Consider the following 48,501-nt stretch of genomic DNA (forward strand, 5'->3'; position numbering starts at 1 on the left):
AGGTCGTCGCCGTCGTTGCCCTCGAGGTAATCGTTGCCGGCCCCGCCCAGCAGGGTGTCGTTGTCCTCGTTGCCGTAGAGGCTGTCGTCGCCCTCGCCGCCCTCGATGCTGTCGGCGCCGAAGTTGCCGCCCAGCACGTCGTTGCCGAGCCCGCCGATCAGCGTGTCGTTGTCGTCGCCGGCAAAGATCGTGTCGGCGCCGGTGCCGCCGTCAAGGCTGTCCGCCCCGGTGTCGCCGGTGATGGAATCGTCGCCGTCGCCGCCCAGGACGGTGTCGGCATCGAGCCCGCCGTGCAGCACGTTGTTGCCCGCGCCGCCGATCAGCGTGTCGAAGCCCGCGCCGCCCTCGAGGCTGTCGTCGCCATCGCCGCCGTCGAGGTAGTCGTCGCCGTCATTGCCCTCGAGAAAGTCGTTGCCGCCCTCGCCGAAGAGGCTGTCGTCGCCCGCGCCGCCGCCAAGGCTGTCCTGGCCGTCGCCGCCGAAGAGCGTGTCGAACCCGTCGCCGCCGTCCAGCGTGTCGTTGCCGAGCCCGCCCGACATGTTGTCGCCCTGGCCGTTGCCCTCGATGTAATCGTCGCCGTCGCCGCCGTCGATCGTGTCGAAGCCGTCGTTGCCGTAGAGGCTGTCGTTGCCGGCATCGCCGAAGAGTCTGTCGTTGTCCTCGTTGCCGCCGATGTCGTCGTCGCCGTCGCCGCCGCGGATCGTGTCGGCGCCGAAGCCGCCGTAGAGGCTGTCGTTGCCGCCCAGCCCCTCGATGCTGTCGTCATCCTCCGCGCCGAGGATGCGGTCATGGGCAAAGGCGCCGTCGCCGCCGATCAGCGTGTCGAAGCCGGCCCCGCCCGAGATGAAGTTGCTGCCCGCGGTGCCAAGGATGGAATCGTTGCCGATGCCGCCCTCGAGGTTGTCGTCGCCCGCGCCGCCGATCAGCACGTCGTCGCCGTCATTGCCTTCGAGGCTGTCGTTGCCGTCGCCGCCCAGCAGCGTGTCGTTGGCCGCGCCGCCGTAGAGGCTGTCGTTGCCGCCCAGCCCCTCGAGGCTGTCGTCGCCGTCATTGCCCTCGATGAAATCGTTGTCGCCGCCGCCGGTGACCGTGTCGCTGCCGGCGCCACCGTACACGGCGTTCAGCCCGTTGCCGGCGTCGATCAGGTCGTTGCCGTCGCCGCCGAGAATGCTGTCGTTGCCCTCGCCGCCGGCGATCGTGTCGTCATCGTTCTGGCCGTCGATCGTGTCGTTGCCGTTGCCGCCATCGATCAGGTCGCCGCCGTCGCCGCCGTAGATCTGGTCGTTGCTGTCGCCGCCCAGCAGCGTGTCGATGCCGGCGCCGCCGCCCAGGAAATCGGCGCCCGCGCCGCCCACCAGGCTGTCGTCGTCGCCATGGCCTTCCAGCGTATCGTTCCCGGAGCCGCCCACGAGCGTGTCGAAGCCCGGGCCGCCCTCGAGGACGTCGTCGCCGCCATCGCCGTAGAGTTCGTCGTCATCGGCCGCCCCGACGAGCGTGTCGTTGCCGAGATCGCCGTGAATGGTGTCGTTCCCAGCGTAACCGCTGATGGAATCGTCGTCGACCGTCCCGGTGATGGGATCGGCCGCGGCTCCGCCGTCGATGATGTTAGGCATGCGCGTCCCCTGACTGGCCTGAAATGTCCTTGTTCCGGCGTCCCTTCCGGAAGAATTGTCACCCGGACGGTAACGATGCCTGGACTACAGGGCAATCGTTGCCAAATTGCGGCGCGACACGGACATTAAAGTGTGGAAACCGTGCAATACTATGACGCTTTTCGGAAAATCTGGTGATCCTGTGCGGCCCGGACGGATCATCACGGTTTCGTGATGCCGGCCGGGGCGGCAGGAAAACGGGCGCCGTCCCGCGCGGGCCGCGGGAATCGCGGCCCCGCTCTTGACCCCTCCTCCGCTTTCCCGCAACAGGGAGACGGAGCATCGATACCGCGGCCTTGCCGGACCTGGGGCCGCCGACTGACGGACAAGAATGAACAAAGAGCTCATCATCCACATCGGGCATTTCAAGACCGGCACCACCGCCCTGCAGGTCTTCATGGAAGAGAACCTGGCCTTTCTCGAGGCCAACGGCGTGGATTACGCCCCGGTCTGGCGCACCTATGCCAAGCATTCCGACTATGCCTTTTCCATCATGCGCGCGGCCGGCGTGCGCAAGCTGCTGCACGGCTATGCCAAGCCGATCACCCCGCGCACCATGTGGACGCAGCTTTACGAGCACGTCATGGAAAGCCGCTTCCAGACCACGCTGGTCAGCTCCGAGGAGATCATCCGCATCGGCCAGTTCCCCAAGGCGGTGGACATCCTGCGCGACTGTCTCGAGGCGCGCCCGGCCGGGCTGCGGGTGCGCGCCCTGGTCTACCTGCGCGAGCCGGGCAGCCAGGTGCTGAGCTGGTACAACCAGCTGGTCAAGATGAACTATTTCCCGATCGGCGACATCAACGCCGCCGCCACCGGCGAGATCGAGGAAATCCACTACGACTACCACCGCGCGCTGGCGCCCTGGGTCGAGATCCTCGGCCCCGAGAACGTGACCGTGCGGCCCTATGTGCGCGACCGGGCCGACCCGGCGGCGCTGCATCGCGACTTCCTGTCGGTGCTGGGCATCGAGATGCCGCCCGCGCTGGCCGAGCAGATGGACGACCCCAACCCGCGGTTCGACGACCGCGTGGTGGAACTGGTCCGCCTGATGCAGAACATGAAGTATCCGCATGGCACGATCGAGGCCCTGCGCACCCAGGCCGAAAGCTATCTCGAGGTGCAGGACGCCCTGCCCGGCGCCGGCGCCGTGGCGCTGGACGAGGTCCGGGCCGAGGCGCAGGCCGGGCTCGACTGGATCGCCGAGCTGCCCGACAGCGCCATCCCGGTCGAGCGCTTCGCCGCCCGCCTGCCCGAGCCGGCCCCGCCGCTGCAGATCGAACGCAACCTGGTGCTGGGCTTTGTCTTTTCCGAGCTGATCCAGCTGCGCCAGCGGGTCAATGCCGCCGACCTGCCGGGCATGGGCCGACGCCTCGCCACGCTCGACAGCCGGCTGAAGGCGCTCGAGACCGGCCGCGCCGCCCTGCCCGCCGCGGCCCCCGCGGCCCCCGCCGAGGATGCGGCCGAGGCCGCCGAGGGCAGCGCCCTGCCCCTCGACCCGGCCGAGCTGACCGCCAGGATCGCCGATCTCGAGGCGCGGCTGGCCGAGAAGGAGGCCGAGAGCCGCCGCCTGGCCGTCTTCTCGCGCCGGCTCAACCGCGTCGAGATGCAGCTGGGCAAGGCCGATCCGCGCCGCGGCCCGGCCCGGGACGACCCCGCCGCCCCCGAGGCGGAGGCCGCCGAGGCCAAGACCGCCGACACGGCGGCCGGGCGCTGGGTCCCGCCCGCAAAGCGTGCCAAGCAGCCGGTCAAGCGGCCCCCCGGCGGCAAGCCCGGTCCGCGCGCGGCGCGGCGCAAGACCCCCGACACCCCTTCCAGCACCTGACCAGGCCAGGCGACATTCATGAAAATCCTTTTCTACAACTGGGTCGATTACCTTGACGACGAGAAGCGCGGCGGCGGGGTCAGCGTCTACCAGCGCAACATCATCCAGGCGCTGGACAAGCAGCCCGGGGTGGACTGCACCTTCCTCAGCTCCGGCATCTCGTATGACCTTCTCGACAGCAAGCCGCGCTGGGACCGGATCAAGCACGGGCCGAACGAGAACCGGCAGAACCGCTACGAGATCGTCAACTCGGGCTGTCTCTCGCCCTCGCACCATTCCTTCGGCAGCGAAGGCCAGCTGGACGACCCGGCCACGGTCGAGGTCTTTCACCAGTTCATCGCCGAAAAGGGCCCCTTTGACGTCATCCACTTCAACAACCTCGAGGGCATCCCGGCCAAGGCGTTGAGGATCAAGGAAAAATGGCCCGATACGCGGGTCGTCTTCAGCTTGCACAACTACTACCCGATGTGCCCGCAGGTGAACCTGTGGTACCAGGAACGCGAGAACTGCACCGATTTCGACGACGGCCGGAAATGCGAACACTGCCTGCCGCACCAGCATGACACGCGCATCGTGCAGCTGGCCAACTCGGTCGCCTACAACCTGAAAAAGGTCGGCGTGCGCCCGGGCTCGCGGCTGTTCGACCGCGGCTTCGGCCCGGCGATGCGCGTCGCGGGCAAGACCGCGCGGGTCTACAACACCCGCATCCGCAAGGGCCGGCCGGCCAGCGCCACCTCGACCTCGACCACCGGCGCCTCGAAGCTGCTGAAGCGGGTCGAGGCCAGCAACCTCAAGTTCACCCGCCGCCGCCGCGAGATGGTGCAGCTGATCAACACCCATTGCGACCAGGTGCTCTGCGTCTCGGCCCGGGTCGGCCAGGTGGCCAAGCGCTACGGCATCGCGCCGGCGCTGATCAGGACCAGCTACATCGGCACCCGCCATGCCGAGAAATTCGCCCAGACCACGCCGGCGAAATCCATCGTCCGCCCCGACGGCACGGTGACCATCGCCTATCTGGGCTACATGCGCCGCGACAAGGGCTTCTTCTTCCTGCTCGACGCGCTCGAGGCGCTGCCGCAGGACATCGCGGCCCGCGTCAACGTGATGATCTGCTCGCGGCTCGTCGACCAGCACACGATGGACCGGATCACCAATCTCTCGACCCGCGTCGCCTCGATGCTCTTTGCCGATGGCTACAAGCACGACGAACTCGACGAGCTGCTCTCCGAGGTCGACCTGGGCGTCATTCCCGTCCTCTGGGAAGACAACCTGCCCCAGGTCGCCATCGAGATGCATGCCCGCCACATCCCGCTGCTGACCTCGGACCTGGGCGGCGCGCAGGAGCTGGGCAATTGCCGCGACCTGGTGTTCCGCGCCGGCGACGAAAAGGATTTCGCCGACCGGCTGAAGCTGGTGCTGGACGGCAAGATCTCGACGAAAAAGTACTGGGAGGGCGCGATGACGCCCTATTCCATGGAAGATCACATCGCCGAGCTGCTCGAGGTCTACAACGCCCCGGCCCGCGCGATCGAGACGCTCGAGGCGCCGGCGCCGGACAAGCGCGGCACGCCCGACCAGGTGACCCCGCTGCGCGACCGGGTCACCTCGCGCCGGGTCAAGGCCAAGACCGATGGCAAGAACCGCCCGGTCAAGCCCAGGCCCAAGCCCGCCGGCGGGCGCGGGCCGCGCAAGCCGGCCCCGCGCGCGCGCCGGGTCTAGGGCCGATGGGCGGCGCGCCGGCAGAGCCGCCCCGCGGCGCCCCCCCGGCGGCCCGGGCCCCGGCCGGCTCCGGTCCCGCCCCCATCTTTCACACCCCGGCCCCGCCCAGGGCCGCGCGGCGCGAGGCGGCGCAGGCCTTCTTCGCCGCCCATCGCGGCGGCTTTGCCACCCCCGCCCGGGCCCTGCAGTTCCTCGACTACGTGGTGACGCCGGTCAGCGGCGCCTGGGCCTTCCGGCCCAATGGCAAGACCGGCACCACCTCGACGCTGCATTTCCTGTTCCACCTGGAATTCGGCCTGCCGCTCAGGGCGCTGGTGCAGGATCTGGGCGGCATGAACACCGACAGCGCCGCCGCCCACCGGCTGGCCGAGGCGCGGGTGTTTTCCATGCTGGGCGCGCGCGGCGACGGGCGCGACCCGGCCGAGGTGCTGGCCGGCGCGCTGCGGCTGACGACCATACGCCACCCGCTGGACCGCGCGGTGTCGAGCTTTCTCTACCTCTGCCGCGCGCAGGAGCTGCAAAGCCCGCTTTTCGCCGACGACCGGCTGCGGATGGGCGCGACGACCGGCTTCGACTGGGGTGCGCATCCCTTTACCCTGACGGGGTTCGAGCGCTTTCTCGACTATGTCGCGGCCGAGCTGCCGCATCACGACGCGCGCCCGCTCGACAGCCATTTCCGGCCGCAGGTGCTGAACGTGCTGCCGCAGGTCCTGCGCCCCGACCTTCTGGGCCGCTGCGAGGACCTGCCCGCCTTTTTCCGGCAGATCGCGGCGCGGCTGGAGCGCCCGCTGCCGCCCGATATCGACCTGACCACGCCGCGCAACCGGCAGGACGTGCCGGGGCGCGACGCGCTGGAAACGCCCGCCACCCGCGCCCGGGTGGCCGCGGTCTATGCCGCCGATTTCGACGCCTTCGACTATACCCCCTGACATCCCGAGAGACGCGCCATGCCCCTGATCGAGCTGAACGGAAAACGCATCCTCTACATCCATGTCCCCAAGACCGGCGGCACCACGGTCGAGACCTGGCTGGAAAGCCTCGCCCCCCTGCGGTTCCGCACGGTCGGCGTGCCCTCCGCGCTGAACTGCACCGCCCAGCACCTGCGCTACGAGGATTTCGAGGAGCTCTTCGGCGAGGGCGCCTTTGACTATGCCTTCATGACCGTGCGCGACCCCTTCGCCCGGCTGGCCAGCGAATACCGCATGCAGATCGAGCTGGCGAAGGAACGCTTCTTTGGCGAGATGCAGAAGTTCACCCCCTGGCTGGCCCAGACCCTTGCCCGGTTCGAGCGGGACCCCTTCGTGCTCGACAACCACATCCGGCCGCAATGGGAATTCGGCGGCGACGACGTGGAGGTCTTCCGCCTCGAGGAGGGGCTCGAGACGATCCTCGCCCGGGTCGCCGGCAAGATCGGCGTGCCCGCGCCCGAAGGGATCGCCCATGCGCTGAAGACCGGCGGCACCGGCCCCAAGACCAAGGGCAAGTGGGCCCGCGCCCGGGATGCCAGGGCCGCGGCCGCGCGCCCGGCCCCCAGGCTGCGCTGGACAAAGGCCAACATCCGCCGGGTGCGCGAGTTCTACGCCGCCGATTTCGAGGAATTCGGCTACCCGGACACCGCCCCCGAGGCAGGCTGAGCCGCCGCGGCGCCGGGCGCCCTGCCCGCCCAGGCGCCCCCCGGCGCGCCCCTCGCCCGTGGCAAAGGCGCCCCGGCCGCGTCAGATCTGACGAATCTGCCCGCGAATTCCCCCCTGCGCAGCCCCGGGATTGCCCGCCCCCCTGCCCCGGTTTCGCCCCGGACATTAACCATCTAGAACCTTGTAATTATGTCGCTTTCGCCACTTTGGCGGGGGGTCTGGCAAGCATTGTGGCAGCCTCTCAGGACCCCGTCCGCGAATGGCCCGTTTCTTACCCCGGGCCCGCCCTCGTTTCGACGCGGGCCGCTGGCACCAATGTCTCACGGATCGCTGCCGACCGTGCCGTCACCGCTGCCAAACCTTAGGTGACCCCGGCCCCGGCGCTCCGATCAGAGATTGGGTCGGCAAGGGGTGAACGACCATGAGCGATGCTGCCAGCGTCACTGTATCCGCGTATCCGCTGCTGGGTGCGCTCGTGGGCACGGCCCGCGCATCGTCAACCATCAGCTATGCCTTTGCCAAGGCCGGCGAGACGGTCGACAAGAGCTCCTATACCGGCGGCTCGAGCCATACCTCGGCCTGGACCGCGGCCGAGCAGAACGATTTCCGCACCGCGATCGCCCGGATCATGGAGATCTGCAACGTCACCTTCGTCGAGGTCGGCCTGACCGCGCAATCGGATGTCGACCTGCAGATGGTCGACAGCGTGCCCGGCGGCTGGGCGGGCTATGCCGGCTGGGGCACCTTCGTGGTGGGCTCGTCCGGTGTCGGCCTGCTGACCCACGAGCTGGGCCATACGCTGGGCCTTGGCCATCCCTTCGACAGCTCGATGGGCTCGCGGACCCTGGGCGCGGACGACGACGATCATGACCACGCGATCGAAGGCACGCTCTTCGACAACAAGGTCTACACGCTCATGTCCTACAGCTACGGGGATTTCCTGGACCTGCCGGGCATCGATGCCGCCACGCCCGACCGCATGGGCGCGCTGGACATCGCCGCGCTGCAGGTCATGTACGGCGCCAACATGGAAACCCGCACCGGCGACGATCGCTACACCGCGCCGCAGAACGACGTGATCGCGATCTGGGATGCCGGCGGCACGGATGTGATCGACTTTTCCGCCATGGCAACCGACACGCAGATCGACCTGCGCGCCGCGACCCTGCACCAGGAGATCGGCGGCGGCGGCTTTGCCTCGGTTCTGGATACCTCCGGCGAGGGATGGCAGGTCGGCGGCTATACCATCGCCCATGGCGTCACCATCGAGAACGGCATCGCCGGGTCGGGCAAAGACCGGCTGATCGGCAACGACGCGGCCAACGTGCTCTCGGGCGGGATCGGCGACGACACCGCCATGGGCGGCGCGGGCGACGACGTGATCCACGGCCAGGCCGCAGGCGCGGCGATCCCCGCCCTGGTGCTGGTCGAGATGAACGATGCCGCCACCCGCTCCCGCGCGCTGGTGCAGGAGGATGCGTCCATCGCCTCGGGCTTCACCCTCGACATCGTGCTGCGCATCGACGCCGGCAACGAGGCGCTGAGCCAGCGCATCATGTCCTTCGACGCCGCCAGCGCCTCGGGCTATTCCTTCGACCTGCAGGTCTGGGACAAGTCGGTCCCCTATCTCTACCTGATCGAGACGACGGGCGCGGGCTACCGCACCATCTGGACCGGCATCGACCGGGACGAGATCGCCGATGGCCAGCTGCACCGGCTGACCCTGACCCGCGATGCCGCGAGTGGCGCCATGGTCTTCTACCTCGACGGGGCGCGGACCTATGGCACCACCTCCTCGGCCGGGGCGCAGGCCGGCACGGGCAGCCTGGTCTTCGGCCAGAGCCAGGGCGCCTGGTCCTCGGGCGCCTGGGATCAGACCGTCGCCCTGCAGGGGGATTTCGGCGATATCGCGCTTTACGACGGCGTGCTGAGCGCCGAGGAGATCGCCGCGCAGTCGATCACCGACCTCGCCGATACCGGCGATGCGCGCCTGGCCAGCTACTGGCAGCCCGCGGCGGAAGGCCAGGTGGCCGACACGCTGGGCGGCGATGCGCTGGACAGCCGCAACACGGGCCGCACCGAGGTCATCGCCAGCGCCTCGGACGACGACTGGCTCATGGGCAACAAGGGCGCCGACAGCCTTTACGGCGGCGACGGCGCCGACACGCTCGAGGGCGGCAAGGGCCACGACCGGCTGTTCGGCGGCGCGGGCGACGACCTGGTGATCGGCGGCAATGGCCGCGACCTGGCGTATCTCGGCGACGGCGACGACGTCTTCGTCGACAATTACCAGTCCGGGCCGGATGGCTATGACACGGTCTGGGCCGGGGCCGGCAACGACCGCATCGCCGGCCGCGTGGGCGCCGACGCATTCCACGGCGAGGGCGGCAACGACACAATCTTCGGCCGGCTGGGCTGGGACACGCTGGACGGCGGCGCGGGCGACGACCATCTCGATGCCGGCTACGGCGACGACCTTGTGATCGGCGGCGCGGGCAGCGACAAGGCCTGGATGGGCGCCGGCAACGACACCTGGCGCGACGACGGCCAGGCCTCGGGCCATGACCGCGTGACCGGGGGCAAGGGCAATGACCGGTTCGAGATGGGCGGCGGCAACGACACCGTCACCGGCAGCGGCGGCGCCGATACCTTCGTCTTTGCCGCGCGGGGCATCGGCCAGGACGTGATCACCGATTTCACCGCCGGGATCGACAGCCTGCAGATCGACACGGGCCTCTGGACCGGGTCGCTGACCCAGGCCCGGCTCGCGCAACTGAGCACCTTCGACGGCGGTGACCTGCTGCTCGATTTCGGCGGCGGCGACAGCCTGCGGCTCGAGGGCGTGACCACGACCGCCGGGCTTCTCGACGACATCACCCTGATCTGACCCGACGGCGGCGAAACTTGGCAGCTTCGCCCGAAACAGGGTCACATATCCCCGCAGACCGGCACCACCCACCCCCCGGTCTGCGGGGACCTGGCCGGCCTCGCCCTTCAGTCTCCGGGCGGGGCCGGTCCCGTTCCGGCGGCCTGCCGGTTCTTTACCTTTCCGGCGGCGCGGGGCAGGGTGACGGCATTCCCGCCATTGCCTTTTCGCCTGCCCCGGAGCGCCGCCATGCCCCTCACCAACACCGAGCAATACCTGGTCGAGCTGATCAACCGCGCGCGCCTCGATCCGCAGGCCGAGGCGACCCGGCTTGGCACCGCGCTCAACGCCGGTGTCGAGGGGCCGCCGCTGACCGGAGAGAGCCGCCAGGTGCTGTCCCCGAACGTCTTTCTCGATGCCGCGGCCGAGGCCCATGCCCAGTGGATGATCGACACCGATACCTTCAGCCATATCGGCGCCGGCGGCAGCACCCCGCCCGAGCGGATGGCCGAGGCAGGTTATCTCTTTACCGGCGCCTGGGCCTACGGCGAGAACATCGCCTACTGGGGCGGGCTGCCGCCGCTGGACCTGGAAGAGGCGGTGCTGGCGCATCACCGCGACCTCTGGGGCAGCGCCGATCACCGGGTGAACCTGCTGAACGGCGACTTCCGCGAGTTCGGCCTGGCCCAGGCGGTGGGGCTCTTTGCCATCGAGGGCACGACCTACACCATGTCCCTGCTGACCGAGGATTTCGCCGCCACCGGCACCGCCCATTACCTGACCGGCGTCGCCTATGACGACACCGACGGCGACGACTTCTATTCCCCCGGCGAAGGGATCGCGGGGGTGCAGGTCTCGGCGGATGGCGGGCGCTTCACCTCGGCGGCCGCCGGGGGCTACACGGTCGGGGTTAGTCCGGGGCAGGTGCAGGGGTCGCTGACGGCGCTTTCGGGCCTGTACAGAGACTATTCCGCCGATTTGAGACAAGGCAACGGCAAGCTCGACCTCAGCTGGTCCGAGGGCGCGCTGCGGCTCTTCTCCTCGGTCTCGCTGGCGCTTGGCGCCGGGGACCTCGGCGTCGGTGAACTGCGCGCGCTGGGGCTCGATGCCATCGACCTTGCGGGCGCCGAAGGGGCCGAGCGCCTGATCGGCAACGGCGCGGACAACCGGCTGACAGGCGGCGGCGGGCGCGACACGCTTCAGGGCGGCGACGGCGATGACGTGCTGGGCGGCGGGCGCTACGGCGACATGCTGCTGGGCGGGACGGGCGACGATACCGTGACCGGGGGGCTGGGCGCCGATGCCGCCTGGCTGGGGGCCGGGAACGACGTCTTCTTCGACGACACCCAGGGCGGCCCGCAAGGCAATGACAGCGTGACCGCGGGGGACGGGGACGACAGCGTCTATGGCGGCGCGGGCTGGGACTGGATCTCGGGCGGGCTGGGGCGCGACGTGATCTCGGGCGGCAAGGGAGGCGACGCGATCTACGGCGGCGACCAGGGCGACACGCTCTCGGGCCAGCTGGGCAACGACAGCGTGACCGGCGGCAAGGGCGCCGACCTGGTGTGGCTGGGCGAGGGCAATGACCTGTTCCTCGACACCGCGCAGGGCGGCCCCTACGGCGCCGACACGGTGACCGGCGGCGCGGGCGCCGACACCATCCAGAGCGCGGGCGGGGACGATGTGCTGACGGGCGGCAGCGGGGCGGACCGCTTCGTGCTGCTGCCCGGCGCCGGGGAGGTCCGCATCACCGATTACGAGACCGGCACCGACAGCCTCAAGATCGCCGCGCTGCACCTCGCCGGCGCCGCCTCCGAGGCGGACCTGCTGACCCGCAGCGCGGTGACGGATGCGGGCGTGGTGATCACCTTCGACGCGGGCGGATCGCTGACGCTGGAGGGGCTTGCCGGCACCGCCGGGCTCTGGGACGACCTCACGCTCTTCACGCCCTGACGCGCGTCACGTCCTGCCCCGGCATTTTCTTCTCACGCAGAAAATGCGGCCCCGCACGCGGCACGAAAAGCCTTCGTCGGAAGACTTTTCCGGGTCTGTTTCCTCTGGAACAGGGTCGATTGCGGCAGATGTTTCGCGCGCGAAACACCTCAGCTCCCGGGCGCGAAGCCTTCGCGGCCGACGCTGTCATAGGCCTCGAACCCGGCGCGTTTCGCGTCCTGCGCGGTGTAGATGTTGCGCAGGTCCGCCAGGCGCGGCACCGCCATCTTGCGCGCCAGGCGCTTCAGGTCCAGCGCGCGGAACTCGTTCCACTCGGTCAGGATCACCAGCAGGTCCGCGCCATGGGCCGCCTGGTAGGGATCCTCCTTCCAGCAGACCCCGGGCAGCAGCGCCTCGCCCTCGTGCCGCCCCTGCGGATCGCAGACGCGCACCTTGGCGCCGCCGCCCAGCATCGCCGGCACGACGGTCAGGCTGGGCGCCTCGCGCATGTCGTCGGTGTTGGGCTTGAAGGTCACCCCCAGCACCGCCACCGTCCGGCCGTTGAACGACCCGCCACAGAGGTCACGCAGCTTGTCGACCATGCGCCGCCGCACCTCTTCGTTCACCGCGATCACCGTCTCGGTGATCTGCATCGGCACGCCATGTTCCTGCCCGATCCGGGCCAGCGCACGGGTGTCCTTGGGGAAACACGACCCGCCATAGCCCGGCCCGGCATGGAGGAACTTGTTGCCGATCCGCCCGTCCATCCCCATCCCCTTGGAGACCTGCTTCACATCCGCCCCGACCCGTTCGCACAGCGCCGCGATCTCGTTGATGAAGGTGATCTTGGTCGCGAGGAAGGCATTGGCCGCGTACTTGATCATCTCGGCCGACTCGAGATCGGTGGTCACGACGGGAAAGTCGCGCAGGTAAAGCGGGCGGTAGATCTCGGCCATGACCGCGCCCGCGCGCTCGTTCTGCACGCCGACGACCACGCGGTCGGGCTTCATGAAATCCTCGATCGCCGCGCCTTCGCGCAGGAACTCGGGGTTCGAGGCCACGTCGAACTCGAGATCCGGGTTGGCCTTGCGCACCACCTGCTTGACCTGCCGGTTGGTGCCCACGGGCACGGTCGACTTGGTGACGATGACCACGTAATCGCGGGCGGCCCGCGCGATCTCCTCGGCCGCGGCCATGACATAGGTCAGGTCGGCATGGCCGTCCCCGCGCCGCGTCGGCGTGCCCACGGCGATGAACACCGCCTGCGCACCCGCGATCGCCTCGGCCAGATCGAGGGTGAAGGACAGCCGCCCCGCCTCCACGTTGCGGGCCATCAGCGCCTCGAGGCCGGGCTCGAAGATCGGCACCTCGCCGCGGCGCAGCTTGTCGATCTTGGCCGGGTCCTTGTCGACGCAGACCACCTCGTGACCGAAGTCGGAAAAGCAGACCCCCGAAACCAGGCCCACGTAGCCCGTGCCGATCATCGCGATTTTCATCTGCCCTGCCTTTGGTGCCGTTTTCCCTGTCTTCCGCCTTTGCCGCGCCCAAGTCAACGCAGAGCGCCGGGCCGGCCGCCCGGGATCGACCATAGCGCGACCGGCAGGGGCCCAAAGGCTGAAAGCCCCCGTGACAGAGACGGCTCACCCCGCCGCCCGGGCGTTTCGCGCGCGAAACACGCCCGACGTGCCCCGCGGTTTCGCGGCCAGGGCAGGGGCACCGCCCTGCCCCGCCGCTCACCTGCCCGGTGATGCGGGCCGCAGCGGCCCCTGCCCCCGGCGCCGGGCGCGCCACAGCAGCGTCAGCACCGGCAGGACCAGCGCCGCGACACAGAGCCAGAACAGCGGGATATGCACCCAGTAGAGATGATGGTGAAAGGCGCGGCCGGTCAGAGCCGCGCCAGGACGTAGCCCGAAGGCAGATGCGCCGTCAGCATGGGCCCGGATCCCTCTTCATTGTGCCTCTAAACTCCGGGGGAGTCCGCCTTTGGCGGACGGGGGCTGGCCCCCCTTCCCCGGCTTTTCGCACCGCCTGGCACCGGGGCTGCGCGCTGTCACTTTGCGGCGGGGGAAAAACCCTCTATCGGGGGGACATGAGCGAGGGGCAGAAAGACATGCAGGCCGGGCAGGGGCGGCTGGTGGCGGTGGTGGTGACCCACAACCGGCTGGCCAAGCTGACGGAGACGATCGCGCGGCTGCTCGAAAGCCCGCCCGAGACGCTGGCCGCCGTGGTGGTGGCCGACAATGCCAGCACCGACGGGACCGACACCTTCCTCGCCGCCCAGGCCGACCCGCGGCTCACCGTGCTGCGCTCCGAGGACAATACCGGCGGGGCAGGGGGCTTCATGCGCGCCATGCGCCACGCGATGGAGGTGCTCGCGCCTGACTGGCTGGTGCTGATGGACGACGACGGCCGGCCCGCGCCGGGCTGCCTCGGGCGGTTCCACGCCATGGACCTTTCGGGTTGGGACGGGCTGGCGGCGGCGGTCTATTTCCCGAGCGGAGAGATCTGCGAGATGAACCGCCCCTCGCGCAACCCGTTCTGGCACCTCGAGGTGTTCCTGAAGACCGGGCTGAAGCTTGGCGGGCGCTCGGGCTTTCACATAGGTCCCGGCAATTACGCCGGAACAGAGCCGCAGGCGATCGACATCACCAGCTTTGTCGGCTTCTTCGTGCGCGCCGACACGGTGCGGGCGATCGGCTTTCCGGACCCGTCCCTGTTCGTCTACGGCGACGACGGGCTTTACACGCTGCGCATCCGCCAGAGCGGGCGCCGGCTGGCCTTTCACCCGGGGCTGCGGTTCGAGCACGACATGGGCACCTTCGACGCGGGGCAGCGGGGGCGGTTCCATCCGCTGTGGAAGGTCTATTTCTACCACCGCAACCTGCTGATGCTCTACCGTGCGGCGGCGGGCCCGCTGTTCTGGCCGCTGCTCGTGATCGTTCTGCCGAAATGGCTGCTGAAGGCGCGGTCCCATCGCGGCGATGCCCGCGTCTTCCTGCGCCTCATGCGGCATGCCATCGCCGACGGGCTGCGCCACGACACCCGCCGCACCCTCGCCGACATCGAACGGCTGGCCGAGTAGCGCCCCGCCCGAAAAATCTTCTGACGAAGATTTTTCCGCGCCCCGCGCGGCCCCGCAAGATCTTCGTGAGAAGATCTTGCCGCCCCGGGGCGTCACTTGTTGAGCAGGTCCTTGTAGTAGCGCGCCATCAGCAGCGTGCCGAAGCCGAGGGTGATGAGCCCCACGCTGAGCACGTAGGTGGGCGAGATATGGGTCGGCTGATAGATCGGGTAGAAGGCATCGCGCGCCAGGCCCGTGACATGGATCAGCGGGTTGTACCACAGGATGTCGCGCACCAGCGGCGGCATCTCCTCGTAGAGGAAGAGCACGCCCGAGGCGAGGAACAGCGGCCGGGTGATCACGCCCCAGATCCGTTCCCAGACCGGGAACAGCCCCATCAGCACCGCGTTCAGCGTGCCGACCCCCAGCCCCACCGCGAAGGACATGAAGAAGGCCAGGAAGATCTTGTCATAGGCGATGATGGTCTGGAACCCGGTGGCCAGGCACAGCACCGACAGCAGCATGTAGGACACCAGCAGCGCGGTCATCGTGTTGACGATGGTCCGGGCGGCGATGGCATCGACCCAGGTCACCGCCGGGTAGCGCAGGAGCGCGCCCATGAAGCTGATCGACCCGCCGGCCGTCGACGACACCGTCTGGAACAGCTGGTAGGGCAGGTAGCCGGTCGAGTAGTAGATGATGAAGTTGTCGCCCAGGTGTGGGCTCCGCATCACGATCGAGAAGGCGACCGCCATGATCGAGATCGCCCCGAGCGGCTCGGCAAAGGCCCAGATGTAGCCGCCGGGCGTGGTGCCGTAGCGAGTCGCCACCTCGCGCAGCATCAGCGCCGAGATCACCCGGAACGAGGCGAAGGAGCGGTGATTGCGCGCAAGCTTCTGCTGAACCGGTGGGCGGACGGGCTGCCCCGCGGGGTCTGTGACGGACATGGTGGGCGTGTCTTTGCTGGTGTTGGCTGATGCGATTATGTAGAAAGGACGCGCAGATGGCAATTCGGTTCCGTGAAGGACAAGTCTTTGATGACAAAAGATAATCAACCGGGCGGAAGCGCGGACAACCAGGAACGGAACCCCGAGGGCCCGGGCAGCGCCCCCACCCCCCCGGCCGAGTCTGCGACCGCGGCCGGGCCGGGCCAGGGCGTCGGGCAGCCGCAGGGCCAGGGCGCGGGCCAGGCCCGCGGGCAAGGCCAGGGCCAGCCACAGGGCCAGGGTCAGGGCGGCGGACAGGGACAGAACCGCGGACCCGGACAGGGACAGGGACAGGGCGGACAAGGTCAAGGCGGACAGGGACAGGGCGGTGGGCTGAACCGCGGACAAGGCCAGGGCCAGGGCGGCGGACAGGGTCCGAACCGCGGACCCGGACAGGGACAGGGACAGGGCGGACAGGGGCAAGGCGGACAGGGGCAGGGCGGCGGTCAGCCGGCGCGCGGCCCCGGCCAGGCGGCCCTGCAGGCCGGTGGCCGGCCGAACCAGCCCCAGCAGGGGCGCGGCGGCGGACAGGGCGGCCCGGGCGGCGGACAGGCCGCCCCGAAGATCATCGAGGTGCGCCCCATGGCCTCCCCGGCGCGGATGAAGCGCCGGCACTGGGGCCTCATCCTCAGCTTCTTCCTGCTGGTCATCGCCCCCTTCGCCGCGGCGACCTGGTACCTGTGGGAGATTGCCATCGACCAGTACGGCTCCAACACCGGCTTCACCGTGCGCTCGGAAGAGACCGGCGGCGCCCAGGACCTGCTGGGCGGCTTTCTCGACGTGGGCAGCACCGGGGACGACAGCGCGATCCTCTACGAATACGTGCTGAGCCCCGAGATCGTGGCCCAGATCGACGCCGTGCTCGACCTCAAGGCGCATTACTCGGCCAATTACGACATCGACCCGATCTTTTCCCTGCCCCCCGATGCCACGGCCGAGGACCTGCTGAGCCATTGGGAACGGGTGGTGAAGGTCTCGTATGACAGCGGCTCGGGGCTGATCGACATGGAGGTGATCGCCTTCACCCCCGCGATGGCCCAGGCCATCAGCCGCGAGATCGTGGCCGAGAGCCAGGCCATGATCAACACGCTGAACGAACAGGCGCGCAACGATTCCATGCGCTATGCCAACGAGGATCTCGAGATCGCGGTGCAGCGGCTCAAGGATGCCCGCGAGGCGCTGACCCGGTTCCGCACCCGCACCCAGATCGTCGACCCGGCGGCCGACCTGCAGGGCCGCATGGGCGTGCTGGCCAACCTGCAGCAGCAGCTGGCCCAGGCGCTGATCGACTACGACCTGCTGCTCGAGACCACCACCAACCCGAACGACCCGCGCCTGACCCAGGCCGGCCGCCGGATCGAGGTGATCCGCGAACGCATCGCCGACGAGCGGCTGACCTTTGCCTCTGACAGCACCGAGGTCGGCGGCGTGGGCGAGGATTACCCCAGCCTCATCGCCGAGTTCGAAAGCCTCAGCGTCGACCGCGAGGTGGCCGAGGAGACCTACCGCGCCGCGCTGACCGCGCTGGACGTGGCCCGCGCCAATGCCTCGCGCCAAAGCCGGTACCTGGCCACCTACGTGCGCCCGACCCTGCCCGAAAGCGCCGAGTATCCGCAGCGCGAGCTTCTGACCTTCATGGCGGCGCTGATCTGCTTTGTCGCCTGGTCGGTGCTGGCGCTGATCTACTACTCGGTGCGCGACCGGAGCTGAGGACGAGCCGATGATCCGTTTCGAGAATGTCTCCAAGAGCTTCCGGGTGCGGGGCGTGCAGCACCTGGTCATCGACCAGTTGAACGCCACCCTGCCCACGGGGGATTCGCTGGCCCTGCTGGGCCGCAACGGCGCCGGGAAATCGACGCTGATGCAGATGATCTCGGGCTCGGTGCGCCCCGACACCGGGCGCATCGTCTCGGACGGGACGATCTCGTGGACGGTGGGCTTTTCCGGCTCGTTCCACCGCGAGCTGACGGCGGCGCAGAACGTGCGCTTCCTGGCCCGGGTCTACGGGGTCGACACCGAGGAGCTGATCGACTTCGTCCGCGATTTCGCCGATATCGGCGATCACTTCTTCATGCCGGTCAAGTCCTATTCCTCGGGCATGCGGGCCCGGGTCAGCTTTGGCGCCTCGATGGGCATCCCCTTCGACACCTACCTGGTGGACGAGGCGACGGCGGTGGGCGATGCCACCTTCAAGGCCAAGTCCAAGGCGGTGTTCGACGACCGGATGCAACGCTCGAGCGCCATCCTCGTCAGCCACGACCTGGGCCAGATCCGCGAGATGTGCAACGCCGCGGCCGTACTGGAACATGGTCACCTGACCTATTACCACGACGTCGACGAGGCGATCGAGGTGCACAAGGCCATGATGAACGGCACCTACGAGCCGCCCGCGCCCGACACGGAGTGACGGCCGGGGGCCGGGCCGGAAGGCGGGCCCGCCCACGGATCGGGGCAACTTTGTGACCGCGCGCCCCGGGCCGATCCGGGCGATTTTGCGGCGCCTCCGCAGGGGGGCCACATTCGCTTAACCCTCTTCCCCCGCACCTTGCCGGAAACAGGCTCTAACCCGGCGCAAAACGGCCCCCGGCCGGCGAAAACCGGTTAAGCCGATTGTCTCCAATTGCGCCGTTATGGCCCGGACCGGCCCGGTTCGTGTCCCGGTGAGGTCCCGCTTGCCCGTCAGGTTCGCCCCAACGCGAACATGTGGGTGGGACCAATGGGCGAGCTCAACTTTCAAGGCTGGATCGGACAGGCGGCAGGGCCGCTGACGACCAATGTGCAGGACATGACGATCCTCGAGCTGGACGGCACCCAGGTGCTGGCCACCGTCTCGGGGCGCGGCGGCGGGCTGGTGACCTGGCAGATGACCGCCACCGGCCTCACGGCCCTCGACGTCAGCTATTTCTCGACCAGCGTCTCGGACCTGCTGACCGGCAGCGTCCAGCGCGTCAGCCACGCCGGCAACGATTACCTGGCCATCGGCGCCAACGACACCGGCACGCTTTACGGCTACCGGCTCGAGGCGACCGGCGGCATCGGCGGCGCTTCGTGGATCGGCGGCGCGCCGGGCGCGGCCACGCGCCTCACCGCGGGCGACATCGCCTGGGACATCGCCGCCAGCGCCAACACGATCACCAGCAGCCGCGCCGGCAGCGACACGATCCGCGACACCATGGGCGCCGATCATGGCCTCGGCATCCTCTCGGCCGTCACCGCGATCGAAACCGTGCAGGCCTATGGCCAGGCCTGGGTGCTGGTCGCCTCGGCCGCCGCGTCCGGCGGCATGGGCGCGCTGTCGGTCATGCGCCTGACCGAGACCGGCGCGCTGATCCCCGCCGACCACGTGATCGACAACCTCGACACCCGCTTTGGCCAGGCCCATGCGATGGCGACGGTGATGGTGGGCGACATGCTTTACCTCGCGGCCGGCGGCGGCGACGACGGGCTGAGCCTGTTCCAGATGCTGCCCGACGGCACGCTGACCCATGTCGACACCGTCTGCGACACGCTGGAGAACGGGCTGCAGAACGTCGAGAGCCTGGCCCTGGCCCATATCGGCGGCACGCTCACCCTGGTCGCCTCGAGCCAGGTCGAAAGCGGCCTCACCCGGTTCGACATGGATGTCAGCGATCACGGCGCGGTGCGGACCGGCACCAGTGGCGCCGAGATGCTGTCGGGCGATGCGGACAACAATCTGCTGCACGGCGCGGGCGGCAACGACACGCTTTATGCCGGGTCGGGCGACGACACCCTGTCGGACGGCGCGGGCACGGACATCCTGACCGGCGGCACCGGCCGCGATGTCTTTGTCATGACCGCGGACGGCGCGCGCGACAGCATCGCCGATTTCACCCCCGGCCAGGACATGATCGACCTCAGCCGCTGGCCGATGCTCTACCAGCTCGAGCGGCTGACGCTCGAGACCACGGCAGAGGGCGGCCGCATCACCTGGATCGGCGGCGAGGTGCTCGAGGTGCTGCACGCCGGGCTGACCCTCTCGGAACTGCGCGCCGGCCTCACCCTGGGCGCCGGCGACCGCCCGCTGCTGGTGGTGCGCCAGGACCGCGCGGGCACCGATGGCGACGATGTGATCACAGGCTACTGGGGCAGCGACCAGATCCTGGGCCTGCGCGGCGCCGACACGATCAACGGCGGCGAAGGCGACGACGGCATCTATGCCGGAAAGGGCCATGATCGTCTCTATGCCGGGGCCGGAATGGACACGGTCGACGGCGGCATGGGCTGCGACAAGATCTGGCTGGGCGCCGATGACGACCGCTTCATCGACCACGAGCAGACCGGGGCCGATGGCGCCGACGAGGTCTACGGCGGCGCGGGATGCGACTGGCTCTGGGGTGCCGGCGGGGCCGACACGCTGTGCGGCGACGAGGGCGCCGATTTCCTGCGCGGCGGCCAGGGCGCCGACCGGCTGTACGGCGGCCTCGGCCAGGACACGGTCGAGGGCGGCCTGGGCCGCGACCGCGCCTGGCTGGGCGGCGGCAACGATCTTTTCCGCGACGTGGACGAGGGCGGCGAGAACGGCGCCGACTACGTCGAGGGCGGCGCGGGCCGCGACACGCTTCTGGGCGCGGGCGGGGCGGACACCCTGTCGGGCGGCGACGACGCCGACTGGCTCGAGGGCGGCAATGGCGACGATCACCTGCTGGGCGGCGGCTGGGGCGACACCTTTTACGCAGGCAATGGCAATGACCAGGTCGAGGGCGGCCTTGGCGCCGACCAGGCCTGGATGGGCGACGGCAACGACGTCTTCCTCGATTGCGACCAGGACGGCGCGGCCGGCAACGACTCTGTCTACGGTGGCACTGGCAACGACACGATCGGCGGGCTTGGCGGCAACGACGTCTTTTACGGCAACGACGGGTTCGACATGGTTTCGGGCGGTGTTGGTGACGATTTCCTGCACGGCGGCGACCAGGCCGACACCCTCTACGCGGGGCAGGGCAGCGATACGGTCTACGGCGGGCGCGGCCGCGACACGGTGTTCCTGGGCCAGGGCCACGACCGCTACAGCGACAATGCCCAGTCCGACATCTACGGCGCCGACACGGTGGACGGCGGCGCGGGCCGCGACACGATCGACGCGGGCGGCGGCGATGACGTGCTGACCGGCGGCGCGGATGCGGACCTCTTCGTCTTTTCGACCCGCGCGGGCGACCGGCACATCACCGATTTCGACGCGGGCGAAGACCGGATCGCGCTGGACATCGACGGACTGGGGCGCGGCGGCGTCAGCCTGACCGGCACCGGCAATGGCGCCCGGATCGATTGGGACGGCGGGTCGGTCTGGCTTGAGGACGTCGGGATGGCGCAGATCTCGCTGGCCGACATCGACTTCCTGTGATCACAAATCCCGGGCCTTGAGCCATTGGGTCAGCGCGGCGCGCAAGTCCTCGCTCAGGGCCGGGCCGGACAGGGTCAGGCTGCCATCCTTGCCCTGGCTGAGCTTCAGCCCCGGCCGGATCTCTTCGGGCGCGGTTTTCGGCGTTTTGGGCCGGGTCAGAGACTGTTTTTGCGGCTCGGCAAAGGCGATGAGGCGGTCGAGCTCGCCCGCCGCATCCGCGGGCGGGCTGGCCGAGAGCTCGGCCCGCAGCCGGTCCGTGGCGCCAGGATCGGCATCCAGCACCTTGACCAGCGCCAGCCCGGCGCGTTCCGGCAACGCCTCGGGGAAGCGCAGCACGTCCTCGAGCCGGTCGACCAGCCGGATGAAGGACCCGATCTTGGACCGCTTGGCGCGGGAGGCCGAGGCAAAGAGCACCCGCAGCCCCTCCTGTTCATCGGCAAAGACCCCGCGGGCAACGGCGCGCGCCACGATCCGCGCCCGCTCGTAATAGCTGAGGTTCGCGCGGATCTCGTTTTCCTCGACCATGGCGAGATAGGCGGCGGGGGCATCGGCGGGCTGGCGCACCAGGGCCTGCACCTCGGCGAAGCGGTCCTCGCCGGTCTCGGCATGGAGCCGCGCCAGCGCCTTGCAGCGCCGCCAGCCCGAGATGAGGCCATAGGCGCCGTCCTCGAGCCGCGTCACCTCGACCGGGGTCTGCTGGCCACGCGCGCGGAGGGATTGCGTCAGCGCGTCCATCTCGTCGCTGTCGATGCCGAGCCGGTCGCGGACCAGGTAATCGAGGCGGATCGCCTCATGGGGCAGGGACAGCACCATGCGGCCCTGGGCGCGCGCCTCCTCCATGGTGCGGGAGAGTTCCGCGAGCGCGGCCTGGGCCGAGCTGTCGCCGGCCACCTGCGCGATGGGCGCCGCGCGGGTGGGGCCGAGAGGCGACAGGCCCGGGGTGTCGTCCGTGGGGGCGAGGTAGTCGGGGTTCGCGGGGGTCAGGCGTTTGCGGCGGGCCATCAGCGGGGCGCTCCGTGGCGGGTCGGGCAGGGGGGCCAGCCCCCGTCCGCCAAAGGCGGACTCCCCCGGAGTTTAGAGGCAAGATGAAGAGGGATCGGGCGCGCGATGTGGCTCTGTTTCGGGCTCATTCGGCGGCCTCCGTGCTTTGGGCGGCCTTTTCGTCGCGGCGCCAGGCGCCCAGAAGCAGCGCCTTGAAGGCGGCATAGGTGGCGTCGAAGGTCTCGCGGCCCCGGGCATAGGTCTCGCGGTTGAAGTCGCGGTAATCGGCCTCGTAGATGCCCTGCACCTGTTCGCCAGCCTGGCCGATCAGCGCGGTGAAATCCTGCCGGTGCGGCGAGAGGGTGGCACCCAAGTAGGCCTGCATGAGGGCGGCAAGCTCGGCCTGCTGGGTGCCGTCGAAGCGGGTGACCACGGCGCGCACCGCGTCCCATTCGAAGGCGGTTTCCGGCCGACCCAGCGCGCGGGCGGCGAGGTTCTCGGCCTCTTCGATGCTTGAGAAGGTCGAATGCAGCATGTCGAAGAAGCGGCCGGTGCTGTCGAACTCGAGGAAGGAGGCGCCGAGGGGGACGAGCAGGATGTCGGCGGCGGAAAGCCCGTTGATCGTGAGGTAGCCAAGCGCGGGGGGCGTGTCGAGGAAGACGATGTCATACTCCGACAGGATCCCGTCCTCGTCCAGCACCTGGGCCAGCGCATCCCACAGCTTCCAGCCGCGGCCCTGCATGCGCCAGACCGGGATCTGGAATTCCGCCCAGTAGAGGTTCAGCTGCGCGCCGATCAGGTCGATGTTGGGCCAATGGGTCGGCTGCACCAGGTCCTGGGCACGGATCCCCAGCGCCTCGGTCAGCGTGTCGTCGAGCGGTTGCGGCGCCTCGCCCCGGTCGAGCCGGCGCTGGTTCTCGCCCCGCTGGTAGGCGGCATAGTGGCGGGCGAGCAGGGGAAAGACCGTCTGCCATTCGTCGGCCACCTTGCCACCGAAGATCGAGGTCATGGAGCCCTGGCTGTCGAGATCGATCACCAGCACCTTGTAGCCGTCGAGCGCGGCGGACATGGCCAGATGCGCCGCCGTGGAGGTCTTGCCGACGCCGCCCTTGAAGTTGGCGACGGCGACCATCTTGGCCGGCAGGTCCTTGGGGCGGTAGGGCAGGTAGTTCTTGGTCTTCGACCCCTCGGCCGCGAAATGCGCGCGCAGGCGAAGGACCTCGTCGAGGGTGAACCACTTGGCGCCGCCCTCGGTCTCGGAGGTGCCCTGCGGCAGGTCGGGGTTCTGTTTCAGCACCCGGCGGAAATGGCCCTGGGCCACGGGGATGAGATAGCGCGTGATCTCCCAGGTGGAAAAGGGGCGCAGGCGGCGCGTGCCGCCGTCTTCCAGCCCGCGCGACGAGAGGTCGTTGCGGCCTGCGGCGGCCGCCTTGGCGATACTGGCGAACCCGTCCGAGGTCACCGGCGCGCCGAGCGCGGCCGCGGCCTGGTCGGGGTCGATGCCGAAATAGGGGGGCATGGTCATGGCTGAAACTGTCTGCTCCTGTCCCGATGCGGGTCTCCCGCTGCCTGCTTGTCCGGGCTTCTTGTGAGCCCTTTGGCGCCATGTGCGCTGTTTTGAGTAGGATACAGGAAAAGGCGCCACATGGAAGGCTTTTCGCTACACGGGCCGCCCATCCCGTTCATTTTCTCAGCAAATCCGGGCTCTTGCCAAGGGCAGGGCGGGCCGTGGGCCAAAAAAATTCCCGCTGTTTCGTTATAAGATTGGTTAGGGATTCAGTTACGGACCCCGCGTAGCCCCGGGAATCTGCCTTGAATCAGGAGCTTGGGGCGCATCTGACGGCCTCGCCCGACTCTGAAACCACGCCGTGGCGATTCTGAAACCACGGCCGCCCGACTCCGAACCCCCGAGAGCCGGGGGCCCGGCGAACTGGACAGGGGCCTGTGGATAAATCTAGGGTGTCACTGAAACCCCGAAACCGAATCCCGAGAACGGGATCGACATAACGGGCAGAGGGCAACGCCCCTCGAGAGGCAGTGAAAGACGCAGGCAATGACCAGGCAACTTGTGCCGGGGTCGGGGCTTTTGCCCGACCGGCATCCGACCACAGACATGTTTCTGTGCGACATCTTCGATGCATCGCCCAAGGGGGACCTGGGCAGCATGGAGCATCCGATCTTTTCGCTCTCCACCCGGCCCGACCGGCGCATCCTCAGCTATGCCCATAACGATGCGCGGATCGAGGTGACGCCCAGCGTGAAGGGGCGGGCGACGATCCACGACAAGGATATCCTGATCTATTGCGTGAGCCAGCTGATGGCGGCGCTGAACGCGGGCCGCGAGATCGGGCGGACCTTGCAGCTGCGCGCCCATGACCTGCTGGTGGCGACGAACCGCGACACCTCCGGCGACGGCTACGCGCGCCTCAAGGAGGCCTTCGAGCGGCTGGCGGGCACGCGCATCACCACCAACCTCACCACCGGGGGCATCGAGACCACCCGCGGCTTTGGCCTGATCGAGGCCTGGGAGATCGTGCGCCGCACCAGGGGCGGGCGGATGATCAGCGTCAGCGTGACGCTCAGCGACTGGCTGTTCCGCGCGGTGCAGTCGAAGGCGGTGCTGACCCTCAGCCGCGACTATTTCCGCCTGCGCAAGCCGCTCGAGCGGCGGATCTACGAGATCGCGCGCAAGCATTGCGGCCGCCAGTCCGAATGGCGCGTCTCCATGGCGGTGCTGCACAAGAAGGCAGGATCCGCCGCGCCGATCCGCGTCTTCCGCGCCGCCATGCGGAAAATGATGGAGGCGGAAACCCTGCCCGATTACATCATGAGCGAGGAGCCGGGCGACATGGTCCGCTTTGACCGGATCGCCGTGATCGAGGCGGACACCGCCCCCGGGCCCGGCGAAGGCCCGCTGCTGACGCAGGGGACGCTTGAGGCGGCGCGGGCGCTGTTTCCGGGCGCCGATGTCTATGGCCTGCAGGCAGAATGGCTTGCCTTCTGGGCCGGGACAGGAAAGAAACCTCTGCGCGACCCGGACAAGGCGTTCCTCGCCTGGGTCGAGAAGAGACGAAAGAGAGGATAGATGGCCCGCGTTTCCGTCATCGTACCGGTGTACAACGTCGCCGATTACGTCGCCGACAGCCTCGCCTCGCTCGCGGGGCAAAGCTTCAAGGATTTCGAGGCCATCGTGATCGACGACGGCTCGACCGACGGCAGCGGTGCGCTGGCGCGTGGCGTGGTGCTGCGCGACGAGCGCTTCACGGTGATCGAGCAGGAGAACGCCGGGCTTTCGGCTGCGCGCAACGCGGGGCTCGCGCGGGCGACGGGGGACTATGTCTGCTTTCTCGACAGCGACGACCGGCTGGCGCCGAATTACCTCGAGCGGCTGGTGGGCGCGATCGAGGACAGCGGCGCCGACTGGGTCAGCTGCGGCATCGCCTTTCACAGCGAGCCCGGCCGCGATGGCGAGGCCGAGGCGCCGATCCTGCACACCGGGATGCATGGCCACCTCAAGGCCGACTGGAAGCTGCCCGAGGGCGGCCGCCCCGAGCGGCACGAGCTGACCGACTGGCGCGCCGTGGTGCGGCACTATCCCAGCGCCTGGAACAAGATCTACCGCCGCGCGCTGATCGGTGACACCCGCTTCGACGAGGGCATGAACTACGAGGATCACGCCTTCTTCTGGCGCTATGCGGCCAAGACCGACCATATCCTGCGCCTGCCCGAGGCGCTGTACCTGTCGACCCAAGGGCGCGAGGGCCAGATCACCCGCGACGGGTCCGAGCGGGTCTTCGACCAGTTCACCGTGCTCGAGCGGCTCGAAGGGATCTCGGCCGCCTCGGACAAGGCGGGCCGGACCGAGGCGCTGTCGCGCATCGCCACGCGGCTGACGCTGGAACGGGCCGAGGCGATCAAGGACCGTGCCCGGCGCGCGCGGTTCGTCGCCCATGCGCGCGACTGGATCGCGTCGCGCGGCTATGCCTATGACGCGACGCTGGGCGTGCCCGGCTGGTGGATCGACCTGATGGAGGGCGCGGTGCCCGTCACCGTCGTCGTGCCGTCCGACGGCGCCGAGAACGCGCTGCGCGACACCCTGGCCAGCCTCGCCCGCCAGAGCCTGGTCGAGACCGAGATCCTTGTCGTGCCCGATGACGACCAGGCGCTGCCCGGTAGCCAGGCGCGGCGGCGGATCTACGCGCTGGCCTCGGAGCGGCCGGGCGTGTCGGTGATCGCCGGCGGGCAGGGGGTCGAGGGCGCGCGCAACCGCGGGCTCGAGGCGGCGCGTGGGCGGGCGATCGTCTTTCTCGATGCCGGCGACACGCTGCCGCCCCGGGCGCTGGCCGCCTGGCAGGGCGCCATGCGCGCGGCCGGCGCGCAGGTGGCGCTGGCGCAGATCCGCATGGGCGACGCCGAAGAGCTGAACCCCGGCATCCATGACCGCAGCGCCATCCCCGAGGCGCGGCTGACCTCCGAGGCCGGGTTCCGCCCGCGCCCCGAAGAGGTCGCGGTGCTGCATGGCCACCCTTCGGCGCGGATGTTCGACACGGGCTTTTTGCGCGCGAACCGGCTGGGCTTTGCCCCGGGCTTCTATTCCTCGACCCGGCTGCTTTACGCCGCGCTTGGCAAGGCGCAGCGCGCGGTCTGGGTGGAAAAGCCCCCCGTGCGGCTGGCGATCCGGCCCGAGACACGCAAGCTCTGGCGCGCGCCGCTGAGCCCGGCCGAGATCCTGGTCGCCCTGCGCGAGATGGCGGCGGATCCGGACATCGCCTATCTCGAGACCGGGACGGGCGGCGGCTGGCAGGCCCGGCTCTGGGCCCGCGCGGTCTGGGAGAAGATGAACTTTGGCCAATACGGCACCGAGGAGACCCACGAGGTCTTTGCCGCCGAGGTGGGGGAGCTCTCGACCGAGGTGCCGGGGCTGACGGACGCGGTGGCGCTTGACCCCTTCATCGGGCCGCGGGTGCGGATTGCGATGGGGCTGAACGTGCCCGAACCGGAGCCGGAACCGGCCGAAACGCCCGTCACAGAGACGGATGCGGAGGGCGAGGCGGGCTGATCGGGGCCTTCTGTCGGTCAGGTCTCAATCCGCTCTCTTGCGGTTGATGCCGGTTTTGCGGTTCCGGCCGGTCATGCCCCAGGCGCGGAATCAAGGCCGCAGGCCGCCGCGCATCATGCCGTAGGCATGTCTCCGACATGACGGGCCGCCCGTCGCACCAGAGGTGCGCCGAGAACATTGGCCCGCCTGTGGCGGGACGGCACGGCGATTTGGCTGGGCTGGGTGCGCCGTTCTCATGTCTTTCGGACTTGGCTGGGATAAAGTGCCTAACACGACCGTCGGATCGCCATACCGCGGCCCGGCGATGCGCGGCTTGGCGCTTGAGTAGAGGGTTCAGAGACACCGGCCCGCCGGGCCGGTGCCCGGGCGCGCCTTGCCCGGGGCTCCGCCGCTGAGGCGCTGAAAAGGGTCCACTGGACCCTTTTCCGGGCGCGCCTCACCCCAGCACAGCTTTTGCCAGGCTGCTCTCTTGCCACGGAACAGAGACGCTGTCGTCGTAAAGCACGTCGCCCCGGCTCGACAGCAGCTCGGCGTAGCGGCGGTATTCCTCGGCCCGGTTGAAGTGCCGGCCCCGCGCCACCTCGGTGGTGATCCGGGTCGCGAAATGGCTGTCGTACTTGAAATGCGCAAACAGCAGCTCCTGCGCCGCCACCTGCGTCTCGGCGCTGTAATGCAGCCCCTCGGACAGGCGCATCCAGGGGCGGTAGCGCAGCAGCGCGTATTTCTGCGCGAGGAAGGTCAGCGCCCGGCTGTCGGGGATCAGCCGGTGCCGCACCGCGCTGACCCGCGTCTGGTCGTTCGAGAACACCCCGCGATAAAGCGGGTCGATCCGCACGGGGTCTGCATCGGTGAAGCCCGCGACGGCAAAGGGATCGTCGCCGAGATCGGCCTGGCCCAGCGGCCCTTGCGGGTACATGTCGAGCATCTGCACGCGGAAGGCGTCGGCCTCGCCCGCATGTTCGGCCACGAAGACATCCAGCGGCGTCTCGCGCCAGCCGGGATAGACCAGCAGCTCGTCGCTGTCGGCAATCAGGCTCCAGCGGTTGCGGCGCAGGGCCGACAGCAGCGTGACCTGCCAGGTCACCCCGTAGCGGGCCGAGGAATAATTGGTGTCGGCCGAGAAGACCGCGCAATCTTCCTGGGTCAGCAGGTATTCGCGCGTGCCGTCGTCGCTGGCATTGTCGACGAAGAAGAAGGCCGCGACCCCCATCTTGCGGTAATGCGCCAGGAACCGCGGCAGGCGGTCGATCTCGTTCCGGCAGGTGCAGATCACGGCCAGGTCGCGGGCATTGAGATCGGCCAGCTGCGCCTCGTCCGACAGAAGCTCGAGCTGGTTGCTGTCATAGCCGAGCCCGGCATTGGTGAAGCTGGGCCAGATCTTGCGCGGCCAGAGCGTGTTGGCGTCGCGCAGCGCCTCGGTCGGGGCCTGTTCCTCGGCCGTATCCAGATGCGCCATCTTGCAGGGCGAGGCGGCCGAGGGCAGGAAGTAATTGTCCCACAGCATGATCTGCCGGGCCTTGCCATGGGTGCGGCGCCAGATCGTGGTGTAGTAATCTTCCGACGCGACCTTGATCCCGCGCATGGCCAGCAGGTCGCCGACCACCTTGTCCTCCATGAAGGAGCTGTCGATCAGCTGCCAGCCCTGGATCGTGTCGCGGCTGGCCAGCAGCTGCGACATGGCATGGCGCGACAGGGTGTAGCCGCCGCCGCCATCGGCATAGGACGAGGGTTCGGGCGACTTGTCGAGCGATGTGCGCGCGCGGTCGCTCTGCGATTTCTCCTGGTGCCAGGACCGGTCCATCTGCCCCAGCGCGCGGGTGAGGCCGCGGCCGTAGTAGTCGAACTTGCGATAGGATTGCGAATGGAAGAACTCGTCGACGTTCAGGTAGCAATCGTCGTCGATCTTGAGCATGTATTCGAAATTGGTGTTCGCATGGACCCAGTCGACCGTGGCCAGCGTCTTTTGCGGCAGCCCCTCGTAATCGTCGGGCGCATCGAGCCGCAGCACGTCGCCATCGAGCGTCCCGTCGCCATCGCCGACCACGATCACGTAGGGAATGCCAAGCGCGGTCAGGTCCTTGAGCCAGCCGTCGCGCATCGCGGTGACCCGGGTCTCGAGGTAGGGCCGGCAGGAAAACACCGTCACCAGCGTGTCGAAGAGCGGCGAGGCCAGATCCCATCCCTCGGCCGTGACCGGCTCTTCGGGGAAGCGTTCCAGCGCGCCGGCGGGGCGGCCGGGGAACAGGGTCAGCGCGGCGCGGGCGGCATCGGGCGCGCCGTCCGTGGCGGCAAGCCGGTCCAGCGTGGCGAGGGCCGAGACCACGCTGGGCGCCTCGACGGCCTTGTCGCGCATCGCCTTGGGCATCTCGGACAGGATCTGCCCCAGCCGGGCCAGCGCCCGGTCGGCCAGCATCGGCGCGCCGAGGCGGATCGCGGCGCCCAGCAGCGACAGCAGCAGGCCCAGGCCGAGGTAGCCGCTGAACTGGCCCGAGATCTTGCGCAGATGCGGCATGACCTCTTCCAGCAGGCGCGTGGTCTCGGGGCCCTCGCCGTCCTCCTGAAGGGTCTCGACCAGGCGGTGCAGCCGGCGGCTCGAGCTGATCTGAACGCTGTAATAGGGCGCCTTGTCGACATTGTTCCAGCGCCGGCGCAGGGCATGGTGGGCGGCCTCGGCGAGGCCCGGATCGTCCAGCCTGTTGCCCGGAAAGGCCATGGCGCGCAGCGACAGCTCGCGCAGGTTCAGCCCGGTGGCCGAGAGCTGCATCACCGGGTCGGTGAGCGCCTCGAGCGGGCCGGCGCCGGCCGGGCCCATCAGTTCCAGCCTGAGGCGCGGCGCCTCGATCGCGCCGAGCGCGGCGAGGTGGCGCAGCGCCAGGTCGAGATCGCCGGCGTCCTCCTGCCCACGCGCATGGGCGGCGGTGATGGCAAAGGCGGCGCGGGCGGCGACCATGGTCTGGCTCAGCGCCATGCCATCGGCGACGCGGGCATCGACCAGCGTCCAGAACCGGTCGGAACAGGCAAAGCAATGCAGCACGAAATCGCGCACCTGGACCGAAATCGCGTCGGGCATCCGGTCGCGCATGGACAGAAGCACCACGGCCGCCTCGGTCATGCGCGCGCAGGGCAGGCGCCAGTAGGCATTGGCCGCGCGTTCGACCAGCGTCATCAGCCCGCGCAGGATCTGGTCGGTGAACCGGTCGTCCCAGGGGTAATTGTCGCGCGTGGCCAGCTCGGTCAGCACCCAGGCGACGGGCGGGGCGCAGAACCAGGCGCCGTCATTGGCGGTCATCGAGGCGACCACCTGCGCCGCGGCCTGGATCTCTCCGCGGATCATCAAGAAGGGCAGCAGCTGCGAGTTCTGCCAGGCATTGTCGGCCGGGCCGATCTTCTGGTCGGCGATCAGCGCCTCGAGCGCGCGCATCGCCGCGTGATCGCCGGCCTGGCAGACCGGCTCGACCAGGGCCAGCACCAGGCTGCGCCGGGCCTCGCCGTCCAGCGGGTATTCGGCCAGCAGGTCCCTCAGCACCGCGGCGATGTCGGCGCCGGGGGCGTCGCGCAGCCGGGTGTTCAGCTCGGCCTGGACACGGGCCGAGAGCACCTCGGCGGGGCCGGGGGTCTTGTCCTTGCGCGGGCGCTCCTCGGCCACGGCCTCGGTCACGTCGGGATGGCCGTCCGGAAACAGGTACGCGATGGCGTTGTAGAGACGGGCGGCGGTCAGCAGGTAGCGCCGGGCATTGTCGGTCAGCTCTTCGTAGAAGCCGCCAAAGCGCACGTGTTCGATCGCGGCCAGCGCGGCATAGGCATTGCCCTCGGGGGTCAGCGTCTCGGCGTTGCGCTCGATCGTGCGGATGATGTCGTCATGGGTGACCACCAGCGGCTCGCCGCACAGCAGATGCCCGGCCACCGCCTGAACCGAGACGCGGCCCGAGCCGCTGGCGGCCCAGATCCGCCCGGGCAGCGAGGCGCGCAGCCCGATGGTGGCATTGCCGAAGTTCAGGCTGCGGGCCACGGTCATGTTGTCCGACAGGTGGACGCGCAGCGGCTCGCCCAGCCCCTCGACCTCGATCCCCGGGCGGGTGCCGGGGCGGATCGGATCGAAGGCCCAGCCGGTCACGGCGAAACTGTCGGTGAGCTTGAGCTCGCCCATGCCGCGGCGGTCCTCGTTGGCCTCGCCGCCGATCTCGATCGTGTCGTCGATGATGCCGCCCTGCCAGCTGGCAAAGGCGGCCTGGCCGATGTCGGGAAAGCTCTCGTCGTCGTCGATCAGCACCTGGCCGTCGAGCTTGACCATGACATGGGGCGGCATGATCTCGATCTCGACATGGACCACGCCCTCGTGCAGCTCGACTTCATGCGGCGTTTCCTCGCGCCAGTGGTCCTCGTGCCGGGTGTTGGTGACGGCCACGTTCTGCTTGCCGCGCAACGACAGGTGGAACAGGATGTCGCGCCGCGCCGCGTCGAAGAACGAGAGGTTGGCATAGGGCACCTCTTCGTCCAGTTCGGCCGCGTAGGAAAAACTTGCGCCACCGTCGGCGAGGAAACGGAACATGCGGGAACTCCGGCAAGGACGGGTCGTCGGGCGCTGCAAGGGCCCCCTGCGTTGTGTCGGATTCTGCCAAGGGGCGCAAGGGCGGGTCCCCCCGGGGCCCCTTACCGACGATTGAATTCCCGCCGGCCCTCGGGTATTTGCGGCGGGCGAAGGGCCGCCGATCCGGGTCGCCCGGGGCCAGGCGGGTGCGCGCCCGGCCAAGCCCCAGCGGCAAGGGAGCAGCCCATGGCAGAGACGCCACAAGGCCACGTGTTCATCGTCACCTACGGGCGCTCCGGCTCGACCCTGCTGCAGAACGTGCTGAACGGCATTCCCGGCTACCTGATCCGGGGCGAGAACGAGAACATGCTCTGGCCGCTGGTGCAGACCTGGCTGATCGCCCGCGATGCCCAGGAGATTCGCGTCCGGCGCGAGGCGCGGCGCACCGGGCGCCAGCCCGACCCGCGCTACGGCACCCGGATCGATCCCTGGTTCGGCGCCGAGCTGATCGAGCCGCCCGAATTGGGCCGCGCCCTGGCGCGGGTGTTCACCAACCAGGTGCTGCGCCCCGAGCCGGACACACGTATTGCGGGATTCAAGGAAATACGCTTTCATCATGCGGGCGACAAGATGACGAGCTGTTTCGATTTCATGCTGAACTTCTTCCCCGGCTCCCGCCTGGTGTTCAACACCCGCAACCTGGCCGACGTGAAGAAATCGGGCTGGTGGGCAAGCTACCGCGAGGACGCCTTCATGGCCGAGGTGGGCCGCGCCGACCAGGTCTACCGCGACTACGCCGAGAGCCATTCCAAGCGCAGCATCGTGATGCAGTACGACGACTACCAGGGCAATCCCGGGGCCTTCGAGCGGCTGTTCGATTTCCTGGGCGAGCCCTTTGACGCGGACAAGGTGGCCGAGGTGATCGGGCAGCAGCTCGACCATCTCAAGGACAGCTGACGGCAGGGAGCAGGGAGGGGACGGGCCGCATGAAGGGACCCAATCAGAACAAGGGCGGCGGCGCGCCGGATGGCGGCTGGCAGCTCTGGGCGCAGAACCCGCTGCCGGTGCGGCGCTACGTCTTCATCGTGACCTATGGCCGGTCGGGCTCGACGCTGCTGCAGAACCTGCTGAACGCGATCCCCGGATTCGAGATCCGCGGCGAGAACAACAACGCCCTGCTGCACATCGCCCGCGCCTGGGAGGCGCTGGACAGCTCGCAGACCCTGGCCAGGCTGCGCGAGGCCGGCGAGCCGACCGACCAGACCCACCCCTGGTTCGGCGGAGAGCTGATCCACCCGCCCCATGTCGCCCGCGCCATGGTGCGCGGCTTCGTCAACACGGTGCTGAAGCCCTCGGACGACACGCGCGTCTCGGGCTTCAAGGAGATCCGGTTCCACGCCGCGGGGGAGGAGTTCGAGATGTATCTCGATTTCATCTACCGCTTCTTCCCGAACGTGAAGTTCATCTTCAACACCCGCGACAAGGACGCGGTGGCGCAATCGGGCTGGTGGAAGGGCTATGCCCCCGAGACGGTGCACCGGATCCTCGGCGAGGCCGAGGGGCTGTACCATGCCTACATGGAAAAGAACCCCGAGCGCGGCTTTCACCTGCATTACGACGATTACGTCGGCCGGCCGGCCAAGCTGCGCCCGCTGTTCGAATTCCTGGGCGAACCCTTCGACCGCGACATGGTCGAGCAGGTGCTGGGCACCAAGCTCGACCATCTCAAGAAACGCTCGAAATCCTCGAACTAGAGACTGTCTGGCCGGGGCAGGGGGGCGGGCCCGCCCGCCGCCGGCTCAGGTTTGCGGATCGCCTTCGGCTTCGGTTTGCGGACCGCCTTCGGCTTGGGTCGCCACCGCCGGCGGGGCCAACACGACGCGGGCCAGCCGCTCGGTCGCGTCGGGCGTCAGGTAGCTGCGCAGCCAGTCCGACAGGAAGGCATATTGCTCTTCCTGGGCCGGGTCCGCGCCCGGGTCCTGCGGCAGGTCGAAGGGCGTGCCGGCGGCGTCGAAGAAGGTCTCGTTGAACCATTCGAGCTTGTCGCGGTTCTTCCACAGGATCACCTGCCTGAGCTTGTCGTCGGGCAGTTTCAGCGAGGGCAGGTCGGCCAGTTCGGGCGCCTTGCGCAGCTTTTCGACCAGCGCCTGGCGCGCCTTGACCTGGCTTTGGTCGCGGGTCTGTTCGCCCTCGGGCAGGCGGACGTAGGTCTCGTTCATCATCAGCAGGAAGGCCGCCGCCGCCCCGGACAGGGACGAGTTGACCTTGGCCGGGCCGCGGTCGTCGGTGGTCGGCAGGTCGAGCCCCAGCTTTTCGTTCATCACGTAGAACAGGTCCGCCACCACGTCGCCCTCGTGCAGCAGCGCGCGGTCGAAGCGGCGGACGGTCATGTGCTCGGGCCCCACCGATTGCAGGTAGCGCTTGAAGCGCCAGATCGTGGGCGCGGTGTACTCCCAGGGGCTGGACAGCTCGCCCAGCCGCATCCCCGCGCGGATGAACTGGTCGAGGGCCGAGCAATAGAGACTGTCGGGGCTGCGCGCATAGCCGATCACCTCGATCTCGTCGAACATCTTGCGCAGGCGCTTCATGAAGGGGCGGTGTTCGTCGAGCGTCGAGAAATGCTCGCTCGACAGGATGACGATGCGGGGCTTTTGCTCCTTCACCTGCTTCTGCAGCCGGGCCCAGGCGCGCTGGCTCCAGTTCATGGCCTCCTGCTTGGAGGAGAAATGCGCGCGCAGCGGCGGCACCATGGGGCGGTTCGGCTGGTGGTAGAGGGTCGAGAGCGGCCGCGCCTGGTCGACGGGATCGTGGAAGACATAGGCCCCCGCCTCGGCCAGCGCCTTGCGATGGCGGAAGAGAACGCCCTGGATGACCGTGGTGCCGGTCTTGGGCGGACCGATGTGCAGGACGAGTTTCATGGGGGAGGGCCTTTCTGCCGCCGTCGGTGCTGCCCGGCAGGTAACACGGCAAGGTTGTCGCGTCGAGATGCGCCCGGGATGCGCCGCCTGGCGACGGGCGCGGGCGCGAAAAGGGGGGCGGAGACCGCCCCCCCGGATGACTGCGTGGCGGGGCCGGTCAGACCAGCACGATGTCGCCCAGGAGCCCGGCGGTCGAGCTGACCCCGTCCAGCGTCACCGTCGCGCCGGTGTCCAGCGTCAGCACCAGGTCGCTGCCGGCCAGCGAGGCCCGCGCGTCGAGCTCTGCCTGGGTCAGCGGACCGCCCCAGAGCGCGGCGGTGAAGCTCAGGTCATCCTCGCCCGATGTGAAATCGGTGAGGAAGACATCGCCCATCGCATCGCCGAAGACAAAGCTGTCATTGCCCGCGCCGCCGGTCAGCGTGTCGTTGCCGCCCAGGCTGTGGATCGTGTCCCAGCCGCCGCCGCCGAAGACCTGGTCGTCGCCGAAGGTGGTCTGCGCATCGTCCATCCAGGTGTCCGCGCCATTGCCGAGCACCGCGTAATCCGCGCCGCGCCCGCCATAGACCAGGTCGTTGCCGTCGTTGCCGTAAAGCGTGTCCGACTGGTCGCCGCCGTAGAGGCTGTCGAACCCCTTGCCGCCGCGGATGTAATCGGCCCCGGTGCCGCCGTAGAAGGCGTCGAACCCGTTGCCGCCGAGGATGATGTCGTCGCCATCCTCGCCCCAGACGGTGTCGTTGTTCAGCGGCGCCTCCTGGGTGTTGTCCTCGAAGGTGTCGTTGCCCTCGCCGAGGTAGACCAGGTCCTGGCCGTTGCCGCCGAAGATCGTGTCGTCGCCGATATTGCCGTAAAGCGTGTCATGGCCGTCGCCGCCGTAGATCAGGTCGTTGCCCTTCTGGCCGGCGATCAGGTCGGCGCCGATCTCGCCCGAGAGCGTGTCGAAGCCGTCGTTGCCGTAGAGGCTGTCATTGCCGTCCCCGCCCGAGGCGAAATCGCCCTGGGCGCCGCCGATGAGAAGGTCGTCGCCGGTGCCGGCCAGCAGCGTGTCGAAGCCGTCGCCGCCGTTCAGCGTGTCATGGCCATCCGCGCTTTCCAGCCGGTTGCCGCCGGCATCGCCGATCAGCCGCGCCGAGAGGCCCGAGTTGAGGAACTCGGCATTCTCGATGCTGGCCAGCGCGTCGATCCCGTTGGGCAGCGGCGCCAGCGTGCCGGTGTCGAGCCCGCGCACCAGGCCCGCGGCGAGGTCGATCTCGACCACGAAATCGGGCCCGGTGTAGGCGTCGAGCGTGACCCGCAGCGTGTCGTTGCCGCCATTGCCGAAGAAGCTGTCCTGCCCGGTGCTGGCGATGAAGAGGTCGTCGCCTTCGCCGCCGCGGACGATGTCGTTGCCGGTGCCGTCGTAGAGCGTGTCGTTGCCGGCCCCGCCGTCGAGATCGTCGTTGCCCTCGTCGCCTTCGAGCACGTCGTTGCCGCCGTAGCCGCGCAGCGTGTCGTCGCCTTCGAGCCCGCCGAGCCAGTTGTCGACCGCGTTGCCGGTCAGCGCGTCGTTCATCGCGGTGCCGGTGGCACCCTCGATGCCCGTAAAGCTGTCGCTGTCGCCGAAGCTGTCGGTGGCCTGGCCGGTCAGCAGGTTCACGTCGACACCCTGGGTGCCGCCGTCCTCGAGGTGGTAGCGCAGGATGTCCCAGCCGCCGCCGCCGTGGATCGTGTCATCCCCGGCCTCGCCGACCCAGCCCTCGGAGGCGTCCGAGCCCTGCATGCTGTCGTTCTGATGCGTGCCCTCGAAATGGTCCGCCCAGGTGAAGGAGGTCGCCACGCTGCTGCCCGAACGGCTGGTCGCCGTCCCTGCGCCCTGCGCGCCGACGGTGAGCGCGATGCCGGTGCCCGTGATGTCGGTGAAGATCATGTCGAGCCCGAAGCCCGCGTTCTGCGACCAGGCCGCGGCGTGACCCATGACGGTGTTGGTGCCGGTGCCGGCCTGGACGATGTCGCCGTAGCCCTGGCCATCGGCCGCCCCGCCCGAGGCGTCGATCGTGTCGTCGCCCGCATCGCCGCGCAGCCGGTCGCGGCCATCGCCACCCACCAGGTAATCGGCGCCGGCCCCGCCCGAGAGCGTGTCGTCGCCCGCGCCGCCGTAGAGCTGGTCGTCGCCGTCATCGCCGTTCAGCTCGTCATGCCCGAGCATGCCGCCCAGCGTGTCGTTGCCGCCGCGCCCGTCGAAGCGTTCATCCGCATCCGAGCCGTTGATCACGTCCGCCGCGTCGGTGCCGCGCACATGGTCGATCAGCGACACGGTATCGGTGGCGCCGAAGCCGTCGACGATGGTGCCGGCCGCGAGGTCGGCGATGATGCCGCCCATGCCGCCGTTGCTGGCGTCGTTGCTGTAATCGGCGCGGTCCCAGGCCGCGCTGCCGGTGATCGTGTCGGCGCCGCCGAGCCCGCGGTAGCTGATGTATCCCAGCGCGGCCGAGCCGGTGAAGCTGTCGGCCTGGGCGGTGCCGCGCACCGCCTCCATGTTGCTGAAGCTGTCGGTATTGCCGAAGCCGTCGGTCGCCGTGCCGGTGGCAAAGTTCACATTGATCGCCCCGGCGCCGCCGTCCTGGGCCTCCTGGTGGTAGAGCAGTTCGTCATAGCCTGCTCCGCCATCCATCGTGTCGTTGCCGGCAAAGCCGCCCCAGCCTTCCCAGTTGGCATTGCCCGAGCCGATGAAGGTGTCGCCCGCCCCCGTGCCGTAGAAGAGATGGGCATAGGTGAAGCTGTCGTTGACCACCCCGCCCACCGCCGAGACCGCGGTGCCGGTGCCGTCCGCGCCCACGGTGACGGTGATGCCGCCGGTGCCGGTCACGTTGCGCCACGAGAGGTCGATGCCGTCGTTGTAGACCGTGAAGAGCTCGGCATGGCCGATGATCACGTCGGCGCCGGCGCCCGGCTCGATGTAGTCGCCGCCGGTCTGGCTGCTGGCCGCGCCGGTGCCGGCGTTGATCGTGTCATTGCCGTTGCCGCCCGACAGGTAATCCTGCCCGTCGCCGCCATCGAGGCTGTCGAAGCCGTTCTCGCCGTAGAGGTCGTCGTCGCCCGCGCCGCCGATCAGCGTGTCGAACCCGGTGTCGCCGCGGATCGTGTCATTGCCGGCCAGCCCGTCGATCAGGTCGTCGCCCGCGGTCCCCGCCAGCAGGTCGTCGCCCGCGGTGGCCCCGTCGCCGCCGCCGCCCGCGCCGATCAGCTCGTCGAAGGTGAAGGTGCCGTCGGTAAAGCGCACCTCCTCGACATTCGTCATCACGGCCACCGTCTCGCCGCTGTCGATGCTGCGGATCGAGACGTTCTCGGCGGTGCCGGTCATCTCGTAGGCCGTGAAGAACTCGGCCCGGCTGAAGCCCTGGCCGCCATCCAGGCGCTGGATCTGGTGCAGCTGGACCTGGTCGGTGCCGCCCGCCCCGTCGAAGTCGAGGAAGTCGAGACCCCATTCCAGCTTGAGCACGTTGCGGTTGCCGTCGCCCTGCACGATGAGATCGCCGCCGAACTGGCTGACCACCCGTTCGATGTTGACCATCTGCGTGGTATACAGCACGTCGGCCCCCGCGCCGGTGCCCGAGAGGCCGCTGACGGTGATGGTGCTGCCGAAGGTGATGCGCTGTGCCGCCGAGCTGTCGTCGCGCACCGCGCCGTCGTCGTAATCGGCGCCGCCGTCGAGATAGCTGTTGCCCTCGTAGACCACGAGGTAATCGTCGCCCGCGTTGCCGAAGAGCGTGTTGTCGTCATCGCCGCCGTAGAGGCTGTCGTTGCCGGCAAGGCCCACCAGCGTGTCGTCGCCGCCGCGGCCCTCGAGCTCGTTGGCGTCATGGGTGCCGGTGAGGCTGTCATCGCCCTCGCGCGAGCCGCGCACCGCCTCGAAATTGCTGACCTGGTGGGAAAAGGCCGTGCCGTTCCAGGTGCCGCTGACGGTGCCGGCCAGCAGGTCGACGGTCACCGCGTCGACGCCCGAGCGGTCGTAGCGCAGCGTGTCGTAGCCGCCGGCGCCGTCGGCGGTGTCGTTGCCCTGGCGCAGGATCATGCGCTCGTCCGCATCGGTGCCGCGGATGCTGTCGTCATTGTCGGTGCCGCGGAACTCGGTCACGTTCTCGGCGCCCACGATGGTCTCGGCATTGCCCCAGCCGTCGTCGAAGATCTGGCCGGTGGAGAAATCGGCCCGCAGCCCGCCGGGCGCGTAGCGGAAGTCGAGCCGCAGCCCGCCATCGCTGGCACCTATGTTGTAGCTGTCGGCCCCGTCGCGGCCGGCCACGATCATCCAGCCGCCATCGGCCGAGGTAATGTTGAACGTGTCGGCGTGGCTAGTGCCCAGTACCCCCAGCCCGCCGATGTCCCAGCCCGCGAGGATCGGGTTTTCCACGTCCAGCAGGGTGGTGGTGCCGTTCACGCCCTTGTCGATGACGCCGGTATTGGCATTGCCGTTGATGTTGGCGGTGATCCCGGCATCGAGATCCCAGTGATGCAGGTCGACATAGCCCACCGACAGGTCGGCGAAATCGACCGTGTCGTTGCCGGAGCCGGGACGGACGCTGTCGTAATCCTCGTTGTCGCCGGGGTTGATGTAATCGTCGCCGGCAAGGGTCTCGATCGTGTCGTTGCCCGCCCCTCCGAAGAAGCTGTCGTTGCCGTCGGTGCCCCAGATCCGGTCATTCTCGGAGACCGAGACATTGGGCAGGGCGTCGAGGTCGATCACCTCGCCCGGGCCGAAGCCCGAACCGACGGGTGCGTCCACGGCGCTGACGATCGAATTGTCGAACGCGTCGAAATCGGCCGCGTTGTTCATCTGGGGCAGCGCGGCGCCGCCCAGCACCACCGCGTATTCGCCCACGTCGTCGAGGTCGATGTCGATTTTCAGCACGTAGCTGGTGCGGATAGTGCCGCCGTCGTTCCAGCGCACCTCCATCATCACCGCATAGCGGTAGTCGGGGCTGTAGGAGCGGTAATATTCGAAGAGCAGCGAATAGACGTCATTCGCGTTGTCGAGATCGAAGCTCGAGGGGTTCGGGCCGGGGGCATCGTCGGGCAGGTTGTAGCTGTAGCTGACGGTGCTGACACCGGGGGCCACCGCCAGGTGGATATCCGCCTCGTAGAAATCGTTCGCGACGTTCTGATCGTCGAAGGAATAATAGAAGCCGTGGAAAGTATAGGTGGTCATGTCGGTCCCCTTGAATGTCCTGTGGTCTCATGCGCGCCAGCGCCGCGCCGTCCCTTGCGCGGCAGACCCGTTCCCTTATGGCGCCAGCCTAAAAGGGCATGCGCGCGCATGCAACCGGGGCTGCGCGGCACCCCCGTTTTTTTCGTTCCGATGCTTGTGGTTAATGTCCCGGGCGGGTCCCCGCGGGGATCACTGCGTGACGATGAACCCGCCGGCAAAGACATCGGTGTCGTCATTGCCGTGGAAGACCCCGATGGCCTTGCCCGGACCGACCAGCCCCTCGAGGTCGCCATCGTCGTTGTCGAAGGTCACCTCGCCCGACAGGTCCCGCCCGGAGAAGGTGCCGCGCACCCGCAGCCGCCGGTCGGTGCTGGTGCCGGAAAGGGTGCCATCGTCGAAATCGGCCGTCAGGGTGAGGCCGCTGCGGGCAGAGCCGGTCCAGCCCTGCAGGTAGTCGCCGCTGCGGGTGATGCCCGAGATGTAGCCCGCCTCGTAGCTGCCGGTCATCACGGCCGAGCCGGTGCTGGGCGGGGCGGCCACCGCCGTGCCCTCGGTCAGGCCGGCATGGGCGACAAAGCCCTTGCCCTCGATTTCGCCCACCTTGTAGGCGTAGCCGTCGCCGTTGTCGAAATCCGATCCCTCGGCCGCGACCTGGTCGAAGCCACGCGGGATGTTGCCCCCCGAACTGGCGTCGACAAAGCCCGAGCGGGTATATCGATCGTTGCTGCAGCCGGCGGCCAGCAGGGCCAAGCCGAGCAGGGCAATGGTACGTGTCATGGATATGTCCCCAGGTGAGCCAGCGAAAATGCGCCGGGCCAGGCATTTAGACCATCGCCTCGGTGCGAAGACAATTCGAATGCGCCTTACATAAGACGGGTTAGACGGCACATGTCCGGGCCCGCCCGGCGGCCCCATCCGTTACCGCCCTGCGCACGCAACGCGCGGTCTGGTCGGGGTTTCTTACCCCGCCTTCGGCATCGTCCCCGCGACGCATTCCCATTCCGGACCCCATTCGCGAGGATTCCATGGCCGAGATTTCGCCCACCCTGTCGCTGCCCTACATGCAGGCCTCGCAGGCCCAGAAACACGTGACCCACAACGAGGCGCTGCGCCTTCTGGACATGCTGGTGCAGGTCTCGGTCGAGGCGATCGGCGGCACCCTGCCCCCGGTCCTGCCGGCCGAGGGCGAGGCCCATGTCACGGGCACCGGCGCGGGGGGCGCCTGGGCCGGCCATGACCACGAGATCGCGACCTGGTCCGACGCGGCCTGGCATTTCGTGACCCCGCAGGCGGGTTTCCTGGTCTGGGACAAGTCCCAGGCCGGGCTGCGGGTCTGGACCGGCGCGGCCTGGATCAACCCGCCGGTCGACCTGCAGAACGTCGGCGGGCTGGGCGTCAACACCGGCTTTGACGCGACCAACCGGCTGGCGGTCTCGGCCCCCGCCACGCTGCTGAGCCACGAGGGCGCCGGGCACCAGCTGAAGATCAACAAGGCGGCCGCCGCCGAGACCGCGTCGCTGCTGTTCCAGTCGAACTGGACGGGTCATGCCGAGATGGGGCTGTCGGGATCGACGGGCTTTTCGGTCAAGGTCTCGCCCGATGGCGGCAGCTGGGTCACCGCCCTGTCGATCGACCCGGCCAGCGGCGCCCTGTCGGGCGCGGCCGTCCAGGCCAGCGCCGGGGACGCCGGCGCGGGCCGGGTGATGAAGGTCGGCGGCTTCGGCCTGGGCGCCACCGGGGATGCGCCGCTGATCGCCGACCTCAACGCGACGGCGACCCCCGCCGGCACCTGGCGCTTTACCGCCGCCACGACGAATGCCGCCAGCCTGCCCGCCGCGCTGCAGGGCGGCACCGGCGCGATCACCGTGGCGCGCCAAAGCGCGACCGAGGCGCGGATGACCGCCTGGGCCACGGGCGCCGCGGACGACAGCTGGAGCCGCCGGCTGGCGGGCGGCGCCTGGGGCCCCTGGGGCCGCAACCATGCGGAGGCGAATACCGCCCGCGACGGCGCCGGGCAGCTCTATTCCGCCCCGCACCTGATCAGCCGCATCCTGCCCAGCCTGTCGGAAAACCCCGCCGATGCGGTGACCAATGCCGCCGCGCTGAACGCCGCGCTGGCCGAAAGCGCCGCCACGGGCAAGACTGTCCGGACCGCGGGCCAGACCGTGCCGCTGGGCGCGCGCATCGTGCCGCCCGAGGGCGGCGGCTGGCGCTGGGACAGCGCCTCGGACTTCCTGCTGCTGGCCACCTACGAGGACCAGGGCGGCTACCTGCGCCCGGCGAACCCCAACATCCACCAGTCCGACGTGCGCATCGAAGGCTTCCGGCTGGCCTCGGACATCGACCCCGCGACCGGGCATCCCTATGCCGGCAACGTGTTCTTTGCCGCCTTCGCCGACAGCGAGCTGAACGGCGTCCGGGCCGAGAACTACTACGGCGACCAGGCCTTCCTGATCGCGCTCTACAACAGCCGCATGGACATGCCGTACTACTACACGGTCGATCCCGACGCGGGCACCGGCGGCATCCGCCTCCTGGGCGGCGAGGACAGCATCGTCTACGGCGCCAAGGGCCGGTCGGGCGATGACGGGCTGCAATTCGTGCCGGGCAATTCGCTGGCCGCGCCGCTGTCGAACCTCGCCACGCGCAATTGCCATTACATTGGCGGCACGGTGGAAACCTATGCCCGCGCCGTCATCGCCTTCATCGACACCAACGTGACCGAGAACATCGTCGGCTGCGGCTTTACCGGCGTGCGCGGCCGGCTGCTGGGCTCGGTCGGCTCGGTACGCTCGGCGTCGTTCGGCAGCTACAACACCACCGGGTCGGTCATCGGCCTCAAGGTCGGCGACACGGTGCTCGAGGAAAGCGCCCGCACGGGCGGCGGCAGCGTCTACCTGCTGGGCGGCGTGCAGGACAGCGACTTCGACATCACCGTGATCGCGCCCGACCGCCAGGTGCTGCGCATCTCGGAGGACAATTTCCAGAGCTCGGGCGCCCTGCCCCGGCGCAACACCGTACGTATCCGTTCGGACCAGGCGCCGCGCACCGGCACCACGGTGATGGTCTCGATCGAGGAAGGCATCGACAACCAGGTGACGCCCCATGTGCGCGCCCCCGCCGCCACCTCGGCGGTCTATGTCTCGGGCTCGGAGGGCACCTGTCTCAAGGATGGCCAGGTCACCGGCATCCAGACCGGCGAGTTGGGCCTGTCGGTGGTCTCGGCCGCCACGGCGCTTGATTGCGTGAACATGAAGTTCCGCGGCACGGGCACCGCCTATTCCTTCCAGCAGACGCCCGCCGCCTCGGCGCGGATGATCGCCTGCGATCTCGGCGGCCAGGCAAGCACCGGCTACACCCCGGGTGTGCTGGCCTACGAACGGGCGTAAGCGGCGCGGCCGGGATTGCCGGTCACGTGCAGGCGCCCATACCGCAGGGCCCGTGGGGGGCCAGCCCCCCACACCGCACGACCCGTGGGGGGCCAGCCCCCCACACCCCCCGGAGTTTATCGGCACAATGAAGACCGGAGCCCCGCTCCTGTTTTCAGTTTGCCGCAGATACTCTCTCCAGGGGCGCCCTGGACGCCCGCAGTCACGGCTCAGGGACCGAGAGACAATCCCCGGGGTGCCGGGACGGAGATGCAAAAGGGCCGCCCCCGACCGGGGCGGCCCTTTCCATTCGCTGCCGCATGGTGCGCCGTCAGAGGAACAGCACGTCTGTCGCGTCGAGATTGGCCAGCACGGTCGACATCACGGTGATCGTGTTCACCCCGTCGCCGTGCAGGTCGTAGACGAAATCCGCGCCGACCTGGGTCGAGGCCGCCATGAAGTCGGCAAAGGTCTTCACGCCGATCGTGTCAGCGGCAAAGACCAGCACGTCGTGATCCCCGCCGGCGATCGCCGGGGTGAAGTTCTCGATCGTGTCGTTGCCGAAGCTGGCGCCGTTGAAGACGAAGGTGTCCGACCCGCCGCCACCGTTCAGGATGTCGTTGCCGAGACCCCCGGCCAGGCTGTCGTCGCCGGCCCCGCCGTAGAGCGTGTCGAACCCGGCATCGCCGTAGAGCAGGTCGTCGCCGGCATCGCCGTAGATCTCGTCGGCGCCGATGCCGCCGTCGAGCTGGTCGTTGCCGTCCTGGCCGCGCAGCGTGTCGTTGCCGTCATCGCCCGTCATGGTGTCGTTTCCGTCCCAGCCGGTCAGGCTGTCGTCGCCGAGGTTGCCGCCCAGCAGGTCGTGGCCGGTGCCGCCGTCGATCGTGTCGTAGCCCTTGCCACCCCAGATCGTGTCGTTGCCCGACCCGCCCATCATGACGTCGAAGCCGTCATTGCCGGACATGTTGTCGTCGTCCTCGTTGCCGTACATCTCGTCGTTGCCGAGACCGCCGACCATCGTGTCGTTGCCGGCATTGCCTTCCATCGTGTCGGCCCCGTCGTCGCCCGAGAGGTAGTCGTTGTCCGCCCCCCCCGAGAGGCTGTCGGCGAAGGTCCCGCCGAACATGACGTCGTCGCCGGCACCGCCCAGCAGGGTGTCTTCGCCCTTGTGGCCGTTCAGCGTGTCATTGCCGAGACCGCCGTCGATCGTGTCGAACCCGTCCTGGCCGTTGAGCTCGTCGAAACCGTCGCCGCCGTAGATCTCGTCGCCATGGATGCCGCCCCAGATCAGGTCGGCGCCCGAGCCGCCGTAAAGCAGGTCGAAGCCCTTGTGGCCGACGATCGTGTCGTTGCCGTCGCCGCCGAAGATCGTGTCGTAGCCGTTCTCGCCCAGGATCTCGTCGTCGCCGCCGTTGCCGTGCAGCTCGTCGAACTGGTAGCCGCCCGAGATGAAGTCGTTGCCGGCGCCGCCATGCACGGTGTCGTTGCCGTCGTTGCCATACATGGAATCGTCGCCGTCGCCGCCGTGCAGGTCGTCGAAGCCCTGGCGACCATACATGGTGTCGTCGCCGTCGCCGCCATCCAGCACGTCGAAGCCGACCCCGGCCTCGAGGAAGTCGTGGCCGCCCTGGCCCGAGAGCGTGTCGTTGCCGTCCTCGCCCTCCAGCCTGTCGTCGTCGTCGCCGCCGAAGACCGCGTCATCGCCGACGCCGCCCCACAGCTCGTCGCGACCCGCGCCGCCGGTGAGCTCGTCGTTGCCGTCCTGGCCCCAGAGCGTGTCGTCGCCATCGGCGCCGAAGAGCGAGTCAAAGCCCTTCTGGCCGCGGACCAGGTCGTTGCCCTCGTCGCCGTTGATGCTGTCGCCGCCCTTGCCGCCGCTGATCGTGTCATCGCCGGTGCCGCCGTTCAGCAGCTCGTTGCCGTCGTTGCCCTCGATGTAGTCGTTGCCGGCGCCGCCCTGGGCGGTGTCGTCGCCGCTGCCCGCGATGATCGTGTCGTCGCCGGCATCGCCGACCAGGCTGTCGTCGCCGTCGCCGCCCTCGATGTAATCGTTGCCGGACCAGCCGTAGACCTCGTCGTTGCCGGTGCCGCCGTAAAGGATGTCATGGCCCTGGCCGCCCTTGAGCTGGTCATTGCCGCCATCGCCGTAGATCGTGTCGTCGCCGAACGAGCCGAAGAGCGTGTCGTCGCCCTCGATGATCTCCTGCGCCGCGGGCAGGATGATGTCGTACCACGACCCGGCCAGCTCGCTGTCGAAGAAGGCGGGCACGATCTGCATCGTCTCGAGGTTGATCGCGTGATCGACCCAGTCCGCGGCCACGTACTCCTCGACCGAGGCGAGGTTGTAGAACCGGGTGATGACCCAGGTGCGGAAATCCTCTTCGGTAAAGCCGCTGTCGCCGCGCAGCAGGTCGTTTTCCTCGCCGCCGTCGAGCGCGTCGTTGCCGCCGCCGCCGATCAGGATGTCCTCGCCGAAATCGCCCGCCAGCGCGTCGTCATCGGCGCCGCCGTCCAGCCAGTCGTTGCCGACCGAGCCGAAGAGGTAGTCGCTGCCCTCCTCGCCCCAGATCATGTCGTCGCCGCGGTTGCCCTCGGTCTGGTCGTCGCCGCTGCCGGTGATCAGCAGGTCGGCCTTGTCGTCGCCATGGGCGCGGTCGTCGCCGCCGAAGGTCAGGATGATGTCCGCGCCTTCGTTGCCGGCCACGTCGTTGCCGATGTCGTTGTCGAACCAGACGTCGTCGCCGAAGCCCATGGTCTGGTTGGCGCCGCCCAGGTCGAACTGTTCCTGCAGGTCGGTGCCCGAGCGGTTCCAGTAATGGTCGTGGAAGTTGGTCACGTCGAGCACTTCGGCGGTGTCGTCGAAGACCACCACGCGGATCGCCTGGTCCTCGGGGCTGTCGTCCACGTCCGGCGGCGCGACCAGCTTGAGATAGGTGTCGATCGGCACGCTGTCGGTGTCGAAGATGCTGACGTCGAGATCGCCGAGGTTCACGTTCTTGAGGATCAGCGTGCCGCGCTCGGTGGTGAGCTGCACGTCATCGTCCACCTGCACCAACTGGCTGAACAGGAAGTCCGAGCTGCGGCCGACCGCCGACATGTCGATCCGGTCGAGATCGACGTCGAAATCCATGATCGTGTCGATCCCGTCCTGCGGGTTGGTCACGATCAGCGTCTCGCCCAGGAAGGAGTCGCCGCTGTAGATGTAGTCCTGGCCGCGGCCGATCACGAAGATGTCGGCGTCATGCTCGGCGCTGTCGTCGAACACGATCTCGCCGTCGACCAGCGAGACCGAGAAGTCGAAGGCCTTGGCCAGCGCATCGAGCCAGGCCGCGGTCTCGTTCCCGGCGCCATCGAGGTTCTCGAGGATGGTCAGGAAGTCGGCCATGTGCAGCGCGTGGTCGCCGTACATGATGTTCTCGTCGGCGCCGCCGATGAGGATGTCGCGGCCCGCGCCGCCCAGCAGCCGGGTGCCGCCGGTGATCTCGAGGGCGACCTCGCCGGTCTCGCGGTTGTAGCTGCGCGACCGGGTCGAGGAGCCGTCGACAAGGTCGTTGCCGTCGCCGCCGTCGAGGAAGCCGGCCAGGTAGATCGCCTGCACCAGGTCGTCGCCGGTGCCGCCGGTGGCCCCGGCAAAGGCCCATTGCGGACCGTCAAGCACCGGGCTTGCCAGGAAGGCGGGCGTCGTCGCCGTCGCCGGCTGGTAGCTGAAGTGGACCTGGTCGTCGCCCGCCCCGCCCGCGGCATAGCGGTCCTCGTTGAGGTTGGTTTCCATGTAGTCGGCGCCGCCGCCGCCAAAGATCACGTCATCGCCGTTGTCGCCGAAGACGAAATCGTCGCCCTCGCCGCCATGGACGAAGTCCGAGCCCTTGTTGCCCGCGGTGTGGTCGACCCCGTCCTGGCCATAGAGGCGGTCGTCGCCTTCCTTGCCGGCCACCGTGTCGTCGCCGGTGCCGCCCCACATGGAGTCGTTGCCTTCCTGGCCGAAGGTGTTGTCGTTGCCGGCCCCACCGTAGATCAGGTCGTCGCCGGCCCCGCCCGAGATCAGCTCCTCGTCGCCGTCGCCGCCGTAGAGCGTGTCGTTGCCGTCCTCGCCGTCGAGGTAGTCGTCGCCGTCACCGCCGAGGATGCTGTCGTCGCCGCCGCCGCCGAAGGCGGTGTCGTCGTCGTCCTGGCCCAGCAGCGTGTCCCGGCCGTCGCCGCCGATCAGCGAATCCTCTCCGAGCCCGCCGAGGATGCTGTCGCGGCCCTCGTTGCCCTCGAGCCAGTCGTCGCCCTCGTCGCCGCGCACGGTGTCGTTGTTCTCGTTGCCGAAGAGGCTGTCGTTGCCGGTGCCGCCGTAGATGAGGTCGTCATCCTCGTTGCCCGAGACGTAGTCGGCCCCGTCGCCGCCGTAGATCGTGTCGTTGCCGCCGCCGCCGCCGATGAAGATGTCGTCGCCCGCGCCCGCGTCGATCCAGTCGTCGTGATCGGCGCCGTAGATCTCGTCGATGCCGCCGCCGCCCTCGATGCTGTCGCGGCCCGCGCCGCCGGCGATGTAGTTCGCCCCGTCGCCGCCGATCAGCGTGTCCCAGCCGTTGCCGCCCTCGAGCGTGTCGTCGCCGAGTTCGCCATAGATCAGGTCGAAGCCGTCGTTGCCTTCCATCAGGTCGTTGCCGGCGCCGCCGTGGATCGTGTCGTCGCCGTCGTTGCCGTAAAGGCTGTCATCGCCGTCATCGCCGAAGATGAGGTCGTTGTCCTCGTTGCCGAAGAGCGCATCGATGCCGTCGCCGCCGAGAATCGTGTCGTTGCCGAAGCCGCCGCCGACGGTGTCGTTGCCGCCCGCCGCGGTGATGCTGTCGTTGCCGAGATCGCCGGCAATGGTGTCGGCCCCGTCGCCCGCGGTGATGGTGTCGTCGCCGTCGCCGCCGTTCAGCGTGTTGTCCCCGATCAGGTCGACCAGCGTGTCCGACCCGGTGCCGCCATCCAGCCAGTCGTTGCCCGAGGCGCCGTCGATGAAGTCGGCGCCGTCGTTGCCCTCGAGGAAGTCGTTGCCGAAGCCGCCCTCGACCGTGTCGTCGCCCTCGTTGCCGTACAGGCTGTCGTCGCCGCCATTGCCGAGCAGGCGATCGTTGTCCTCGTTGCCCGACATGTGGTCGTTGCCGTCGCCGCCCTTGAGCGTGTCGGCCCCGGTGCCGGCGCCGATCGTGTCATTGCCCGCGCCGCCCTCGAGGCTGTCGTCGCCGGTGTCGCCGGTGATGGCGTCATGGCCTCCGCCGCCCAGCACCGTGTCCGCGTCGAGCCCGCCGTGCAGCACGTTGTGGCCCGCGCCGCCGATCAGCGTGTCGAAGCCCGCGCCGCCCTCGAGCGTGTCGTCGCCCTCGCCGCCGTCAAGCAGGTCGTCGCCGTCGTTGCCCTCGAGGTAATCGTTGCCGGCCCCGCCCAGCAGGGTGTCGTT

25 protein-coding genes are annotated in these 48,501 nt (G+C 69.0%); 15 read left to right on the forward strand and 10 right to left on the reverse strand.

What is annotated here, in order from left to right; translation table 11 throughout:
• The coding region (locus tag MF270_RS26230; protein WP_272490897.1) for a calcium-binding protein at nt 1–1,613 on the reverse strand (1,613 nt) is incomplete at its 3' end.
• A gap of 370 nt (nt 1,614–1,983) precedes the next feature.
• Here MF270_RS26230 and MF270_RS26245 point away from each other — a divergent pair.
• The 6 genes from MF270_RS26245 (at nt 1,984) to MF270_RS26270 (ending at nt 11,646) form a co-directional block, all read left to right on the forward strand.
• Nucleotides 1,984–3,474: a sulfotransferase family protein gene (locus MF270_RS26245; RefSeq protein ID WP_238368586.1), complete on the forward strand. Its 1,491-nt coding sequence runs from the start codon at nt 1,984–1,986 to the stop codon at nt 3,472–3,474.
• Nucleotides 3,475–3,492: 18 nt separating this feature from the next.
• Nucleotides 3,493–5,193, forward strand: coding sequence for a glycosyltransferase (locus MF270_RS26250; RefSeq protein WP_238368587.1), 1,701 nt, complete (start codon nt 3,493–3,495; stop codon nt 5,191–5,193).
• A 5-nt stretch (nt 5,194–5,198) separates the two neighbouring features.
• Nucleotides 5,199–6,122, forward strand: a complete 924-nt coding sequence (locus MF270_RS26255) for a sulfotransferase family 2 domain-containing protein (RefSeq protein WP_238368588.1) — start codon at nt 5,199–5,201, stop codon at nt 6,120–6,122.
• 18 nt (nt 6,123–6,140) lie between these two features.
• On the forward strand, nt 6,141–6,827 hold the full coding sequence (locus tag MF270_RS26260) for a sulfotransferase family 2 domain-containing protein (RefSeq protein WP_238368589.1): 687 nt from the start codon (nt 6,141–6,143) through the stop codon (nt 6,825–6,827).
• A gap of 421 nt (nt 6,828–7,248) precedes the next feature.
• Nucleotides 7,249–9,714: a M10 family metallopeptidase C-terminal domain-containing protein gene (locus MF270_RS26265; RefSeq protein ID WP_238368590.1), complete on the forward strand. Its 2,466-nt coding sequence runs from the start codon at nt 7,249–7,251 to the stop codon at nt 9,712–9,714.
• 228 nt (nt 9,715–9,942) lie between these two features.
• Entirely contained in the window at nt 9,943–11,646 is a 1,704-nt protein-coding gene (locus MF270_RS26270; RefSeq protein ID WP_238368591.1) for a CAP domain-containing protein, read from the forward strand.
• A 149-nt stretch (nt 11,647–11,795) separates the two neighbouring features.
• On the opposite strand, the gene MF270_RS26275 is transcribed toward MF270_RS26270, so the two are convergent.
• Nucleotides 11,796–13,121 (reverse strand): UDP-glucose dehydrogenase family protein, encoded by a 1,326-nt coding sequence (locus MF270_RS26275; RefSeq protein WP_238368592.1) that lies wholly within the window; start codon nt 13,119–13,121, stop codon nt 11,796–11,798.
• 593 nt (nt 13,122–13,714) lie between these two features.
• Between MF270_RS26275 and MF270_RS26280 the strand changes: the two genes are divergently transcribed.
• A complete protein-coding gene (locus tag MF270_RS26280; RefSeq protein WP_238368593.1) occupies nt 13,715–14,707 on the forward strand; it encodes a glycosyltransferase in 993 nt (330 codons plus the stop codon).
• 92 nt (nt 14,708–14,799) lie between these two features.
• Here the strand turns inward: MF270_RS26280 and MF270_RS26285 are convergent, their stop codons facing one another.
• Nucleotides 14,800–15,633, reverse strand: a complete 834-nt coding sequence (locus MF270_RS26285; protein ID WP_238368594.1) for an ABC transporter permease — start codon at nt 15,631–15,633, stop codon at nt 14,800–14,802.
• A 621-nt stretch (nt 15,634–16,254) separates the two neighbouring features.
• On the opposite strand from MF270_RS26285, the gene MF270_RS26290 reads away from it, so the two are divergent.
• The 3 genes from MF270_RS26290 (at nt 16,255) to MF270_RS26300 (ending at nt 21,034) form a co-directional block, all read left to right on the forward strand.
• A complete protein-coding gene (locus MF270_RS26290) occupies nt 16,255–17,382 on the forward strand; it encodes a KpsE/RkpR family capsule polysaccharide export protein (RefSeq protein ID WP_238368595.1) in 1,128 nt (375 codons plus the stop codon).
• A gap of 10 nt (nt 17,383–17,392) precedes the next feature.
• On the forward strand, nt 17,393–18,079 hold the full coding sequence (locus tag MF270_RS26295) for an ABC transporter ATP-binding protein (protein ID WP_238368596.1): 687 nt from the start codon (nt 17,393–17,395) through the stop codon (nt 18,077–18,079).
• Between the two features lie 309 nt (nt 18,080–18,388).
• Nucleotides 18,389–21,034 carry a calcium-binding protein gene (locus tag MF270_RS26300; RefSeq protein ID WP_238368597.1) on the forward strand — a complete coding sequence of 882 codons (2,646 nt, stop codon included), beginning with the start codon at nt 18,389–18,391 and terminating at the stop codon, nt 21,032–21,034.
• On the opposite strand, the gene MF270_RS26305 is transcribed toward MF270_RS26300, so the two are convergent.
• Both MF270_RS26305 and MF270_RS26310 read right to left on the reverse strand, forming a co-directional pair.
• On the reverse strand, nt 21,035–22,036 hold the full coding sequence (locus tag MF270_RS26305) for a ParB/RepB/Spo0J family partition protein (protein ID WP_238368598.1): 1,002 nt from the start codon (nt 22,034–22,036) through the stop codon (nt 21,035–21,037).
• Between the two features lie 124 nt (nt 22,037–22,160).
• A complete protein-coding gene (locus MF270_RS26310; protein ID WP_238368599.1) occupies nt 22,161–23,540 on the reverse strand; it encodes an AAA family ATPase in 1,380 nt (459 codons plus the stop codon).
• A 528-nt stretch (nt 23,541–24,068) separates the two neighbouring features.
• Here MF270_RS26310 and MF270_RS26315 point away from each other — a divergent pair.
• Both MF270_RS26315 and MF270_RS26320 read left to right on the forward strand, forming a co-directional pair.
• Entirely contained in the window at nt 24,069–25,100 is a 1,032-nt protein-coding gene (locus MF270_RS26315; RefSeq protein WP_238368600.1) for a replication initiator protein A, read from the forward strand.
• Nucleotides 25,101–27,074 (forward strand): glycosyltransferase family 2 protein, encoded by a 1,974-nt coding sequence (locus tag MF270_RS26320; protein ID WP_238368601.1) that lies wholly within the window; start codon nt 25,101–25,103, stop codon nt 27,072–27,074.
• A gap of 436 nt (nt 27,075–27,510) precedes the next feature.
• Here the strand turns inward: MF270_RS26320 and MF270_RS26325 are convergent, their stop codons facing one another.
• Complete coding sequence (locus MF270_RS26325) at nt 27,511–31,623, reverse strand: glycosyltransferase family 2 protein (protein WP_238368602.1); 4,113 nt, start codon at nt 31,621–31,623, stop codon at nt 27,511–27,513.
• Between the two features lie 225 nt (nt 31,624–31,848).
• On the opposite strand from MF270_RS26325, the gene MF270_RS26330 reads away from it, so the two are divergent.
• Both MF270_RS26330 and MF270_RS26335 read left to right on the forward strand, forming a co-directional pair.
• Nucleotides 31,849–32,559 (forward strand): sulfotransferase, encoded by a 711-nt coding sequence (locus MF270_RS26330; protein WP_238368603.1) that lies wholly within the window; start codon nt 31,849–31,851, stop codon nt 32,557–32,559.
• Nucleotides 32,560–32,588: 29 nt separating this feature from the next.
• Nucleotides 32,589–33,356, forward strand: a complete 768-nt coding sequence (locus MF270_RS26335) for a sulfotransferase family protein (protein WP_238368604.1) — start codon at nt 32,589–32,591, stop codon at nt 33,354–33,356.
• 45 nt (nt 33,357–33,401) lie between these two features.
• Here the strand turns inward: MF270_RS26335 and MF270_RS26340 are convergent, their stop codons facing one another.
• The 3 genes from MF270_RS26340 to MF270_RS26350 form a co-directional block, all read right to left on the reverse strand.
• Nucleotides 33,402–34,520, reverse strand: coding sequence for a hypothetical protein (locus MF270_RS26340; protein ID WP_238368605.1), 1,119 nt, complete (start codon nt 34,518–34,520; stop codon nt 33,402–33,404).
• 157 nt (nt 34,521–34,677) lie between these two features.
• A complete protein-coding gene (locus MF270_RS26345; protein ID WP_238368606.1) occupies nt 34,678–39,699 on the reverse strand; it encodes a beta strand repeat-containing protein in 5,022 nt (1,673 codons plus the stop codon).
• 189 nt (nt 39,700–39,888) lie between these two features.
• Nucleotides 39,889–40,476, reverse strand: a complete 588-nt coding sequence (locus MF270_RS26350; RefSeq protein WP_238368607.1) for a hypothetical protein — start codon at nt 40,474–40,476, stop codon at nt 39,889–39,891.
• Between the two features lie 248 nt (nt 40,477–40,724).
• Between MF270_RS26350 and MF270_RS26355 the strand changes: the two genes are divergently transcribed.
• On the forward strand, nt 40,725–43,088 hold the full coding sequence (locus tag MF270_RS26355) for a DUF2793 domain-containing protein (protein ID WP_238368608.1): 2,364 nt from the start codon (nt 40,725–40,727) through the stop codon (nt 43,086–43,088).
• A gap of 310 nt (nt 43,089–43,398) precedes the next feature.
• Here the strand turns inward: MF270_RS26355 and MF270_RS26365 are convergent.
• On the reverse strand, nt 43,399–48,501 hold a 5,103-nt coding region (locus MF270_RS26365; RefSeq protein ID WP_272490898.1), incomplete at its 5' end, for a calcium-binding protein.

Origin of the sequence: Mesobacterium pallidum, assembly GCF_019966535.1 — a bacterium.
Taxonomy (GTDB): Bacteria; Pseudomonadota; Alphaproteobacteria; order Rhodobacterales; family Rhodobacteraceae; genus Mesobacterium; species Mesobacterium pallidum.

Coding starts and splice junctions, on each gene's coding strand:
- MF270_RS26245 (WP_238368586.1), top strand. CDS start 1,984: ATGAACAAAGAGCTCATCATCCACATCGGGCATTTCAAGACCGGCACC.
- MF270_RS26250 (WP_238368587.1), top strand. CDS start 3,493: ATGAAAATCCTTTTCTACAACTGGGTCGATTACCTTGACGACGAGAAG.
- MF270_RS26255 (WP_238368588.1), top strand. CDS start 5,199: ATGGGCGGCGCGCCGGCAGAGCCGCCCCGCGGCGCCCCCCCGGCGGCC.
- MF270_RS26260 (WP_238368589.1), top strand. CDS start 6,141: ATGCCCCTGATCGAGCTGAACGGAAAACGCATCCTCTACATCCATGTC.
- MF270_RS26265 (WP_238368590.1), top strand. CDS start 7,249: ATGAGCGATGCTGCCAGCGTCACTGTATCCGCGTATCCGCTGCTGGGT.
- MF270_RS26270 (WP_238368591.1), top strand. CDS start 9,943: ATGCCCCTCACCAACACCGAGCAATACCTGGTCGAGCTGATCAACCGC.
- MF270_RS26275 (WP_238368592.1), bottom strand. CDS start 13,121: ATGAAAATCGCGATGATCGGCACGGGCTACGTGGGCCTGGTTTCGGGG.
- MF270_RS26280 (WP_238368593.1), top strand. CDS start 13,715: ATGAGCGAGGGGCAGAAAGACATGCAGGCCGGGCAGGGGCGGCTGGTG.
- MF270_RS26285 (WP_238368594.1), bottom strand. CDS start 15,633: ATGTCCGTCACAGACCCCGCGGGGCAGCCCGTCCGCCCACCGGTTCAG.
- MF270_RS26290 (WP_238368595.1), top strand. CDS start 16,255: ATGGCCTCCCCGGCGCGGATGAAGCGCCGGCACTGGGGCCTCATCCTC.
- MF270_RS26295 (WP_238368596.1), top strand. CDS start 17,393: ATGATCCGTTTCGAGAATGTCTCCAAGAGCTTCCGGGTGCGGGGCGTG.
- MF270_RS26300 (WP_238368597.1), top strand. CDS start 18,389: ATGGGCGAGCTCAACTTTCAAGGCTGGATCGGACAGGCGGCAGGGCCG.
- MF270_RS26305 (WP_238368598.1), bottom strand. CDS start 22,036: ATGGCCCGCCGCAAACGCCTGACCCCCGCGAACCCCGACTACCTCGCC.
- MF270_RS26310 (WP_238368599.1), bottom strand. CDS start 23,540: ATGACCATGCCCCCCTATTTCGGCATCGACCCCGACCAGGCCGCGGCC.
- MF270_RS26315 (WP_238368600.1), top strand. CDS start 24,069: ATGACCAGGCAACTTGTGCCGGGGTCGGGGCTTTTGCCCGACCGGCAT.
- MF270_RS26320 (WP_238368601.1), top strand. CDS start 25,101: ATGGCCCGCGTTTCCGTCATCGTACCGGTGTACAACGTCGCCGATTAC.
- MF270_RS26325 (WP_238368602.1), bottom strand. CDS start 31,623: ATGTTCCGTTTCCTCGCCGACGGTGGCGCAAGTTTTTCCTACGCGGCC.
- MF270_RS26330 (WP_238368603.1), top strand. CDS start 31,849: ATGGCAGAGACGCCACAAGGCCACGTGTTCATCGTCACCTACGGGCGC.
- MF270_RS26335 (WP_238368604.1), top strand. CDS start 32,589: ATGAAGGGACCCAATCAGAACAAGGGCGGCGGCGCGCCGGATGGCGGC.
- MF270_RS26340 (WP_238368605.1), bottom strand. CDS start 34,520: ATGAAACTCGTCCTGCACATCGGTCCGCCCAAGACCGGCACCACGGTC.
- MF270_RS26345 (WP_238368606.1), bottom strand. CDS start 39,699: ATGACCACCTATACTTTCCACGGCTTCTATTATTCCTTCGACGATCAG.
- MF270_RS26350 (WP_238368607.1), bottom strand. CDS start 40,476: ATGACACGTACCATTGCCCTGCTCGGCTTGGCCCTGCTGGCCGCCGGC.
- MF270_RS26355 (WP_238368608.1), top strand. CDS start 40,725: ATGGCCGAGATTTCGCCCACCCTGTCGCTGCCCTACATGCAGGCCTCG.